The organism is Streptomyces sp. NPDC001492 (assembly GCF_053597275.1).
Map to the genome: position 1 here is coordinate 1 of NZ_JBSFHW010000037.1, position 55,780 is coordinate 55,780.

Below are 55,780 nucleotides of genomic sequence, written 5' to 3' on the forward strand. Positions count from 1 at the left end.
GTGCGGGCCTTCTTCGTGCGCCACCGATCAGCCCGTCCGGCGTTTGAGGACGAGGCCGTTCAGGCCGAAGCGGGGGTCTGGGGGCGGCAGCCCCCAGGGACGGCCACCGCAGCGCCGTGCGCTGTCACACCGGCGACGCCCCGTCACGCTGCACCGGCGCAGCCCCACGCCGTCTTGACGGCGTCACATTCCGTCGGTACCCAGAAGACAGGGCCCGTTCCCCGTTCGGCCCCGTGGAGGTGGCGTATGGCGGCGTCGGTCAGGCACGAGACACGGGCCCTGCTCCGTGCGCATCTGTCGGCCGCTTCCTCGTACGGCCACCTGACCCGCCACTGCCCCATATGCCACCACCTGCTGCGGCTGGCGATGGACTCACCGAGGGCCGGCGAGGTCCCGGACGAGGCCGTCGACGAGGAAAGTGCCGCCGGCGCATGACGTCCGACGCCCCAACGCCCGCCCCGCCATGGGAATCTGGACCGCCTGCCTCCTCTAGCGCACGGACGCAGAAGGCAACAAGGACCGCGGCGTGTGACGGGTGTCACCGCATGAGTTTCTGAAAGCGCGGTACTTACACCCCACCTACAAGTGGTCAATTTTATATGTGCAATTGCACCACTCGGGGACCTCTCCGCGAGACTGTCACAGGGCCCCGGCCGAGCGGGCCCCACGGGCGGTCCGACATCCTTCCCCAGACTCCGACAAGGCCGCTCACAGCGCCCCGGCCCGGGCAGGCCGCGCGCACAAAAAAGATCGCGCTGGACCCGGCGGAGTCCAGCGCGATCAACGACGCACCCTGTTACTTGCTTGGAAAGCTCTGAAGAGCGTGGGCGTGGAGCCTGTTGGGGCAGACCCCGCGTCGCTTGGAGCCAGGGTTCGGGCGCTGCGGCAAGTGGGGGACCTGCCGGTTTGCCCGGTTATGCAGTTGTTCAGGCCTCGCTGCGCTGCTGCGGGATGCCCGCGAGCAGTGCACGGACCTCCGCCTCGCGGTAGCGGCGGTGCCCGCCGAGCGTACGGATCGAAGTGAGCTTTCCGGCCTTCGCCCACCGCGTGACCGTCTTGGGGTCGACGCGGAACATCGTGGCGACCTCAGCCGGGGTCAGCAGCGGCTCGGCATCAGGGGTGCGAGCGGTCATGAGCGGCCTCCTCGGGAGAACCGAACCTTCTCGGTTCTTTCCTCTAAATTCTGCACCTTGACCCGCGTTGCCCGAAATGGTCGACGCGGGTCGAGTCGGTTATAGGACGAACGGCTTGTCCTCGGCACTACAACTACACCATCTGTCCAGCCGCGTCGGCCAAACCGATGGAATTGCCCCTCCAGGTGTTCATCAGCGACGGAAGCCGATGGACCATGCCATAGCGGACAGTCACGTCACTGTGACGATCAGTCACAGGACAATCAGGAGCCACGAGACCCCCCAAAGCGTGCAATGCTGAGATTCCGCCCACAGTGGTACGCACTGGGACGGAGGGAGCCCTCCCCGGACTCCTTGTCCTATTTTGGCACGAGGAGGGGCAAGGGACGCAAGGGCCGCGTAAGTGCGGTCCGTCACGCTTGACACAGCTTGAGATGAACGCCCGGATCGGGACCTACGTCCCATGTTGACGAAACCTCAGGAAACTCAGAGCACACTTCGGTGCGAGGACGAAACCCCAAAACGGGCGATTCGTCAAACGTCAGTTCGTTACCTGAGGTGGTTCTCAGTTGGCCGAGCGCCGGTCCCGGACCGCCCGCCAGCGCTCCACCAGCCGCGCGTACGCCGCCCCCGCGGCCGCCCCGTCGCCCTGCCGCAGCGCCTCGATGCCCTCGGCGACGTCCGCCGCGGAGTGGTCGTCCTCGAGCTCACCGGCCGGCAGCGTGTGCACCAGGCCGCCGTAGTCCAGCTCCACCGTCGAGCGCGGGTGGAACTCCTCCAGCCAGCGCCCCACGTCCACCAGGCCGTCGATCAGCGGCCCCTCGTCGATGCCGTCCTTGAGGGCCCGCAGCGCCCGCGCCACCCGCCGCCGCGCCTGCACCATGGGCGTCTGGTAGCGCAGCATCGGGGGGATCTCGCCGGAGCCCTTGTCGAAGCGCCGCTCCTCGTCCGCCACCAGCACGAACCAGTGCAGCGGGACCTGCCAGGTCGCCGTGCGGATCCACGGGCGGGCGTCCGGGTTGCGGACCAGCCAGCGCTCGTAGTCCTGGGTCGCCTGGCGGCGTACGACCTCCGGGAGCACCGCGTCCAGCACCGGCCTCGGCAGCTCCTCGGGCAGCTCCTGGAGGGCCTGCCAGCCGCGCAGCCGGGTCCGCCAGGGGCACACGCACAGCACCCCGTCGGCCTCCAGCACGAAGGCGTCACCGCTCTCGTGCACCGGCACCGGGATCGGCGGGGTGGGCACCAAGTCGGCCAGGGAGCGGCGCAGTTCGTCCTGGTACGAGGGACGGTCGGCGCGCCGGGCGTAGCGCGCCCAGTGGCTGCGCTCCGGCTCGGGGAAGGCGGCCAGTGGCTCGTACACGCGCAGGTACGTCGCGTACGGGACGATCACCGAGGACACCTTGGGCACGCCTGCTCCCTCCCCCGCCCACCACCGGGAAAACCTGCGGAACCCGCTCACAAACCGGCGGGAAATCTATGCAAATCGTCGCACGGACGTACTCCGCGAGTGGGTGATCCTGAGCACTGCGCGGTGACGGGGGCGTCCAGGCTCTAATCTCATGCCCACAGCACCCGCCACCCGCACGGGAGCTGGTCTCCGACCGCCGCTAGCTACTCAGGAGTCACCACAGTGACCGACGTAACCGGCGCACCTGCTGATGTACTGCACACCCTGTTCCACTCGGACCAGGGCGGACATGAGCAAGTCGTGCTCTGCCAGGACCGCGCCAGCGGCCTCAAGGCCGTCATCGCCATCCACAACACCGCCCTGGGCCCCGCCCTCGGCGGTACCCGCTTCTACCCGTACGCGACCGAGGCGGAGGCCGTCGCCGACGCGCTGAACCTCGCCCGCGGGATGTCGTACAAGAACGCCATGGCCGGTCTCGACCACGGCGGCGGCAAGGCCGTGATCATCGGCGCCCCGGAGAGGGACAAGACCGAGCAGCTGCTGCTCGCCTACGGGCGCATGGTCGCCTCCCTCGGCGGGCGCTACGTGACCGCGTGCGACGTCGGTACGTATGTCGCCGACATGGACGTCGTGGCCCGGGAGTGCCGCTGGACGACCGGACGCTCCCCGGAGAACGGCGGCGCCGGCGACTCCTCCGTCCTCACCGCCTTCGGCGTCTACCAGGGCATGCGGGCCAGCGCCCAGCACCTGTGGGGCGACCCCTCGCTGCGCGGCCGCAAGGTGGGCATCGCGGGCGTCGGCAAGGTCGGCCACCACCTGGTCCGGCACCTGCGCGACGAGGGCGCCGAGGTCGTCGTCACCGATGTGCGGGAGGAGGCCGTGGGGCGGATCCTCGCGGCGCACCCGGAGGGCGTGAGCGCCGTCGCCGACACCGCGACCCTGATCCGCGCCGAGGGCCTGGACATCTACGCCCCCTGCGCGCTCGGCGGTGCCCTGAACGACGACACCGTGCCCGCGCTGACCGCGAGGATCGTCTGCGGCGCCGCCAACAACCAGCTCGCCCACCCGGGCGTCGAGAAGGACCTCGCCGACCGCGGGATCCTCTACGCGCCGGACTACGTGGTGAACGCCGGCGGTGTCATCCAGGTCGCCGACGAGCTGCACGGCTTCGACTTCGACCGGTGCAGGGCAAAGGCGGCGAAGATCTTCGACACCACCCTGGCCATATTCGCACGTGCGAAGACGGACGGGATTCCGCCGGCCGCGGCGGCCGACCGGATCGCCGAGCAGCGGATGCACGAGGCCGCCGCAGGGCGCAGTCTCTGACCTCGGGGAGGTTTGGCCGGTACCCGTCGGCGCACACTTAGAGAGAACTCTCACGTTCGTCGGCGGGTCGCCTGCCGAGAAGTGGTTAAAATCGCGGTTGACCAGCGGGGACGGGGCGCCCCGAGGGTCCTGGACCCGGGCCCGTCCTGCGGGCGACGTACCGTATGGGCGCGGGCTCAGGTACCGTGGAAGCCCTACGGACCGGTCTCTCCGCGGAGAGCCCGTTCTAGATCATGAACGCGTGTCAAGACTCTGGGGCCGTCGAGCCCCGTCACCGAGGGGGTCGAGCCATGGGGCGCGGCCGGGCCAAGGCCAAGCAGACGAAGGTCGCCCGCCAGCTGAAGTACAACAGCGGCGGGACTGACCTGTCGCGTCTGGCCAGTGAGCTGGGCGCTTCGACTTCGAGCCAGCCGCCGAACGGCGAGCCGTTCGAGGACGACGAAGACGAAGACGACCCGTACGCCCAGTACGCGGATCTCTATAACGACGACGATGAGGACGAGGACGACGAGTCCGGTCCCGCGTCGTCGCAACATCGCCGCGGCGCTTGACGCACTAGCTGTGCTTGACCCGGTCCGGGGTGGTCCACACCACCGGACCGGGTTTTGCGCTGTCCCAGCGGGCCTCAGGCGCTGTAGTCGCCAACCAGTTCCGCGCCCGTCGCGTGGTCCCCGCGGTCGGTGATCTCGCCGGCGACCCATGCCTCGACGCCGCGGTCGGCCAGCGTCGCCAGGGCCACGTCAGTGGACTCCTCGGGGACGATGGCGATCATGCCCACGCCCATGTTGAGGGTCTTCTCCAGCTCCAGGCGCTCGACCTGACCCGTCCTGCCGACGAGGTCGAAGACCGGGGCCGGGGTCCAGGTGGAGCGGTCGACGATCGCGTGCAGCTCGTCGGGGATGACCCGGGCGAGGTTCGCGGCGAGGCCGCCACCCGTGACATGGCTGAACGCGTGCACGTCGGTGGTACGGGTCAGGGCCAGGCAGTCCAGCGAGTAGATCTTGGTCGGCTCCAGCAGCTCCTCGCCGAGGGTGCGGCCGAACTCCTCGATCCGCGCGTCGAGCGACAGGCCTGCCTGGTTCAGCAGGACATGCCGGACGAGCGAGTACCCGTTCGAGTGAAGCCCGGAGGCCGCCATGGCGATCACCGTGTCACCCGTACGGATGCGATCCGGGCCCAGCAGCCGGTCGGCCTCCACAGCGCCCGTACCGGCGCCGGCGACGTCGAAGTCGTCCGGGCCGAGCAGGCCGGGGTGTTCGGCCGTCTCGCCGCCCACGAGGGCGCAGCCGGCCAGCACACAGCCCTCCGCGATGCCCTTGACGATCGCGGCCACCCGCTCGGGGTGGACCTTGCCGACGCAGATGTAGTCGGTCATGAACAGCGGCTCGGCGCCGCACACCACGATGTCGTCCATGACCATCGCGACCAGGTCGTGGCCGATGGTGTCGTACACACCCAGCTGGCGGGCGATGTCGACCTTGGTGCCCACACCGTCGGTGGCGGAGGCGAGGAGAGGACGCTCGAAGCGCTTGAGGGCGGAGGCGTCGAAGAGGCCGGCGAAGCCGCCGAGGCCGCCGAGGACCTCGGGGCGCTGCGTCTTCTTCACCCACTCCTTCATCAGCTCGACGGCGCGGTCGCCCGCTTCGATGTCGACGCCCGCGGCTGCGTAGCTGGCACCAGTTGTCTCAGACATGACGGTGAGAACTTTCGTGTCGTACGGCAGACGTATCTAGAAAAAGCACAGCACGGGCTTTACGGGCGGCGGATCGCGTCGGCCGCGGCCGTGGCTGCGGGACCCGCGGCCAGCTCCGTCTCCAGCAGCTGCTTGCCGAGCAGCTCGGGGTCGGGGAGTTCCATCGGGTACTCGCCGTCGAAGCAGGCGCGGCACAGGTTCGGCTTGGCGATGGTGGTCGCCTCGATCATGCCGTCGATGGAGATGTACGCCAGCGAGTCGGCGCCCAGCGAGGTGCCGATCTCGTCGATGGTCATGCCGTTGGCGATGAGCTCGGCGCGGGTGGCGAAGTCGATGCCGAAGAAGCAGGGCCACTTCACGGGCGGGGAGGAGATCCGGATGTGGACCTCGGCGGCCCCGGCCTCGCGGAGCATCCGCACCAGCGCCCGCTGGGTGTTGCCGCGCACGATCGAGTCGTCGACGACGACCAGGCGCTTGCCCTTGATGACTTCCTTCAGCGGGTTCAGCTTCAGGCGGATGCCGAGCTGGCGGATCGTCTGCGAGGGCTGGATGAAGGTCCGGCCGACGTAGGCGTTCTTCACGAGACCCGCGCCGAAGGGGATGCCGGAGGCCTCCGCGTAGCCGATGGCGGCCGGGGTGCCGGACTCCGGGGTCGCTATGACCAGGTCGGCCTCGACCGGGGCCTCCTTCGCCAGCTTGCGGCCCATCTCCACGCGGGAGAGGTAGACGTTCCGGCCGGCGATGTCGGTGTCCGGGCGGGCCAGGTACACGTACTCGAAGACACAGCCCTTGGGCTTCGCTTCCGCGAATCGGGAGGTGCGCAGGCCGTTCTCGTCGATGGCGACGAACTCGCCCGGCTCGATCTCGCGGACGTAGCTCGCGCCGCAGATGTCGAGGGCGGCGGACTCGGAGGCGACCACCCAGCCGCGCTCCAGACGGCCGAGGACCAGCGGGCGGATGCCCTGCGGGTCACGGGCGGCGTACAGGGTGTGCTCGTCCATGAAGACGAGGGAGAAGGCGCCGCGCACCTTCGGGAGGACCGTGTGGGCGGCCTCCTCGATGGTCAGGGGCTTGCCGTCGGCATCCTCCTGGGCGGCGAGCAGCGCCGTCAGCAGGTCGGTGTCGTTGGTGGCCGCCACGCGCGGGGTGCGGCCGCCCTCCTTCTTCGGGAGGTCGGCGACCATCTCGGCGAGCTGCGCCGTGTTGACCAGGTTGCCGTTGTGGCCGAGCGCGATGGAGCCGTGCGCGGTGGCGCGGAACGTCGGCTGGGCGTTCTCCCACACGGAGGCGCCGGTGGTCGAGTAGCGGGCGTGACCGACCGCGATATGACCCTGGAGCGAACCGAGCGAGGTCTCGTCGAAGACCTGGGAGACGAGGCCCATGTCCTTGAAGACGAGGATCTGGGAGCCGTTGCTGACCGCGATTCCCGCGGATTCCTGGCCCCGATGCTGGAGGGCGTAGAGCCCGAAGTAAGTGAGCTTGGCGACCTCTTCACCGGGAGCCCAGACTCCGAAGACGCCGCAGGCGTCCTGGGGGCCCTTCTCACCGGGGAGCAGATCATGATTGAGTCGACCGTCACCACGTGGCACGGCTCCGAGTGTAGGCGAGATCGACCACTGGTCCGAATTGGGGATACCTGCCGCCAATGGATCACTGCTCGGCGACCGCCTTGGCGGTTTCTCCGTTTTCGCTGGTCAGCGTGAGGGTTTGATGATCCAACCCGTAGCTGACGGTGCCGTCGAAGAGGCGCAGGAGGCCCTTCTCCGTATGCATGAGTGAGGTGTCGCACATCATTCGTGTGGTGGACGGGGCGCCAAGGGTGATATGTCCGTCGCGAACCGTGGCGTCCGCGGTGACGTGGTTGCAGCCGAGGCGGCCGGTGACCTTGCCGGACTTCTTGTCGAAGGTGAGGTACGCGGAGGTCTTCTGCCGGCCCGGCAGGCCGGTCGCCGTGCCGTTGGAGTCACCGAGTGCCGTGATCGTCCACTTCGTCCCGTACAGCGGGGCGTCCTTCTCCTCGGTCAGCCGGATGCGGTCGCCGTCGCGGGTGGTGAGCGTCAGCCCGTCGTCCTTGGTCTCGACCGTGAGCGAGTGGTCGGTGAGGGTGGCGGCGAGGGCCCGCTCGAAGGCCATGCGCCGGGGCTCGCAGGCCATTAGGGTCTGGCGGGCGTTCGTCAGTTCGACGCGGTGGTCCGTGAAGGCGGCCTTGGCGCCGAACTCGTTGCAGCCGTAGTTGCCCACGGCGGTTCCGTCCGTGCGGATCCGGAGGTCGGCGGCGGACGGAGCACGCCGGGTGGTGCCGTCCACGGTGACGCTGTCGACCTTCCAGTGGACGCCGGCCACCTCCGACACGACGGAGGTGCCGCCCGTGTCGCTTCCGCACGCCATGACGAGCGGAAGCACGGTCAGGACGGCGAGGGTGAGTCGCTGTTTGTCCATGCCGATGGGACGGGAGGGACGGGAGACCGGTTCCCCCCGTTCACCTCATCAGCGGCAGCAGCCCGCTCAGGTCGGCCCGTTCCCCGCTGGCGCTGACCTGGGCCTCCTGGATGGCGTCCGCCCAGGTCACGCGCCCGGTCGCGAGCCGGATCCAGGTCAGCGGGTCGGTCTCTACGACGTTCGGCGGGGTGCCACGGGTGTGCCGGGGGCCCTCGATGCACTGCACGACGGCGTAGGGCGGGATCCGCACCTCGGTGGAGCCGCCGGGCGCCTTGGCGGCCAGGGCGTCGGCGAGCAGCCGGGTGCAGGCGGCGAGCGCCTGGCGGTCGTACGGCACCTCGAGTCCCGGTACGGCGGCGTTCAGGTCGTCGGTGTGGACGACGAGTTCGACGGTACGGGTGACGACGTAGTCGGCGAGGGGCACGGCGCCGAAGTTGGTCTCCAGAAGACGGCTGCCGGGGTGCTCGTCGAGCAGCCTGCCGAGGCTCTGCTCGATGTCCGCGAGATGGGCGCCGAGGTCGGTGTGCCGCTCGGCGAGGTGCCGGGTGAACTCGTCGATGGCCGAGGAGTTGGCGGCGGTGGCGAAGACCCAGTCGAGCAGCACGGCGTCCTGCTTGGCGGGCTCCGGCTTGTCGAGCGACCGCTGGACGGCCGTCACCGCCATCCCGATGTGCGCCACCAGCTCCCGCACGGTCCACTCACCGAGGCGGGTGGGGAGCGCGAACTGCTCGGGGGGCAGCTTCTGTACGGCCTCCCGTACGTTCCCGAGCTGGGCGAGGACCGCGGCGCGGACCTTGGCCGGGTCGTAGGTGCGGGGGCGCTTCTTGGCCGGAGGCATGGCGGCGAGCCTATGCCTTCACGGCGTAGCCGCTCAGCCCCTTTTCGACCAGGTCGAACGCCTGCCGGGCGCGCTCCGCGGCATCGGCGGCGACCTCGTCGGCGGTCTCGCCGCGCGCGATGCGGGCGTGATGCTCCTCGATGAGGGCGTTGCGGGCGGCGCTGAGCATGGCGGCGGCGACGGTGGCGAGCATGAGGTCGCCGGTCTCCTCGGCGAGCAGCGCGGCCAGGTCGCGGGTGCCCCTCTGGGCGGCGAGGAAGGCGCGCTCCATCAGGACCGGGGTGCCGAGGACGAGTTGGCGCAGCTGCCGGGCGAACGGTTCGGGGTGCAGCCCGACCGAGGGGTCACGGGCCTCGGCCATCTCCAGGAACTGCCGGCGCACGGCCTCCACGGCGGACTCGCCGGCCCGGCGCTCGCGGACCGCGCGGGCCGCGTCGCCGAAGTGCTCCTCCATGGGCAGGAAGACGAGGTCCTCCTTGGAGCCGAAGTAGTTGAAGACGGTCATCTTGGAGACCTCGGCCGCGTCGGCGATCTCCTGGACCGAGACGGCGTCGAACCCGCGCTCGATGAAGAGCTCGACGGCCACCTGCCAGATCCGCCGCGCGGTCTGCGCCTTCTTGCGCTCCCGCAGCCCCATCACTTCAGCCATGACCTCACTGTACCAAGCCGAATTTTAAGCTGAGATGAAACATTGACTCAGTACACAAAAGGGCCCATGGTGGTGTCATGACCGAGATCCGGCGCAAAGTCGCCTTCGTCGTCTGCCTGCTGACGATCGTCCTGGCCCTGCTGGACATGCAGATCGTGTCCGCCGCGACCGTCCCGATCGTCCGGGACCTCGACCCCGGCCACGGCATCGACAAGATCCCGTGGCTGGTCAGTGCCTACGCGCTCGCGTCGGCGGCGATGCTGCCGCTGTACGGCAAGCTGTGCGACGTCGTCGGCCCGAAACGCGTGTTCACCGGCGCGATCGCCACCTTCCTGCTCGGCTCCGCGCTGTGCGGCGCCGCCCAGTCGATGGCGCAGCTGATCGCGGCCCGGGCAGTGCAGGGACTGGGTGGCGGTGGCCTGATGAGCGTGACGATGGTGGTCATCGCCCACCTCAAAGGCCCGGAGGAGAAGAGTGCCGACAAGGGCACCAACCTGGGTGGCCTCATCGCCGGCGGGGCCATGGCGGTCGGCCCCTGGATCGGCGGCCTGCTGGCCGATCACGCCGACTGGCGCTGGATCTTCTACGTCAACCTGCCCGTCGGTGTCGCCGCCCTGGCCGGCGCCGCTCTCGCCCTGAAACTCCCCGAGCACCACGTGCGCCGCCCGGTCGACTACGCGGGCGCCGCGCTCGCGGCCGCTTTCTCCAGTGCGCTGCTGCTGGTGACGGACTGGGGCGGGAAGCGGTACGCGTGGACGTCTCCGGTGATCACCGGGATCGTCCTGACGGGAGTCGCGGCGCTCGCCCTCTTCCTCTGGCGGCAGCTCCGCGCCCCCGAACCGGTTCTCCCTCTGTCTCTGTTCAAGATCCGCGAGGTGCGGCTGGGCTTCGCCGTACAGGCCATCATGGGCGGGGCGATGATGTGCGCGATCTACTACGTCCTGATCTACCTGCAGGTCGCCCGCGGCATCACCAGTTCCTCCGCGGGCCTGTACCTGGTCCCGATGGCCGCCGGCCTGGCGACGGTCGGCCTGCTCACCGGCCCGCTCACCGCACGCGGCTGGACGGCCCGCACCTTCACCCTCACCGGCACGGCCACCAGCGCCGTCGCCTTCGCCCTCCTCGCCACGACGACCGCCCCGCACACCTCACTCTGGCTGATCCGCGGCGAACTCTTCCTGGCCGGGGCCGGCTTCGGCCAACTGGTCGGCCAGCTGATCCTCCTGGTCCAGAACGCCGCCCCACACCACCAGCTGGGCGTCGCCACCACCGGCATCCGCTTCTTCCAGACCCTCGGCAACGCCCTGGGCACCGCCCTCTTCGGCACCGTCCTGGCCCGCCTGTACACCGCCCACGGCCCCGGCGGCGACGTCAGCGCGCTGGCCCGGCTCACCGGGGCCGCTCACAAGGACGGAGTGCAGGCCTTCACCGACGCGACGCAGACGGTCTTCTGGGGCGGGGCGGCGCTGATGACGCTGGCCGCCGTACTGGCGCTACGGCTGCCGACGTCCCCGCCGGCCGAGGGCGACACCCCGGAGACCGCGCTGGAGCACCAGCCCGCTGGGGCCTGACCGTTCACGGGCCATCATCCGTGCGAGTGATCACCGGCGAAGGCCGCCCCCGCTCGCATACCGCGAAGTTCGGCGAGAAGGTGCTGCTTCCCGACCCGATCGGCATCGAACTCGACACGGAGATCCTCAAGAACTACGTCCGCTGAACGCCCGACCAGCCGAGAAGGCCCCGCCCGGATGATCCGGGCGGGGCCTTCACCGTCGTAGCACTGCCTACGCGAGCAGCGCCGGGATCGTCCCCTCGTGGGCCTCGCGCAGCTCCTCCAGGGGCAGTGCGAACTCGCCCTGGAGCTCGATCGAGTCACCGTCGATGACACCGATGCGCGTGACGGGCAGACCCCGCGCCCCGCACATGTCGTTGAAGCGGACCTCCTCGGAGCGCGGCACGGCGACGACCGCGCGCCCCGCCGACTCGGAGAAGAGGAAGGTGAAGGCGTCGAGCCCGTCCGGTACGACCAGGCGCGCGCCCTTGCCGCCGAGCAGCGCCGACTCGACCACGGCCTGGATGAGGCCGCCGTCGGACAGGTCGTGCGCGGAGTCGATCATGCCGTCCCGGGAGGCGGAGATCAGGATCTCGGCGAGGAGGCGCTCGCGCTCCAGGTCGACCTTCGGGGGCAGACCGCCGAGGTGGTCGTGGATCACCTGCGACCAGGCCGAACCGCCGAACTCCTCACGGGTGTCGCCGAGGAGGTACAGCAGCTGCCCCTCCTCCTGGAAGGCGACCGGCGTGCGGCGGGCCACGTCGTCGATGACGCCGAGGACCGCGACCACGGGCGTCGGGTGGATGGCCGCCTCGCCCGTCTGGTTGTAGAGCGAGACGTTGCCGCCGGTCACCGGGGTGCCGAGCTGCTGACAGGCGTCGGCGAGACCGCGGATGGCCTCCGCGAACTGCCACATGACGGCCGGGTCCTCGGGCGAGCCGAAGTTCAGGCAGTCGGAGACCGCGAGGGGCTTGGCACCGGTCGTGGCGACATTGCGGTACGCCTCCGAGAGGGCCAGCTGCGCGCCCGCGTACGGGTCCAGCTTGGCGTACCGGCCGTTGCCGTCCGTGGCGATCGCGACACCGAGGCCGGACTCCTCGTCGATGCGGATCATGCCCGAGTCCTCGGGCTGGGCCAGCACCGTGTTGCCCTGTACGAAGTGGTCGTACTGCGAGGTGATCCACTTCTTGGAGGCCTGGTTGGGGGAGCTCACCAGCTGGAGGACCTGCTGCTTGAGCTCCTCGCTCGAAGCGGGCCGCGGCAGCTTGTTCGCGTCGTCGGCCTGCAGCTCGTCCTGCCAGGACGGGCGGGCGTACGGCCGCTCGTAGACCGGACCGTCGTGCGCGACCGTCCGCGGGTCCACGTCGACGATCTTGCCGCCGTGCCAGTAGATCTCCAGGCGGTCGCCGTCGGTCACCTCACCGATGACCGTGGCGATGACGTCCCACTTGTCGCAGATCTCCAGGAACCGGTCGACCTTCTCCGGCTCGACGACCGCGCACATGCGTTCCTGCGACTCGCTCATGAGGATTTCCTCGGGCGAGAGCGTGGAGTCGCGCAGGGGTACGTCGTCCAGGGTCACGCGCATGCCGCCGGAGCCGTTGGAGGCCAGCTCGGACGTGGCGCAGGACAGGCCCGCCGCACCCAGGTCCTGGATGCCGACGACCAGCTTCTCCTTGAACGCCTCCAGGGTGCACTCGATGAGGAGCTTCTCCTGGAAGGGGTCGCCGACCTGCACGGCCGGGCGCTTGGACGGCTTGGCGTCGTCGAAGGTCTCGGAGGCCAGGATGGACGCGCCGCCGATGCCGTCGCCGCCGGTCCGGGCCCCGTACAGGATGACCTTGTTGCCCGCGCCGGACGCCTTCGCGAGGTGGATGTCCTCGTGCCGCATCACGCCGATGGCACCGGCGTTGACCAGCGGGTTGCCCTGGTAGCAGGCGTCGAAGACGACCTCGCCGCCGATGTTCGGCAGGCCCAGGCAGTTGCCGTAGCCGCCGATGCCGGCGACGACACCGGGGAGCACCCGCTTGGTGTCGGGGTGATCAGCGGCGCCGAAGCGCAGCGGGTCGACGACCGCGACCGGCCGCGCGCCCATGGCGATGATGTCGCGGACGATGCCGCCGACGCCGGTGGCCGCGCCCTGGTAGGGCTCGACGTAGGAGGGGTGGTTGTGCGACTCGACCTTGAAGGTGACCGCGTAGCCCTGGCCGACGTCGACCACGCCCGCGTTCTCACCGATGCCGACGAGAAGGGCGTCCGACTGGGGGGCCTTCTCGCCGAACTGGCGCAGGTGCACCTTGCTGCTCTTGTACGAGCAGTGCTCGGACCACATGACGGAGTACATGGCGAGCTCGGCACCGGTGGGCCGACGGCCGAGGATCTCGACCACGCGCTCGTACTCGTCCTTCTTCAGGCCGAGTTCGGCCCAGGGCAGCTCGACGTCGGGGGTCGCGGCCGCGTGCTCGACCGTGTCCAGAGGCGTCCGGCTCATGCGTTGACCAGCTTCTTGAGGATCGAGGTGAAGAAGGGGAGGCCGTCGGTGCGGCCAGAGCCGATGAGGGGCTCGACGGCGTGCTCCGGGTGCGGCATGAGGCCTACGACGTTGCCGGCCTCGTTGGTGATGCCGGCGATGTCACGGAGGGAACCGTTGGGGTTGCCGCGCTCATGAGCGACTCCGTCGCGGGCCAGGTAGCGGAAGACGACCCGTCCCTCGGCCTCCAGCTTGTCCAGCGTGTACTCGTCCGCGACGTACCGGCCGTCCATGTTCTTGAGCGGGATGTGGATCTCCTGGCCGGCGGTGTAGTCGCTGGTCCAGGACGTCTCCGCGTTCTCCACCCGCAGCTTCTGGTCGCGGCAGATGAAGTGCAGGTGGTCGTTGCCGAGCATGCCGCCCGGGAGGAGGTGGGCCTCGGTGAGGATCTGGAAGCCGTTGCAGATACCGAGGACCGGAAGGCCTGCCTTCGCCTGCTCGATGACCGTCTCCATCACCGGCGAGAAGCGGGAGATGGCGCCGGCCCGCAGATAGTCGCCGTAGGAGAAACCGCCCGGAAGGACGACCGCGTCCACCTGGTGGAGGTCCTTGTCCTTGTGCCAGAGGGCGACCGGTTCGGCGCCCGCGAGGCGGATCGCGCGCTGGGTGTCCCGGTCGTCGAGGCTGCCCGGGAAAGTGACGACGCCAATACGAGCGGTCACTTCGCGGCCTCCGCGACTTCCTCCACCTTGACGGTGAAGTCCTCGATCACGGTGTTGGCGAGGAAGGATTCCGCAAGATCGTGGATGCGGGCGAGGGCGGCCTCGTCGACCGGCCCGTCAACTTCCAGTTCGAATCGCTTTCCCTGACGTACGTCGGAGATGCCGTCGAAACCCAGACGCGGCAGTGCGCGCTGCACCGCCTGGCCCTGGGGGTCGAGGATCTCCGGCTTGAGCATGACGTCGACTACGACGCGTGCCACGTGCACTCCCGGTGGTGTGGTGCGGAGCAGGTTCCTGCAGTGGTTTCAGACTACCTGCACAAAATTTCTACGCGCGTCGACTTGTAGGAATCTACGTGACGGCTGTCACGATCAGGTGCGGCGGCCCGCCCCTCCAGGAAATTTCCGGGAAAGATCCCGGATCGACATCCGAAACCTATTGCGCTCGGACACGCGGGAGGATTTAGTCGGGCTTCACATTGCATTGTCGGGCACTGTACAAATGAATTGTCAGCGTGCCGCACGAAGGGACCGATATTCGTGGCGCAGAAGGTCGTGGTCACTCTCTCTGACGACATCGACGGCTCGGAAGCGGCGGAAACGATCGCCTTCGGACTCGACGGCAAGTCGTACGAGATCGACCTGAATCAAGCCAATGCCAAGAAACTGCGTAAGGCGCTCGCGCCGTACGTGGAGGCCGGCCGCAAGCGGTCGAAGTCGGGCCGGACCTACCGGCAGACGGAGGTCGCCCCCGACCCGGCCGCCGTCCGTGCCTGGGCCCAGGCCAACAAGATGGACGTGCCGGCCCGCGGCCGGATCCCCAAGAAGGTCTACGAGGCGTTCAGCGCGGCGCAGTAGCCGCCGCCCGACGACCGGTCACCGGCCCCTCGGGAGAACCGACTTGCGCTGCACCCCTCCTGGTCAGCTAGAGTCTGGAGCACGCCGAGGGGCAAGGCCGAAGGGCCCGGCTCACGGAGTACATGCGGGTGTAGTTCAGTAGCAGAACATCCCCCTTCCAGGGGGAAGGCGCAGTGTGCAATTCCTGTCACCCGCTCTGCACCGCCGGTCCGGACCACTCTTGTGGATCAGGTAGGCTGGTGCTCGCGCCGATCGGTGGGAGCCGGTCGGAGGCAATGCGGACGTAGCTCAGTTGGTAGAGCGCAACCTTGCCAAGGTTGAGGTCGCGAGTTCGAGCCTCGTCGTCCGCTCTGATGGAAGGCCCCAGTCTTATGACTGGGGCCTTCGTCGTGTTCAGAACCTCTCCCTCCGCCCCTTCCCTCCGTCCTCTGACATTTGTCATGCCGAGTGATGACAGCGCGCACTGCTGCCCGGCCCCGGTCGCCGGGACGCTGAAGTCATGGACACGAACGAACACGGACACGTGATTGAGGTCACTGACCTGCGGCGTGTGTACGGGGGCGGGTTTGAGGCGGTGCGCGGAATCTCCTTCTCCGTGGGCCGCGGCGAGATCTTCGCGCTGCTCGGCACCAACGGCGCGGGCAAGACGTCCACGGTCGAACTGCTGGAGGGGCTCACCCGGCCGGCCGGGGGCCGGGTGCGGGTGCTCGGCCACGATCCCTACGAGGAGCGGGCCGTCGTACGGCCGAGGGTCGGAGTGATGCTGCAGGAGGGCGGGTTCCCGTCCGAGCTGACCGTCGCGGAGACCACGCGGATGTGGGCGGGGTGTGTGAGCGGAGCGCGGCCGGAGGACGAGGTGCTGGCGCTCGTCGGGCTCGGGAAACGGGCCGGCGTACGGGTCAAGCAGCTGTCCGGGGGTGAACGGCGGCGTCTGGACCTGGCGCTCGCGCTGCTCGGCCGGCCCGAGGTGCTGTTCCTGGACGAGCCCACGACCGGGCTCGACCCCGAAGGGCGCCTCGACACCTGGGAGTTGGTGCGGGCACTGCGCGAAGGCGGCACCACCGTGCTGCTGACCACGCACTATCTGGAGGAGGCGGAGGGGCTCGCCGACCGGATAGCGATCCTGCACGAGGGGCGCGTCGCGGCGACCGGGACGCCGGCCGAGGTGACCGCCGCGCAGCCCTCACGGATCTCCTTCCGGCTGCCCGACGGCTACTTCCTCGGGGACCTGCCGCCGCTCGGCGAGCTGGGGATCTGCGGGCACGAGGTGGACGGGAACCTCGTACGGCTGCGGACGCGGGAGTTGCAGCGGGCGGCCACCGGGCTGCTGGTGTGGGCCGAGGCGGCGCGGGTGGAGCTGCGGGGGCTGGATGTCCGGTCGGCCTCGCTGGAGGAGGCGTTCCTGGGGATCGCGCGGGACAGGGCGGTGGCGGCGTGAGTGCTGTGGTCCTCGGCCCGGTCGGGCGACGGTTGCGGGCGCTGGCGCGGGCGGAGCTGACTCTGCTCGGGCGCAACCGGAGTGCCGTGGTCACGGCGCTGCTGATGCCGCTCGCGCTGCCGTTCAGTGTGCGGCCCGCGGTCGACCAGATGAATCTCAAGGCAGAGGGGCTGACCGTCGGCACGGTGATGCTGACCGCCGCGATCGGCTTCTCCTTCCTGTTCGCCGTGTACACCTCCCTGGTGAGTGCCTACGTCGCCCGCCGCGAGGAGCTCGTCCTCAAGCGGCTGCGCACCGGCGAACTCGGCGACGCGGAGATCCTGGGCGGCACCGCCCTCCCCGTCGTCTGCCTCGGCTTCGCCCAGGCCGTCCTGTTCTGCGTCGGCTGCGCGGTGCTGCTCGACGCGGGGGCACCCCGGGCGCCGTATCTCACGATCCTCGGGCTGCTGTCGGGCCTGGTGCTGTGCGCCGCACTCGCCGCGCTCACCGCCTCCTTCACCAGGACCACGGAGAGCGCCCAGATCACGGCGGCGCCGCTGGTGTTCGTGTCCATGTTCGGCTCGGGCATCATGATCCCCACGGAACTCCTGCCGCACCGGCTGGCCTCCGTCTGCGAACTGCTTCCGCTCTCCCCCGCGATCCGGCTGGTCCGGGGCGGCTGGACCGGGCACCTGAGTGCCTACGAGGTGCTGGGGGCGGTGGCGACCGCTCTGGCCTGGACCGTGGTGGCGGTGTTTGCTGTACGGCGGTGGTTCCGCTGGGAACCTCGACGCTGACGGACGGGGGAGCAGTGGTGTTCGGGCTGATACGGGGGTGGCAGCGGCGGCACTGGCGGGAGCGGAGCAAGGCCGAGCGGGTCGAGCTGCAGACTCTGGTGACCGCGTACATCACCACCTGGGTCTTCTCCCTGTCCTGGCTGGCACTGCCGCTGGTGGGCGGGCTTGAGCGGCGGTCCGCCCCGGCGGTCGTCGCGGGACTGCTCCTGCTGGTGAGCGCCCTGCAGTGCGTGGAGGCCAACCGGCTCACCCGGAGCGTGCTCGACCACTACCTGGGCCGCGCCGAACTACCGGCCCGCGCCCTGCGCCCCGCCGCCGTCCTGATGGGCCTCGCGCTGGCCCTGACCTGGGCCCTCGCCGCGCTGGGCGGAGCCGACGCGGTGACGATCAGGCTGGTCATCGGTGCCGCGCTGATGCCCTTCGGGCTGCTGTACGGGCTGGTCGTGTCCATGCGGGTGTTCCTGCGCCGGTCCGCCGTGCTCGCCGTAGTGCTCATGGCCGCCTTCGCCTGGGCCTATCCGGATCCCGCCGGAATCGTCACGATCGGCGTACTGACCGGTTTCGGGGTGGCCGTCTCCCTGCTCGCCAGCCGCTGCGGTGCCTGGACCCTGTCCGTGCTGTGGGAGGCGGAACGGGCCCGGGAGGTCGAGGCCCGCCTCGCCGTCGCCGAGGAACGGCTGCGGTTCGGGCGGGACCTGCACGACGTGATGGGGCGGAATCTCGCCGTGATCGCCCTGAAGAGCGAGCTGGCCGTGCAGCTGGCGCGGCGCGGGCGGCCCGAGGCGGTGGAGCAGATGATCGAGGTGCAGCGGATCGCGCAGGAGTCCCAGCGGGAGGTGCGGGATGTCGTACGGGGATACCGGGAGGCCGATCTCGGGGTCGAACTCGCCGGTGCGCAGGGCGTGTTGAGCGCGGCCGGGATCCACTGCGAGGTGAGCGGGGAGGCCGGCGGGCTGGAGGTCGGGGTCCAGTCGGTCCTCGGGTGGGTCGTGCGGGAGGCGACGACCAACGTGCTGCGTCACGGGGACGCGGCGCGCTGTGACATAGCGCTGAAGACCGTCGGAGGATGTGTGGTGCTGACCGTGGAGAACGACGGCGCCTCGGATCCTGCCGGTGGCGGCGGGTCCGGACTGGCCGGGCTGCGGGAGCGGCTGTCCGCCGTGGGCGGGACGCTGCACGCGGGCCGGGTCGGGGCGGCTGCGTTCCGGGTGACGGCCGAGGTGCCCCTGAGCGTGAAAGAGCTCACGGCATGACCGCCGTCGTACGGCTTCTGCTCGCCGACGACGAGCATCTGATCCGGGGCGCGCTCGCCGCGCTGCTCGCCCTGGAGGACGACCTCGTGGTCGTGGCCGAGGCCGCGTCCGGTCCTGAGGCGCTGGCGATGGCACGGGCGCACGAGCCCGATGTGGCCGTGGTCGATCTTCAGATGCCGGGCGCCGACGGTGTGAAGGTCGCCACATCCCTGCGGGCCGAACTGCCCGGCTGCCAGGTGCTCATCGTCACCAGCCACGGGCGGCCGGGGCATCTGAAGCGGGCGCTTGCGGCGGGTGTGCGCGGCTTCGTTCCGAAGACGGTGAGCGCCCGGCGACTCGCGGAGATCATCCGCACCGTGCACGCCGGGAACCGTTACGTCGACCCCGAGTTGGCCGCCGATGCGATCGCCTCCGGGGACTCGCCGCTGACCGTGCGGGAGGCCGAGGTGCTGGAACTCGCCGCCGACGGGGCGCCCGTCGCGGAGATCGCCGAGCGGGCCGCGCTGTCGCAGGGGACCGTACGGAACTACCTGTCGTCGGCCGTTTCCAAGCTGGGAGCCGACAACCGGCATGCGGCGGTGCGGCTCGCGCGGGAGCGGGGTTGGGTATAGTTGGCTCCGCGCCACGGCGCACTGCGGACGTAGCTCAGTTGGTAGAGCGCAACCTTGCCAAGGTTGAGGTCGCGAGTTCGAGCCTCGTCGTCCGCTCCGGTTCGAAAGGCCCCCGGTTCCCGCCGGGGGCCTTTCGCGTGGCTACGCCCAGCTGGTACCCGTCAGGCGCTCGTACGCCTCGATGTACTTCGCCCGGGTCGCGTCCACGACCTGCTGCGGCAGCGGCGGCGGGGGCTGCTCGCTCTTGCGGTCCCAGCCGGACTCCGGCGAGGTCAGCCAGTCCCGGACGAACTGCTTGTCGTACGACGGCTGCGCATGGCCCGGCTCCCACTGGTCGGCCGGCCAGAAGCGGGAGGAGTCCGGAGTGAGGATCTCGTCCGCGAGGACCAGCGTCTCGCCGTCGAAGCCGAACTCGAACTTGGTGTCCGCGAGGATGATGCCGCGGTCGCGGGCGATGTCCCGGCCCCGGCCGTAGACGGCGAGGGTGGCCTGGCGCAGTCGGGCGGCGGTGTCCGCGCCGACCTGGCGGGCGACCTCCTCGTAGGAGACGTTCTCGTCGTGCTCGCCGACCTCGGCCTTGGTGGCGGGGGTGAAGATCGGGGCGGGGAGTTCGCTGCCGTCGACCAGGCCCTCGGGGAGGGCGAGGCCGCAGACCGTGCGGGACTCGTTGTACTCGAGCAGGCCCGAGCCGGTGAGATAGCCGCGGGCGACGGCCTCCACCGGGACCATCTGCAGCGACTTGCAGACGAGGGTGCGGCCGGCCCAGTCGGCGGGGGCGTCGGCGGGCAGATCGGTGCCGATCACGTGGTTGGGGATCAGATCGGCGATCTGGTCGAACCACCACAGGGACAGCTGGGTGAGGACGCGGCCCTTGTCGGGGATCTCGGTCGGCAGCACCCAGTCGAAGGCGGAGATGCGGTCGCTGGCGACCATCACGAGGTCGCCGGCCTCGTTCTGGTACAGCTCGCGCACCTTGCCGGTGTGGAGGTGAACCAGGCCCGGAACCTGGATCGGCTCGGGCTTTTCTACGAATCCGGACACGGTTCCTCCCCGTGGTTCTGTCCAATGGGGTCGATTCTCCCGTATGCCGGGGGTCGCCCCTGGAGTGGGGTGGGTTCGAAAGGGGCGGTGACGTGGGCTTACGTGAGTTCAGTCACGTTTGCAGATGCGGTCCAGGAGGTTGGCCGTGGCGCGCTGGACGCGTGTGTCGACGTGGCCCGGACGGTCCAGGGCCGGGGACCAGGCGAAGGTCCCGGACGCGAACACCAGGGCGCCGGAGGGGGCTCGGTAGAGGGAGGTCTCCTGGTGGCGGAGAGCTCCCTCGGAGTCGGTGTACGGGGAGTGGGCGAGCAGGATGCGCTCCTCGTGCTCGGGGAGCGCGGTGCGCGGGAAGTAGCGGTCCGCCTCGCCCGCGACCAGGCCTTCGATCCGGTCGCCCTCGTGGGCGCCGGTCGCCTCCCACAGCCAGTGGTCGGCGTTGCGGACGATCAGGGGGTGGGGGTCGGGGACCCGGCCCGCGTACTGGATGCCGACCAGTTGCTGCTCGGGGCGGTCGATCTCGCGCCAGAGGACCGGCCGGCCGGGGCCTTTGCGCTTGCGGCAGGTCAGCAGGCGGTCGGGGACGCCGGACGGGGACGGGCCCAACTCGACCTGCCAGTACATGGTGTTGGCGGAGAGGAAGACGAGGGACGTGCCGTGCTCGCGGGCGAGTTCGACGGTGCGGCGCATGCTGGCCGACCAGTACTCGTCGTGTCCCGGGAAGACCAGGCCGCGGTAGCGGGTGGGGTCCACCTGGCCCGCGTGCAGGTCGCGGGCGTCGGCGTAGGCGAGGTCGTAGCCGTAGCGCTCGGCCCAGCGGATGAAGTCGTAGGCATGGCCGACGTGCAGGGGGAGGCCGGCTCCGGCGTACGGGCGGTCGAAGGAGACCGTGGTCGCCGCGTCGGACTCGCCCAGCAGACGGCCCTGTTCGTCCCAGGCGTGGTAGAGGCTCGCGCCCGTGCGGCCGTCCTCCGGGTAGAGGTTGTACGCCTGCCACGTGACGTCGGGCAGCAGCAGGAGCAGGTCCGCGGGGTGCTTGTCGCGGACCGTGAAGGGGATGTGGGAGCGGTAGCCGTCGACGGTGGTGAGTACGGCGACATAGGCGCCGATGCTCCAGTAGCTCGGGATCTGCAGGCGCCAGGAGAGCCACCAGTGGTGGCAGGAGACCGTGCGGTCCGCGGTGAGCGGCGGGGGCTGGACGATGCCGGAGAGGCGGGGGCTGGTGGTGATCTTGGCCGCGCCGTCGCCGCCGTAGTGGCCGATGCGGTAGATGTCGACGCTGAACTCCTGGGGCGGGTCGACCGTGATGTGGAAGTCGACGGCCTCACCGGGGGCGACGGCGCCGGTGGAGATGAAGCCCTTGATCTGGCGGTGGACGTCGTCCGCGGAGCGGGGGCCACCGGCGGCTCGGGGTGCCGGGACGCGCGGGGTGTCCGGGGAGCCGTCCGACGACTGCGGGGGGCCGTCCACGTACCAGGGGACCACCTGGCCGGTGTCGTCGAAGTACGTCTCGCTGCCGCGGAGCCACGGCACCGGGCCCTGGCCGAAGGGGTCGGTCACGGCATGCGCCAGCGCCCCGGATTCCCAGCGGCGGATCTGCTCCTGCCCCATGGTCGCTCCCCTCCCTCGATTCCCCGCGGTCGCGTGGTGTGCCTGTCGCATGGTGTGGCGTGCCTGGCTTGTGGCCCTGGCGTGCCCGGCTTGTGCCGCAAGCCCTTGCCATGTGCTCGATCGGTCCCAGCACATCACATTGCGCACCCATGTGGTCACTATTCGTTGCGAATTGGCCGAAAGTGGAATGCGGGGTTCCGGAACGGGTGACCGTCACACAAGCCGGACGGGCTTCTCGGGGCGTATGCCGGATTCGAGAAGCCAGGCCCGCAGGGGGGCCGGGTCGCCGTCCTCGACGAGGCTGAGGACGCGGGGGGTCAGATCCGTGGCCCGTTCGCCCTTGATGAGGAGGGACGGGCCGTCGAGCCAGTCGAGGCCGGGGGTGGCGCCCGCGGTGTCCATGGCGGCGCAGCAGACCATCGCGGTGACGTGGTCCGCGAGCAACTCGCGGGCTGTTCTCGCGGGTTGGAGCGGGAAGAGCGGGAGCGTGGCTTCGTCCCAGAAGGCGGCGTCGGGGGCGGTTCGCTCCGCGGGGGTGGCGGCTGCGGCTTCCTCGCGGGCGAGCTCGGCGGTGAGGCCTGCGGCGAGGGTGGCTGTGCGTTCGTTTTCCGGCGGCTCGGCCTCGGCTTCGCCTTCGGCCTGGATGTCCCCGCCCGCACCGCCTGTGCTGCTTTCGTCGTCGGGCGCGGTTGGCCCCTGCGGAGCTTCCTCGCCGTCGGCGACCGCGGCTTCGGGGTCCGGGGCCGGTGGGGTCGACAAGTGGTGGAGGATTCTGGAGAGGGTGGGGCCGTCGGGGGGCGGGGTGGTGGGGTCGGGGGTATGGCTCACGCCCAGGGTGTCGAGGACCCGGTGGAGGCGGGCCGCGTCGGTGCGCCATTTGCGGTCCACGACCTCCTCCGGATATTCGTCCCAGTCGACCGGCGCCCAGTCCGGGCCGGGCTCGGCGGGACCGCCGTGGAAGAGGCGGGCGGCGAGGAGTGAGGCCGCCCCGTCCACCGTGCCCGGCTCTTCCAGCAGGTCGCAGGCGGGGCGCTCGCCCAGACGGGAGGCGAAGCCCTCGGCCAGGCGGTCACGGCGGGAGAGTTCGGTGAGGGCCGCCACCACTCCCGCGTCCAGGCGGGACGGCCAGCGGCCCATCCGCCAGGCGGGCAGCGCGACCCGGGTCAGCAGGCGGTCCCAGCCCGCGTAGGCCAGGCCGACCTGTTCCTGGGCGACGATCCTGAGGCCGTAATCCACAGCCTGTGCACGCTCGGAGGCCGCGGCCGCCACGCCTCGCTCCATCTGCGCCGCATGCTCCCGGCAGCTGCGCAGCAGCACGCGGGCCACCCAGCCGATGCTCGCGCACACCCCGCGGGTCAGGGGACAGCGGCCGGGGGTCGAGCCGACGGCCACCGCCGCGTCCAGGCCCCGTACGAAGCGGCGGGCCGCCGCTATGTCCGGGTGGGCGGAAGGTCCCGTACCGGCGACGACCGGAGCGAGGACCGCGCGCAGTTCGCCGACGCGCATCCACCACAGGAAGGGGGAACCGATGACGAGGACCGGCGCGGCGGCCGTGCGCCGGTGGGCGCCGCGCATACCCGCTATCTCGTCCCGGTCCGCCGCGGGGGGCGGGCCGTGCGCCGGGTGGGTGCGGTCCTCCAGCCAGCTGTCGCAGTCCGGGGTGAGCGCTATCGCCGAGGGCGCGGGGACGTCGAGCCGGTCGGCGAGGTCGCGCACCATCCGGTACAGGTCCGGGGCGGACTCCTCGGCGATCGGGACCGTCGGGCTGACGGCCGGGCGGGCGCGGGCGACGACCAGGGCGATGGCACCCGCGGCGAGCAGGACGAGGACGGCGAGGGGGGTCATGGTCCAGCGGGCGGCGTGCCAGAAGGGGCCCACCAGGTGGTCGGTGGAACCGCCGGCCAGCAGGATCACGGCGACCGCCGCGGGCAGCACCGCCACGGCCAGCGCCCTGCTGCGGATGCGCAGCACGGCGAGGGCCCTGGCGCGCGCTGCCTGCGCGCCCGCTTCCACACCCATACCGGTCCCGGTCACGGCCGGTCCTCACCCCCTCCCAAGCTGTCCTGGCTGCGCGGCTGTCCTGGCGTTGCTCACTCCCCCACTGTGGCACCCGCCACTGACATCGCAATGCCGGTGGGCCAAGTGCCGGACCGCTTGCGCCGCACCCTAGTTGGGGCCTCGGCCCACGTCAGCCGGATGGGGCATCGGTCACTCGATGGAATGGCCTTGGGGAAAGGTGGATGACGGAAAGCGAAGATCAGGCCCCTGCTCCCGAACCGATCCCGAGCCCGGTCCCGACTCTGTCCCGAACCGGAGACGGAACCCTTCGGGCCCCGGATCCTTAGACGGATCCGGGGCCCGAAGGGTTGGCCGGCGGGTGTGGGCGACATGGTGGGTCAGGCGTTCTGCGCCGCCTTCGCCGCGATGTCCGTGCGGTGCTGGGAGCCGTCGAGGCGGATACGGGAGACGGCCCGGTACGCGCGCTCGCGCGCCTCGGTGAGGTCCTTGCCGGTCGCCGTGACGGACAGGACGCGGCCGCCGGCGCTGACCACCGCGTCGCCCTCGTGTCTGGTCCCGGCGTGCAGGACGTACGCGTGCGGGGCGTCCTGGGCGGCCACCTCGTCGAGGCCGGTGATCGGGTCGCCGGTGCGGGGGGTGCCGGGGTAGTTGTGCGAGGCGACGACCACGGTGACCGCGGCGGCCTCGCTCCAGCGCAGGGGCGGCAGGTCCTGGAGGGTGCCGTTCGCCGCGGCGAGCAGGACGCCGGCCAGCGGGGTCTTCAGGCGGGCCAGCACCACCTGGGTCTCGGGGTCGCCGAAGCGGGCGTTGAACTCGATGACCCGGACGCCGCGCGAGGTGATCGCGAGACCGGCGTACAGGAGGCCGGAGAAGGGGATGCCGCGACGGCGCATCTCGTCGACGGTCGGCTGCAGGACGGTCTGCAGGATCTCCTCGACCAGCTTCGGGTCGGCCCACGGCAGCGGCGAGTACGCACCCATGCCGCCGGTGTTGGGGCCCTCGTCGCCGTCGAGCGCGCGCTTGAAGTCCTGGGCGGGCTGGAGGGGGACGACCGTCTCGCCGTCGGTGATGGCGAAGAGGGAGACCTCGGGGCCGTCGAGGAACTCCTCGATGACGACGCGCTCGCAGGAGTTGGCGTGCGCCCTCGCCGCCTCGAGGTCGCCGGTGACGACCACGCCCTTGCCGGCGGCCAGGCCGTCGTCCTTGACGACGTAGGGGGCGCCGAAGGCGTCGAGTGCCTCGTCGACCTCTTCCGGGGTCGTGCAGACGTACGAGCGTGCGGTGGGCACCCCCGCACCCGCCATGACGTCCTTCGCGAAGGCCTTGGAGCCCTCCAGCTGCGCGGCCTCCCGGGAGGGGCCGAAGACCGGGATGCCCGCCTCGCGCACGGCGTCGGCGACCCCGGCGACGAGGGGTGCCTCCGGGCCCACGACCACGAGGTCGGCGCCGAGTTCCGTGGCCAGCGCGGAGACGGCCTTGCCGTCCAGGGCGTCGACCTGGTGCAGCTCGGCGACCTCGGCGATGCCGGCGTTGCCGGGGGCGCAGTGCAGCGCGGTGACGTCGGGGTCGAGGGACAGGGAACGGCACAGGGCGTGTTCGCGGGCGCCGCTGCCGATGACGAGGACCTTCACGGGGGTCAGCCTAACGGGGGTTTTGTGCGGGGTGCCGAGCGGGAGAGGAGCGGTGAGCTGTACGTTCCTCCAAACCGCGCCGGATGGTGGGGTTGCCGGCCCTGGGGGCTGCTGCCCCCGGACCCCCGCTTTTCGGCCTGAACGGCCCCGTCCTCAAACGCCGGACGGGCTGAAGTGTCCTGACCGGCGCCGAGCAAGGCCGCGGGCGAAAGCACGGCCCAAGAAGGGCCGTGCGCGGAAGCGCGGCTCACTCGTTCGTGAACTCCTCCACGACCGTCGCCCCCAGCTCGCGCACGATCAGTTCGTGGCCGGAGAGGGCCGATTCGTTGAGGTCGGGGTCGTCGTCCTCGGGGATGTCGTCCTCCGGGGAGACCGGGGGCGGGGGTTCCGGGGCCCTGGGCTGGGGGGAGGGTGTGGGGGTGGTCCGGGCCGTCGGGGGCGGTGATGTGGGCGCGGGTGAGGAGGGGGGCGGCGGGGACGCGGGGCGCTGTGTGGGGGTGCCGGCGCCGGGGTTGCCGTAGCCGCCTCCGCCGTAGGAGCCGTTGGAGGGGGCGGGCGGCGGGGCCGAGCCGCCGGAGGGGTCGACGATCGCCTCGATCTTCCACTGCACGTTGAACTGCTCGGCCAGCGCCTGGCGCAGTACGTCCTCGCTGCCGCTGCTCGCGAAGTTGTCGCGGGCGCCGGCGTTGACGAAGCCGAGCTGGAGGGTCGTGCCGTCGAATCCGGCCACCTGGGCGTTCTGGCTGAGCAGGATCCAGGTGAAGCGGCGGCGGTTCTTGACGGCCTCCAGGATGTTCGGCCAGAGCATCCGGGGGTCGGGGCCGCCGCTCGGGGGCGTGGAGGACGCGACGGGGGCGGGTGCCGCCGCCTGCGGGGCGGGTGTGGGCGCGGGTGCGGAAGCGGCCGGTGCGCTGGGTGCGGCCGGGGGCTGGCCGGCGCCCGCCGGGGTTGCCGTGGGCCAGCCGCCCGGGCGCCGGCCGCTGCCCGCGGAGGCCGCGGTGGGCCAGGCGCCGGGGGCCGGGGAGGCCGGGGTGGGGGTGGGGGAGGCCGGGGCAGCGGGCGGTGGTGAGGAGACCGGTGCGACAGGCTCGGCGGCGGTGGTCGGAGGGGGTGCGGGGGCTGCGGGTGCTCCCGGGCCGGCCGCAGCGGCTGCGCCGGCACCGGCGCCGGCGCCGGCGGCCGGCGTGCCTGCTGCCGGGGCTCCCGAATTCCGTACCGCAGCGCGCGCCGCAGCGGGGCCGCCGCCCGGCGCAACCGGGCCGCCGGCCGGGCCGCCGACGGCACCGGGCATCGGTCCGGCGTGCGCCTCGGGCCCCGGCACATACCCCAGGGCCGGTGCGCCGCCGCCCGCGGAGAAGTTCACGCCCCGCTCGATCCGGTCGAGCCGGGCCATCACCGAACGCTCGTCCCCGTACGCGGCCGGCAGCAGGACGCGCGCGCAGATCAGTTCCAGCTGGAGGCGGGGCGAGTTGGCGCCGCGCATCTCGGTGAGGCCCTCGTTGACCAGGTCGGCGGCGCGGCTGAGCTCGGCGGCGCCGAAGGTGCCCGCCTGGGCCTGCATGCGCTCGACGACGTCGGCCGGGGCGTCGATGAGCCCCTTCTCCGCGGCGTCCGGCACGGCGGCGAGGATCACCAGGTCGCGCAGGCGCTCCAGCAGGTCGGCGACGAAGCGGCGCGGGTCGTTGCCGCCCTCGATGATGCGGTCGACGACCTCGAACGCGGCGGCCCCGTCACCGGTCGCGAAGGCCTCGACGACGGAGTCCAGGAGCGAACCCTCGGTGTAGCCGAGGAGGGACGTCGCCATTGCATACGTCACACCGTCCGCCCCGGCGCCCGCGAGCAGCTGGTCCATGACGGACATGGAGTCACGCACGGAACCCTGACCGGCCCGGACGACCAGTGGCAGCACGCCGTCCTCGACCGGGATGTTCTCCTTGCCGCACACCTCGCCGAGGTACTCGCGCAGCGTCCCCGGCGGCACGAGACGGAACGGGTAGTGGTGCGTCCGCGAGCGGATCGTGCCGATGACCTTCTCGGGCTCGGTGGTCGCGAAGATGAACTTGAGGTGCTCCGGGGGCTCCTCGACGACCTTCAGCAGCGCGTTGAAGCCGGCCGACGTGACCATGTGGGCCTCGTCGATGATGTAGATCTTGTACCGGCTGGCGGCGGGCCCGAAGAAGGCCTTCTCGCGCAGCTCACGGGCGTCGTCCACACCGCCGTGCGAAGCGGCGTCGATCTCGATGACGTCGATGGAGCCCGGCCCGTTGCGCGCCAGGTCGCGGCAGGACTGGCACTCCCCGCAGGGCGTGGGCGTGGGTCCCTGCTCGCAGTTCAGGCAGCGGGCCAGGATGCGTGCGCTCGTCGTCTTGCCGCAGCCGCGCGGCCCGCTGAACAGGTACGCGTGATTGACCCGGTTGTTGCGCAGCGCCTGCTGCAGCGGGTCGGTTACATGCTCCTGCCCGATGACCTCGGCGAACGACTCCGGGCGATAGCGGCGGTACAGCGCGAGAGACGACACGCCTACGAGGTTATAGGCGCCCACTGACAACGCGGACCGCCCGGATGCCGAGAGCTCCGCCGGACGAAACCAAAGCGTCTTGTGACTGCCGTTTCACAGAAACGGAGCACCCCTCATGATTAAGTTGAATGCTCAAATACAACAGCAAACGCACAGTGCCCCTGCCGCCCCTCTCCCCACACCCCCCACACCCCCCACACCTCGCAAGGACACTCATGCCCCTCTACTTCATTCGCCATGGCGAGTCCCAGGCGAACGAGCAGAACCGGTTCGCCGGACGGCTGGACGCCCCGCTCACCACACTCGGCCTCCGCCAGGCCGAGCAGGCGGCCGACCGGGTCGCCGCCCTCGTGGCCGCCGGCATACGCATCGACGAAGTGCACACGTCCACCCTCCGCCGCGCCCAGGAGACCGCCCGGACGATCATCGACCGGCTGCCCGAACCACCTGACCGGGTCACGATCGACGAGGCCCTCATAGAACGCGACTTCGGTGTCTACAGCGGCCGCAACAAGAGCCTGGTGAAGAAGACCATCGGCTTCGCCGGCTACACCGAGGCGTTCCACTCCCCGACCGGACGACCGCCCGGTGGCGAGACCTGGAGCCAGATGTACGCGCGCGTGGCCGCGTACTACGACGAGGTGCTCCTGCCCGCCTCCCGCGCAGGCCGTACCGTCCTGGTCGTCGCCCACAAGTACATCGTGGAGATGTTCGCGCTGGTCGTTGCGGGCGCCCGCCCCGAGTCGTACCGCGACTTCAAGATCCCCAACGCGCGCCCGCTCTCCGAGGAGGACCTGCGCCGCGCGGTCGCGGCTCCGGCGGCGGCCGGCCTGCTGAACGACCTCGGCGAGATCGTCGAGATCCGCCTCCCGCTGCTGATCGCCGCGGCGGCCCTGGCGGGGACGGTCGCCCAGCTCGCCCTGGGCGTACAGGTGCCCGCCTTAGTGTTCACGGCGACCATGACGGCCCTGCTCTCGGTCGGCTCCTTCTTCGCCATGCTGCGCGTCAACCCGCGCACCCTCCGCCGCCCGCTCGCGAGCCTCCACACGGCCTGGCCCCTGCTCCTGCCGCGCCTGAGCCTGGGCCTGGTCCTGCTCTGGGCGGGCCACTCCCTCCCCCTGCAACTCGCCGGCCTCTTCCTCCTGCTCCCCCCGGCCCTGGTCGTACCCACTCTCTCCCTCCTCTGGGGAGGCGACTACTTCTTCGCCGTACGCCACACGGTGGCCGCTTCGCTGGCCCTCCCGGTGCTGCTGCTGGCGGGGCTGGCGCTCCCGGTCATGCTGCCGGGCGGCGTGGCGCAGGCCCATACGCTCACCACCCTCGAACCGGCGCTGCTCACATACGCGGCCGTACTGCTCGCCGCCCTCTTCCTGCCCGGCGCGGGCGCCCAGGCGCTGCGCCGCCGCGACCCGATCCGCGCGGGCGCCCTGAGCACCAACTGGAACTGGCTGGGCGGCCTTGCCCTGATCCCCCTGGCGGGCCTGGCCACGTTCGCGCTGACCCCGCCGACGGGCCTCACGGCAGCGCTCGCCACCCACCTGCTGCTGACGACCACCGTCACCGCCGCGGCCCTGACAGCCCTCCGGGTGCTCACGGCGCTCTTCCTCCGGCTGCGCCCGCACGGCACCGGCCTCGGCCGCGACATGTTCATCACGCAGAACACGCCCAACGTCTTCCTGTGGCTCGCCATGACCGCGGTCCTCGCCCCCACGACCGGCCGTCACCCTTCGGTCATCGGCCTGGGCGTCGCGCTCGTCTTCTTCCTGGCGGTCTACGTCGACGAACGGATCTTCCTCCGCGCCCACCAGCGCGATCTGTCCCCCGGGGAACACAAGACCCCCCACGCACCCGCCAGAGCCGACCTACCCTTGCTGCCTTCCGGCCCTGGGGGAGTTCAGTCAGATAGCGCCGCGTGAGGGGCTGAGCCCCACCTTACCCGATCGCCGGGCGCCCGAACGAGTTCGCTAGCACCCTCCGACGTCATGTAATGTTTCCGGCGGAGGATTCGCCTAGAGGCCTAGGGCGCACGCTTGGAAAGCGTGTTGGGGGCAACCCCTCACGAGTTCGAATCTCGTATCCTCCGCCAGTGCCTCACCGGGCACGATGTCGAAGGGCCCCACCGTTCGCGGTGGGGCCCTTCGACGTTGTCCGTCTCAGTTTCCGTCTCAGTCGGCTTCCGCGGAGTACCGGTACCGCTCGTGGCGGTCTCCCGCAGCGGGATCGGTTGTTCCGGCCTTCAGGCGGTGTACGGCCCCGGGGAACTGCTCAGCGCTTGGCGCAGCCGCGGCTGAACAGCCGAAACGAAGGACCCGGCCGCTGAGCGGTCGGGTCCTTCGCCGCTTTGTGGATGGGCTGCGGGCTGTCGGCAGTTCGTGCTGCCCGGTCGTGGGCCACGAGGGCGTCGTGCGTCAGCGGCGCCCGGGCGAAACGGAGTGGAGTTCCACGCCGACCCGGCACGGGAGCGGCGGCAGGGCGCCGGTGAACGGTGCCGGGCGGCCGGTGGACGTGCCGAAGAGGGCGGCCGCCTGTTCGGCGTCGAGTGCGAACTCGATGCGGTCGCACTCCGCGGGGCGGTCGGCGGGGCCGACGACCAGGTGGAACGCCACCCCGCCGTCGGCGTCCTGGTTGGCGGTGACCAGAGCGTCGACCACACCAGAGATCTCATGCCGGGTGAGGGTCTCGGACTGCATCTTCATGACGTTCCTCCTGATGTTCTTGGTCCAGGTGGGTTCGTGCGGGGCGCTTGCGCCTACAACTCGGGGGCCTTCTCCAGCAGGGGGCGGCCCCACTGCTCCGCGAGCGCCGCCTCCAGGGCGGCGCCGACCCGGTACAGGCGGTCGTCCGCCATGGCCGGAGCGATGATCTGGAGTCCCACGGGGAGGCCGTCGTCCGGAGACAGGCCGCAGGGCAGTGACATGGCGGCGTTGCCCGCGAGGTTGACCGGGATCGTGCACAGGTCGGCGAGGTACATCGCCATGGGGTCGTCAACGCGCTCCCCGAGCGGGAACGCCGTGGTCGGCATGGTCGGCGAGACCAGGACGTCGACGTCCTCGAAGGCCCGGGTGAAGTCCCGGATGATGAGAGTGCGGGCGCGTTGGGCGCTGCCGTAGTAGGCGTCGTAGTAGCCGGAGCTGAGCGCGTAGGTGCCGAGGATGACGCGGCGCTTGACCTCGGGGCCGAATCCGGCCTCGCGGGTGAGCGCGGTGACGTCCTCGGCCGAGCGGGTGCCGTCGTCGCCCACCCGCATCCCGTACCGGATCGCGTCGAAGCGTGCCAGGTTGCTGGAGCACTCGGAAGGCGCGATCAGGTAGTACGCGGGCAGGGCGTACGTGAAGGACGGGCAGGACACCTCGGCGACCTCGGCGCCGAGTTCCCGCAGCAGCTCCACGGCCTCCGTGAAGCGTCGTATCACCCCGTCCTGGTAGCCCTCACCGGAGAACTCGCGCACCACACCGACGCGCATCCCCCGCAGGCCGCCGTGGCGTGCGGCCTCGACGACGGGCGGGACGGGCGCGTCGATGGACGTCGAGTCCATCGGGTCGTGCCCCGCGACGACCTCGTGCAGCAGGGCCGTGTCCAGCACCGTGCGCCCGCACGGGCCGCCCTGGTCGAGGGAGGAGGAGTAGGAGACGAGCCCGTAGCGGGACACCGAGCCGTAGGTCGGCTTGACGCCGACGGTTCCGGTCAGGGCGGCCGGCTGGCGGATCGAGCCCCCGGTGTCGGTGCCGATGGCCAGGGGCGCCTCGTACGCGGCCAGCGCCGCGGCTGATCCGCCGCCGGAGCCACCGGGGACCCGCGTCATGTCCCAGGGGTTGCGGGTCGGCCCGTAGGCGCTGTTCTCGGTGGAGGAACCCATGGCGAACTCATCCATGTTGGTCTTGCCGAGAATGACGATCCCGGCGGCCTTGAGCCGGAGCGTCAACGTCGCGTCGTAGGGCGGGACCCAGCCTTCCAGCATGCGGGAGCCACAGGTGGTGGGCACGCCCCGGGTGGTGAAGGCGTCCTTCAGAGCGAGCGGGACACCGGCCAACGGGCCGGGTCGCTCGCCCCGCGCCAGCCGGGCGTCCACCGAGCGGGCCTGGGCGAGGGCCCCTTCGTGGTCGACGTGCAGGAACGCGTGCACCTTCTCGTCGACCGCGTCGATGCGGGCGAGGTGGGCCTCGGTCACCTCGACGGCTGTGACCTCCCCCGCGGCGATCTCCGCGGCGATCTGTGCCGCGGTGAGCCTGATGATGGCGCTGTCGGTCATGCCGGGCCTTTCCCGTGTGGTGCGATACGGCGTACCGCCTCCGCGAGGACCTCAGGAGGCTGGGCGAAGGGGAGGCGGAGGAATCCTTCGAGGTGTCCGTCGGTGCCGAAGCGAGGGCCCGCCGCCAGGCGCACACCGTCGCGTTCCGCGAGGGCGGCGATCTCGCGGGCGGACCGGCCTCCGGCGTGGGCCCACAGGGCGAGCCCGCCCTCCGGCACCCGGAAGGTCCAGTCGGGCAGTTCGCCGCGCAGGGCCGTGACGAGTGCGTCGCGCCGGGTGCGGGCGCGTTCGCGCTGGACGGCGACCGTGTCCGCGAACACGCGGGCGTCGCCGAGGAGGTGACGGACCACCAACTGTTCCAGGACGGGAGGGGCGAGGTCCACGCCCGCGCGCCGGACCGCCAGGGTGCGGACGAGCTGGGGCGTGGTGCGGATCCAGCCGACGCGCAGTCCGGACCACAGGGTCTTGGCCGCGGAGCCGACCGTGATCACGCTGCTCCCCGGGTCGAGGGCGGCGAGCGGGGTCGGTGCCGGGGCCGGGGGAGTGAGGGACAGCTCGGCCAGTGTCTCGTCGACGAGCAGGGTCACGCCGGTGGAGGCGGCCAGGGCGACGAGGGCACGGCGCCGGTCCTCGGACATCAGCAGGCCGGTCGGCTGCTGGAAGTCGGGGGTCAGACAGGCCAGTCGGGGACCGGCAGAGCGCAGTGCGCTGTTCCACGCCGGCACGTCCCATCCGTGGTCGCGCAGCGCCACGGGGAGAGGGCGAGCGCCCGCCGCCTCGACGGCGCGCACCAGGTTGGGGTGTCCCGGCGACTCCACGGCCACCCGGTCGAAGGGGCCGGTCAACTCCCGCAGCAGCAGCGCGAAGGCGCCGGTCGCTCCGTTCGTGACGAGGATCTGTTCGGGGCCGGTGGGCACACCGCGCCGTGTGTACCACCCCGCCACGGCCTCCCTCAGCTCCTCGAGCCCCGCGGGGAAACACCCATGGCCGTGCGCGTACCGGGCCAGTTCCCGTCCGGCCGCGTCCACCGCCGCCGACAACCACGGCTCGGGAGCGGGCAGCGAGGCCGTCACCAGATCGATGACGCCCGTGCCTCCCTCCTGCTCGGCCCTGCGTGGAGTCGGAACCCGAAGCGGCATCCCCGCCGCACCCCGCGCCGCCGGTGCCGGCTGCGGGGGCAGGATCGTGTACGTGCCCGAGCCGTGGCGGCTCTCGGCGTGACCGGAGGAGCACAGGAGTCGATAGGCGGCCGTGACCGTGGTTCGGCTCACGACGAGGTCGGCTGCCAGCCGGCGTTCGGCGGGCAGGCGCGTGCCGGGTGGGATACGGCCGTCGCGGACGAGGTCGAGCAGACAGGCCGCCAGTTGCCGGTATGCACTGCCGGCTGTGCCGCGCCAGTCGCCGAGCAGCGGTCCCAGCGGAGGAACAACGGCCTGTCGCGCCCCGTCCACGCCCATCCCCCCCTCTCGTCCTCTGTGTCGCTTCATGCCTCTCCCCCGCGGGTGCCGCCCGGCACCCGAGCATGCTCAGGCTCCCAGTGACGCGATCCGTTCGCTCTCGCCGCTTGTCAGGTCGTTGGCGAGTCTGTTCCAGACGCCGGCGTAGCCATGGGCGAGTTGGGCCAGGGACTCCCGGCAGTGGGGCGGGACCGTGGCGGCGATGCGGCCGCCGTCGCGGGCGATCACGGCGCAGGCGTCGAGGACCCTGAGGACGCTGCGGCCGGCGTCGCTGAAGCGCAGGGAGGGGTCGCGACGCAACGCGTCGAAGAGGCGCAGGATTTCGTCCTCTGCGATGGGCCGCCCCGTGCTCGCCGGCGGCACCCGGCGCTGCCCGGGCGGGACGGACGGCTGGGCCTGCGGAAGCCTCGGGTCGCGGCCGCTGCGTTCGGGTACCGGGCTCTCGCCGCGCCGGATGCGGGCCCGTACGTCGGCGACGGTGGCGGGAGCCAGGCCGGCCCGCGCGGCGATCTGGCGGAGGGAGGCGCCGGGATCGCTCCTGATGAGCTCACCCGCGAGTTCGCGGCGCTGTGAGGAGTCGACCGGGCGGGAGCGGCCGTCCCGGCCGATCCTGAACCCCCCGGCTTCCGTGTCGGCGCCGCGCAGTCGGGCCACCTTCTTCGCGGAGAGCCCGGCGAGGGCCGCCACCGCCCGGTCCGCCCAGCGCGGGTGCGCGGCAAGGATGCGTCGTGCGGCGGCGATGCGGTCGTCGGTGGAAAGGGGCCGGCCGTGCGTGACGTTGGTCGCCACGGCGAGCAGCCGGGCGGCGTCCAGGTCCCCCTCGAAGAAGCGCGCGGAGATGTGGTCGGCACCCCGCAGACAGGCGGCCCGCAGACGGTGCGCACCGTCGACGACGGTCATGGTGGCACGGTGCACGAGGATGGGCGGGAACTCCGCCTCCGTCTCGGCCAGCGTCCGTACGTAGTCCTCGTCCTCGCCCGCGCTGCGGGGCGAGAAGTCGTCGAAGTCGACGACGAGGTGTTCGATCGGTACCAGCTCGACGGGCTGGTCCAGGAATCCACGGTCGCGCAGCCTGATCAGATGGTCCGCGCCGTCCGGCGACGCCCCGACATCCGGAAGATCACGAGTGCCCTGGCCGTCTCGGTGGTCGCGAGTGTCTCGGTCCACAGCTGTCCCCCTCAGAAAATCGTCCCACGTGCACGCTGGTCCAGGCGATGCGGGGCGGCTCACTGCCAGCCGAGGTCGTCCTCTCCGGTCAGGAGCGGCGTGGCACCGGCGACCGTGTGAACTGCCGTGCTGTGGGCGGGAGTCAGTCCCTCGGCGGCGGCCGCACCGGCGCCCGCGGTCATGATGACCGCTCCGGTCACGATCACTCCGCGCAGGAGCCGACGGGAGACGTGGGAGGAGTACTTGCGCGACATAGCTTCTGCCTTTCTGCTGACTTTGTGCTGGCAGGAAGAAGTGTTGTCGCAGCTCCGGGGGATGGAACAGTGGTTCCGCGCGGGGCAAACCGGCCCTGGCCTACTGCGTCCACCCCCGTTCGCAGAGGGGAACGGGGGAATTCATGCGCATCCCCCGCTTCGATCAAGGATACGCAAAGCGCGGGGCGGATTAATTCATTCCGTGTGCCCCGGCAGGTATTCGGGCACAATCAGCGGCACTTGGGCGCTCCAGAACTCCCAGTCCTCGAGCAGGGGGTGGGCGGCACAGGTCCGCCGCCACAGCGACTCGGCCGCCACCTCGGCTTCCTCCAGAGTCGGAGCCCTCAGAAAGATCCCGACGGTCGGGGCCGACGCCTGATCACGATGGACACTGACGTGCTCGAACCCCTCGACCTCCGCACCGCATCCGGCGACGGCGGTCGCGGTCCAGTCGGGCATGGCGCAGCCGTAGGGGTGCGGCCGCAGATAGACGTGAACGAGATACATGTGCCACCTCAGGAAAGTCAGGAACACCCCCAGGGAATGCGCCTTACCGATGCAATACTCCCCCGACCCAAAACACCAAATTAAGGACAACGGCTTGCCTGTAACAACCAGGCCACGTACTGTCGGCTGACTCTTGACTGCTGAGCGCCACCGGTAATTGTCCAACGTTGAATTTCCGACTGGGGGCTGCCGAAATAAATGCTTCACGTTCTGGGTCTTGACGCTGTAACAGAGTCCGTCTACAAGGCGATGCTCACGAATCCCCGCAGCGGTGTCGCCGGTGTGTGCGCGCTGCTGGGGCTTTGCGAGCAGGAGGTTCGGGGGGCCCTCGACCGCCTCAGCGAGATGGCGCTGGTGCGCGCCTCGACCGAGGACCCGAGCCAGCTGTACGCGGTCAGCCCGCATGTCGGCATGGAACTCCTGCTGGCCCGGCAACAGGAGCAGCTCGCCGCCCAGCAGCAGCGGCTGGAGGCCAGCCGCGCGGCCGCGGCGAAACTCATCCTCGAATTCGACGGTCAGCGCCAAACAGGCCCGTCCACGGCCGGTATCGAGCATCTCCAAGGTCTCGACGCCATTCGCGATCACCTCGCGGCCCTGCACGACAAAGTCACCCACGAACTCCTGACGTTCGCACCGGGCGGCCCCCAGACACCCGCGAACATGCAGGCGTCCCGCCCTCTCAATCAGCAACTGCTGGAACGTGGCGTGCACATGCGCACGATCTACCTGGAGTCCGTTCGTTCCTGCCCGGACACCATGGAATACGCGCACTGGCTCGCGGAACAGGGCTGCCAGGTCCGGACGGTGCCCTCGCTCCCCAACCGGATGATCATTTACGACCGGGAGGCCGCGATCCTCGCCACCGACACCGACAACACCGCTGCCGGTGCCGTACAGGTGTCGTCGCAGGGAATGATCGCCTCGCTGCACGCCCTGTTCGAGAGCGTCTGGCAGTCGGCCGATCCACTGGATGCGATGAGGCAACCGGATCCCGGCGGCCTCACGCGACAGCAGTCTGAAGCCCTGAGACTACTGGCTCAAGGCTCCACAGACGAAGCCATCGCCAAACGCCTCGGGGTGTCCGCCCGCACCGCCCGCCGGATCGCGCACGGCCTGATGACCCATCTGGACGCTCGCAGCCGGTTCCAGGCCGGCGTGTACGCCGTCCAGAAGGGCTATCTGCCGGCGCTCCCGGAATAGAGCCACAGAAACGATTTTCTGTCCGGCCGCGGCAGGCCGGGGACGCCTCAAGCCACCAGGGCCGGCGTCGCGGCCGGCTCGAAGAGGCCGAACTCGTGCAGGGCCTCCTCGGAGGTGTGGGCGACCTTGACCAGACGCCGCTCCTGGTCACTGAGGAATCCCTCCGCGACCAGGTGGTCGAGCATGGCCAGCATCGGAGTGAAGAAGCCCCTGTGGTTGACCACGACGATCGGCTTCTCCATCAGCGACAGCTGGTTCCAGGTCATCACCTCCATCAGCTCGTCCAGCGTGCCGATGCCGCCCGGCAGCACCGCGAAGGCCGACGACAGCCGGTACATGAGGGCCTTGCGCTCGTGCATCGAGCGGACCACGAAGACCTCTCCGGGCGCCTTGTCGGCGCGCTCCCGCTCGTGCAGCGTGCGCGGGATCACCCCCGTGACACTGCCACCGCCGTCCAGCACCCCGGCGGCCACCGCGCCCATGACCCCGACACCGCCGGCGCCGTAGACCAGATCGAGCCCGCGCTGGGCGATCATCCGGCCGAACTCCCGGGCGAAGTCCGTGTACGCGGACTGCACACCCGGCCTGGCGCCGCAGAACACCGCGACGCGTTTGCTCTTGCTGAGCCTGAGTTGCATGGCTTGTCCCCTCTCTGAGGATTGTTCCTGCTGCTTCTGGGGCTGCTACTGCTCGTGGTCCCGTGCCCGGGCCAGTTCCTGACGCGCCGGACGCCCGGACGCGGATCGCTCGCTGAGACCGGTGACGCGCAGCGCGGTACGCAGCAACACCCGCGCACCCGCGACCAGGTCGCGCGGGGCGGTGTCCTCCTCCGGGACGTGGCTGATGCCGCCGATGCTCGGCACGAAGATCATTCCGATGGGCGCGATGTCGGCGACCATCTGCGCGTCGTGCCCGGCACCGCTGGGCAGGACCTCGTGCGTGAGGCCCAGTTCGTCGGCGCTGCACTCGATGGCCGCGCGCAGCACCGGGTCGGTGGAGACCGGGTCGGAACGGGTCTCGGCGACCACCTCGATCTCGGTGCCCGTGTCCGCGGCGATCGTCCGCAGGGCCCGGCGCAGGGTCTCCTCGGCCGTCGCCGCCCGCCACACGTCCGTGTCCCGCAGGTCCACCGTCAGCCGCACCATGCCCGGGATGGTGTTCGGCGTGTTGGGGTGCGGGTCGAGCCGGCCGACCGTGCCGACGCGGCACAGCTTGCGATCCCGCGCGATGTGTTCCACGGCCAGCACCACCCGGCCGGCCGCGGCGAGCGCGTCCCGGCGCCCCTCCATCGGGCTGGTGCCCGAGTGGCCGGCGGCGCCCCGCACCTCCACCGTGAGCACGGTGCGGCCCGTGATGGCGTCGACCACCCCGATCCGGTTGCCGCTGCGTTCGAGCACCGGCCCCTGTTCCACGTGGAGTTCGAGGTAGGCGGCCACCGAGCCGTGCGGCCAGCCCGCGCTGCCGAGCGCGTCCAGGTCGCCGCCGGCCAGCCGCAGCGCCTCGCGCAGCGGCCGCCCGTCGTGGTCGCGCGGCTCCCGGGGCAGCTCGGCCAGCCGGCCCGCGATCGCCATGGAGCCCCAGAACGGCTGCGGGAACAGCGCCCCCTCCTCGTTGGCGAAGGCCACCGCCACCGGCTCGTACGGCAGGTGGACGCCGCTGTCCTCGAGGGTCTGGAGCACCTCCAGGGCGGCCAGCACTCCGTAAGCGCCGTCCAGGCGGCCGCCGTTGACGACGGTGTCCAGGTGCGAGCCCATCATCAGGGCCTGCCGCTCGCCGGGCTGCTCGCCGAGCCGGGGCCGGGGACGCACGATGAGGTTGCCGGCCGCGTCGACCGCGGGGACGAGTCCCGCGGCGCGGGCCTCGTCCATCAGGTGGCCCCGCGCTTCCCGGTCGGCCGCGCTGAAGCCCTCCCGGGTGATGCCGCCCGTCCGCTCGTCCAGGCCGATCCGGCCCAGCGCGGCGATCCGACCGAGCAGCCGGTCCGCGTCGATGTCCAGGGACAGCAGCCCGTCCGCCCCCTGTACCAGGGTGTCGCCCATCCTTACGTCCTCCCGCTCGGGTCGTAGGTCCGCGAGGCCCGCCACGTCGGCGAGGCCGCTCACAGGTGCCGCTCCCACCACTCCAGGACGGCCTCGAATCGCGCCAGCCGGTGGCTGGGCAGCCCGGAGCGGGACATGTCGTGCCCCTCTCCCGGGAACAGCAGCATCTCGACGGGGACCCCGCGCACCTTCAGCTCCGTGAACAGGCGCTGCGCCTGCTCCTGCGGGCAGTGCTTGTCCTCCTCGGACTGGATGACCAGCATCGGCGTGGCCATGCGGTCCACGTACGTCAGCGGGCTCTGCTCCGCCCAGCGGGCGCGGTCGGCGCCGTAGAGGGAGACCGCGAGGTCCGCCCCGTCGTCACTGGTGGCGGCGTAGCTGTCGATGGCGTAGAGCCCGCGCTCGCCGATCATGGCCCGGAACCGTTCCCCGTGGTGGGCGTTGAACCAGGCCGCCATGTAGCCGCCGAACGAGCCGCCCATCACGCCGACCCGGGCGCTGTCCAGGTCGGGGAGCTCCAGCGCCTTGTCGAGGATGGCGAGCAGGTCGACGGCGGACCTGCGGGGCAGGTCGTCGCGGACGTAGGCGCCGTGCGCCTGGCCGTAGCCGGAGCAGCCGCGCGGGTTGCCCAGCACCACGGCGTACCCGGCGCTCGCGTACACCTGCGCCTCGTCGAAGGCGGCCGGGCCGTTGAGGGTGTAGCCCCACTGCGTGTACGGGCCGCCCTTGACCTGGAAGATCACGGGGTGCGGGCCGGGGCCCTCGGGGCGCACCACCCAGGCGTGCAGCGGGTAGCCGTCGGGGGCGTACGCGGTGAACTCCTCCATCGGCAGCAGCCCGCCGCGCTCGACGAGTTCGGCGCCGTACGGGGTCAGGACGCGCTCGGTGCCCTCGCGCCACACCACCAGGTCGCCGGCGCCGGCGGCACTGGCGACGACGGCGACGACGGTGGTGGTCCCGCCGGGCGTCTCGGCGACCGCGTAGCCGTTGACCTGGCGCCGTCCGGTGACCACGGGAGTGGGCTCGCCGCCGTCGTAGGGCACCAGGACGAGGTTGACCTCGCCGCGGTGGTCACTGGCGAAGTACACGCCGTCGGCGGCGGGCCAGATCATCTGGCTGGCGAAGCTGAGGTGGTGGGCGTCGCCGGTGAGGCGGCGCGGTACGACCGGACCGGCGGCCGGCTCCTCGGCGGGCCGCACCGGCACCGACCACAGGCCGTAACTCGCCGTGGCGCACGAGTTGTTGTTCTTGTCGAGCTCCGCGCCGCAGAAGACGACCGAGCCGCCGTCCGCGGCGAAGCGCGGTGTGAAGAGGTACAGCCCGCCCTCGGTCAGCGGCCGCAGGCCGGTGCCGTCGACGCCGACGGCCCACACGTCGGTCCGGGAGTCGTTGCCGCGCTCCTCGTGCCGGGCCGTCACGAACGCCAGCAGCCGGCCGTCGGGGCTCCAGGTCAGATCGCCGTGGTCGTAGTCGCCGTCGGTGAGCTGGAGCGGCGCGGCCTCGGCGTCGAAGGGGTCGGTGACGAAGACCTGCCGGGGGCGGTCGTAGGTGTAGCCGAAGCCGTCGAGCTGGTAGACGAGCGTGGTGACGCGACGCGGCCGCTCCTGCTCGGCCGGGCCCTGGTAGCGGCCCGGCGCGGGCACCCGGCTGGTGTAGGCGATCCGGGTCGAGTCCGGGCTCCACACCGGCTGCCCCGCTCCCATCGGGTGGTCGGTGACGGGGTACGCCTCGCCCCCGCCGTGCATCGGCAGCAGATGGATCTGCGCGCGGCCGTGGGCGCCGGGGCGCAGGAAGGCGAGGAAGCGGCCGTCGGGCGAGAAGGCGGGCGCGCCGTCGTAGGGGCCCTGGGTGATGCGGCGCGGCGGGGCCTCGCCCGTGGTGTCCACGATCAGCATCTCGGTGGTGTAGTCGTCGCCCGCCAGGTCGGCGCGGGTGACCTCCACCACGGCGTGGGCACCGTCCGGTGAGAGCGTGGGGCGCCCGAGGACGGGCAGCAGGTCGATGTCAGTGGGCAGCATGTCGGGTCCTCACAGACTCACAGAAGGGTGAAACGCTGTGCCGGGTCGATGAACAGGCCGTCTCCGGGACGCACGTCGAAGGCGTCGTAGAAGGCCCCCACGTGTCCGAGCACGCCGTTGCAGCGGAACTCGGCGGGCGGATGCCGGTCCGACGCGAGCCGCTCGGCCATCCGGGCCGGGGTGGTGCGGGCGCGCCACATCGTCGCCCAGTGCGCGAAGAAGCGGCGCGACTCCTGCGGCCCGGCCGCGCCGGTACGGGCGGTGAACGCGGCGTGCGCGACGGTCACGCCGGCGATGTCGGCCATGTTCTCGCCGACCGTGCGGGCCCCGCTGACCCGCATGCCGGGGAAGCCCTCGGGCTCGTACGCGTCGTACTGGGCGACGAGCAGCTGGGTGCGGCGGGCGAACTCGGCCCGGTCCTCGGGCGCCCACCAGTCACGCAGCCGGCCGCGGCCGTCGTACCGGGAGCCGCGGCTGTCGAAGGCGTGCGCCATCTCGTGGCCGACGATCGCGCCCAGCACCGCGAAGTTCCGCGCGGGGTCGCCCGCGGGGTCGAAGACGGGCGGCTGGAGCAGAGCGGCGGGGATGACGACCTGGTTGAGCCCGTGCCGGTAGTACGCGGTGACCTGGTGCGGGTGGATCTTCCACTCGGTGCGGTCGACCGGGGTGCCGAGGCGGGCGAGTTCCCGGGCGATGTGCCGGGAGCGGCCGCGCTTGACGTTGCCGAGCAGGTCCTGCGGGTCCACGTCGAGGGCGTCGTCGTCGGCGCGGGCGGCCTCGGGGCGGCCGACCTCGAAGACCATGTCGTCCAGCTTGCGCAGGGCGGCGTCCCGGGTGCCGGCCGCCATCCAGCCGGCCCCCTCCAGCCGGGCCCGGTAGGCGTCCACCAGCGCGCCGACCAGGTCGCGGGCGGCCTCCACGGTGCCGGGTGCGACATGCTCGGCGAGATAGCGGTCGGCGATGGCGTCCCCGAGGAACGTCTCGACGAAGGACACCACCCGCAGGCGGCGCGGCCGCGGCTCGGTGAAGCCGTTGAGGGTACGGCCGTAGAAGGCGAAGTTGTCGGCGAAGACCTGGCGCGGCCCGAACGGCACCATCTCGTGCACGTACCGCCACGACAGCCACAGCCGCAGCTCGTCCAGGCCGGTGTGCCGCCACCAGTCGTCGAGGCCGTCGGCGAAGTCCGGCTGGCGCAGCCGGACGGTGGCGTCGGCGGGCACCTCGCCCAGGCCGCGCAGCCAGGCCGCCCACGGGAACCCGCCCTCCCGGGCGGCGAGTTGGGCGGCCGTACCGGTCCAGGGGCGTACCGGAGTGCGGGTCCCCGGCTGCGGCACGGTGTGCCGGGCGGCCAGTTCGGTCTCCAGCCGTACAACGTCCTCGGCAGCCCTGGCGGTGTCGGGCAGCCCGGCGTGGGCGAGCATCACGGCGATGTGCCCGGTGTAGTCCGCGCACAGCTCCGCGCGCCCGTAGTGGCCGGCGGAGGGCAGCCCGAGGCCCGCCTGGGAGAGGGTGAGGACGTACTGGTCGGCGCGCACGGTGTCGACGGCGACCGAGAAGTCGAAGGCGCCGCCCACCCCCTGGGCCTGGAGCCGGCCCATGACCTCGGCCAGCGCCTCGCGGTCGGCCGCGGCCCGGACCGCGGCCAGGTCGGCCGCGAAACCCCGGGCTGCGCCCTGTTCCTCGATGCGCTCCTCGTCCATGAAGCTGGCGTGCAGGTCGGCGATGCGGCGGTCGGCGCCGCCCCGCCCGGGGTGGGCGACGGCGCGGTGGATGACCTCCTCGACATCGTCCTGCACCTTGTCCGCGAGCAACGTCAGGGTGGTGGCCTCGGCCCGGTGGGCGGGCAACACGTAGCCGTCCGTCCAGCGCCCGTTGACGAAGCGGTAGAAGTCGTCCTGCGGCCTGGCGGAGAGATCGGCTTCCGTGCCGCGGGGCAGATACGCCGGCGTGAGCGCCGGGTCCGAGGCCACCGTCATCGCGCGGCCTCGCTCAGCTGCGGGGTGGGCGCCGCGGCACCGGAGTTCTTCAGCACGCCGTTCGCGAAGACGGCCAGGGCGGCGAGGGCGAACAGGCCCGCGGCGAGGAAGCCGTAGCGCGGAGTGGTGAAGCTGAGGATCGCGCCGCCGACCAGGTAGCCGATCGCCGGTCCGGTGTTGGAGACGGCGCCGAGCGCGGCGAAGGCCCGGCCGCGGTGAGTGTCGGGCACCCTGACGTTGAGCAGGATGTGGGTGACCGTCGCCTGGGCGCCGTTGCCGATGCCGCCGAGGACGTAGAACGGCAGGATCCACCACACGCCCGGGACCAGTCCGGTGCCGACGATGGCCACGCCGATGCAGAGGAACGTGCCGATCAGGATGGCCTCGTGGCTGATCCGCTTCAGCCGGCGCACCAGCATCCCGCCGGGGATCAGGCCCAGCATCCAGGCGGACATGACGAGGCCGAAGGTCTCCTCGGAGGCGCCGAAGGTCTCACGGACGTAGAAGACGATGAGGACGTTGATGATGCTGGCGGCCGCCATGACCGCGCCACTCAGGATGAGCACGGCGGTCAGGAAGCGGTCGGAGGTGACCTTGTACGGGGTGGCGGGCTCCTCGGCGCCCGCGCTGTCCTTGCCCGCCGCCTTGGCGTCGCGGCCCTTGTGCAGGCGGGTGCGGATGAGCAGGCCGCCCGCCACGACCGCGGCGAAGCTGAGCGCGTCGATGAGCAGCGGCACGGTCACGCCGAAGCGGCCGATGAGGAAGCCGGCGACGCCGGGTGCGGCGACCATGCCGGCCATCGCCCAGGTCTGGGAGATGGAGGAGGCCCGCGGGACGTTCTCCTTGCCGACGATGGCGCTGGGCAGCGCGCCGAACACCGGGTGGGTGAAGGCGAGTCCGGCGGACAGCAGGACGGAGAGGGCGATCAGGACGGCCGGTGAGGTCCAGATCGTCATCGCCACGCAGACCAGGGCCTGCAGGCTGCCGACGGCGACCATCAGGGTGCGGCTGTCGAAACGGTCGGCGACCTTGCCGGTCAGCGGCGACAGCAGCACCGGCGGCACGGTCGCGGCCAGCAGCAGGGCCATGACGGCGTAGGAGCCGGCTCCCTGGGCCTGCAGCTGAAGGGCGATGGCCGTCTCGGCGGCGATGTCGCCGGCGAAGGACAGACCGCGCATGCCGGCCAGGAGGTAGACGTCGCGCCAGGCGGTCCGGGAGACCGGCGGTGACCCGGCCTCGGTGGTGGGTGATGTGGTGTCGGTGGCCATCTCGTGGCTCACTTCCTCTCGACGTGGGGACGGGTACGGCCTCGGGGAGGCACCGGTTCGGCGGCGCCCCGGAAGGGGCGCGGGCCATGTCGACATGCGGCTCCGCCGCGCGGGGCGACCAGCCGCGATGGAGCCGCGGGCGTCCGACGGCGCGTCGTCGCGCTTCCCCCGGACCGTTCAGCCACCGTCGGCGGCTACCGCGGCACCCCCGGCGAGGTTCCGGCTGCTTCGAGGACGCCCAGGCGGGCGAGCCCGCGAGCGACGCCGACGGATCTGGCCTCGGGGACTCCGGGGAAGAACTCGGCCGCGGTGACCGTCCGTTCGCCGTCGAGGGCGTGCAGCGCGTCGGCGACGGCGTCCGGCACGTTCAGGCGGTGGCCGGCCACCGCAAGGCCGGTCTTGCCGTCGGCGCTGGAGCCGATCTCGACGGGTGTGGCGGTACGGCGGATCAGGGTGCCGGGGCCCAGCGTGTCGACCGCGGCGAGCCGCGCGAACTCACGGCTGCGGCCCAGTCCGCGCCGGGTGCGGCCGGTTTCGACCAGCCGCTTGGCCTCGGCGGCCGCGTCCAGCCGGGCGAGCCGGTCGCGCAGCAGCTCCAGCTTGTCCGTGAGCGCGGCGACGGCCTCCTCCGCTCCGTCGGCCAGGTGCGGGAAGGCGTGGAAGTCGTCGTCCTCGACGAGCGCGGCAACGGTGTCCTGGAGCAGATGGCGCCAGCGGCGCGGCTCGACCCCGACCGACAGGTGCATCGACAGCTCGCTCTTGGCGGCCGCCGCGTGCGGGGTGCCGTGCGGCACGTACAGGACGTCGCCGGGCTCCAGCGTCACCTCGATGGCGGGCTCGCCGAGCTCCTCCGGCGTGTAGGAGCCCTCGTCGCCGCGGCGGTGCTCCGGGGTGTCCCACACCCGCCAGGTCTTGGTGCCGTCGACCTGGACGACGAAGACGTCGATCGAGTCGCGGTGCGGGGAGAAGCCGTCGGTGCGGGCCGGGGTGACGAAGACGACCACCTCCGTGTCGCTGGCGAAGGCGTCGGTGAACGGCTCCATCAGACGGCGGGCGGACGGCAGGACGTGGTTGAGGGAGTTCCAGGTGACGGTGCCGCCGGAGCGGAACAGCTCGTACACCTTTTCCGGGTTGAGGGCCTCGGCCAGCGCGGCGCCGCGCGAGACCGTGCGCGTGTAGGCGCCGGACGGCACGCCCTTGCCGCCCTTCGTCACCCGCAGGTAGGACGGCGGCACCGTCTCCAGCGCGAGGAGGTCGTCGAGCTGCCGGACCGAGGGCAGGCCGTCCAGCCGGCCCGCGAGCGCGCCTCTGCGCAGCAGCGGTTTCCGGTCGAAGTGCTGGGTGAAGAAGACGTCCGTGTCGCCGACGAAGTCCTCGAAGGAATAGGTGTCCACCTTGTCCTGCCTCCTCATGGTGGGTCGGGCTCCTGCCTCCGGCCGGTCGGCCGGCGCGAGTGCCGCCGGACACCGGCGATCCCGCCGCGGGCCCCGAAGGCGTGGGGGCCCGCGACGGTTCGCGAGGGGTACCAGCGGCTCGTCACCCGGCCTGGGCCAGCTCGAACACACCCAGTCGGGTGAGTCCCTGAGCCGCCTTGGCCGAGCGGAGCGCGTCCACACCGGGGAACACGTGGGACGCCTCGATCTCCGCGTCCGGGCCGAGCGCGGCCAGGGTTTCGGCGATCGGTGTGGGTACCGCGATCTTGTGGCCCTTGACGACCAGCTGGGTGCGGCCGCCCTCGTCGTCACCGAACGTCAGGGCCGCTCCGCCGCGGCGCAACCGCGTGTCCGGGCCGATGTCGTCGGTGTCGGCGATGTTCTGGAAGGTGGTGCCCTTCGAGCTGCCGTCCAGGTGCCGGCCGATCTCGGCGAGCCGGTCCAGCTCGGCCGATGTGTCGACGGACTCCAGACGCGCCACCAGCTCCTGGATCTTCTCCTTGAAGACGGCCTCGACGTGCGCCTCACGCAGCTCGCCGATGTGCGGGTACGCGGTGAACACCTCGGCCGTCAGCAGGTCCTCGAAGGTCTCCCGCAGCAGGTCCCGCCACATGCGCGGACGCATCATGATCGACAGGTGCAGCGAGGCCTTGTCCTCGGCGGTCGCCGCGTGCGGCGTGCCGTAGGGCAGGTAGAGCACGTCACCGGGCTGGAGGGAGACCTCGATCTCCGGCTCGCCGAGACCCTCCAGCGTGTACTGGGCGTTGTCGCCCAGGCGCGGGGTCGGCGGGTTCCACAGCTTCCAGTGCTTGGTGCCTTCGAGCTGGACGATGAACAGGTCGACCGGGTCGTGGTGCGGCGGGTAGCCCTTCTTGCCGGCGGGCGTCAGGAAGGCCACCGTGTCGGTGCGCACGGCCATCTTCTCGGTGATGAGGCGGGTGAAGTCACGCATGGCCGGGTCGATCTGGTTGAGCGAGCACCAGGTGACGGTGGCGCCGGCGCGGAAGAGCTCGTAGATCTTCTCGGGGTCCACCACGTCCGTGATGGTCTGCCCCTGCACGACGACATTGCGGCTGTAGCCCTGCTCGGGCACGCCGTTGCCCTTGAGGTTCACCTTGATGTAGGGCGGCCGGATCACCTCGAGGTTCACCAGCTGGTCCAGCTTGCGGAGCGAGAGTATGTCGCGCGGGTCCCCCGGCACGGCGTTCTTCCGCAGCATGGGCTTCTTGTTGAAGTACTCGGCGAAGAAGACCTGCTCGTCTCCCACCAGGTCCGCGAATGCGTAGTCCGCCATGCCTGCCTCTCAATGAATTCGATTGCGTATGTGACGGGGAAGCCGTGATGGTCCTGCGGCTGTGCCGGGCGAGGGGCGGCGTCCGAGGACGCCGCCCTTCCCCACTGCTACTTCAAGAACAATTACTGGATGTTCTTGTAGTAGGAGGTGGCGAGCAGCTCCTCGGCCGTCTCGATGAACTCGATGTCGTCGAACTCGACGTTCTCCATCGCGATTCACTTCCCTTCTTCGTTTTCCCCGGGCTGTTCCCGGCGACTGATGAAATCTTCGCCCAGAACCGGGATTCGGGTCAACGCGTTCAACTGCGCACGGTCCGCACTTGAATTGCCGGGAAAAACAAAAGCGCCCGGGCATCGTCGTCATGACGCCCGGGCGCGCGAGGCAGAATTACACGGCGATCCTATGCCGATTCCGAGATCAGGTCTCCGGCATAGTTTGCGAGCGAACGGTTGTATCTCGGCAGATGCTTGGCCAGCGCGACGAGCGCATACGAGAGCGCCTCCCGCTCGCGGCCGACGTCGGCGAGCGCGAGGGCGAGAAAGCCGGCGACGGCGTCGTCCAGCAGGTCGGATCCGGCCGCGCGCTCGGCTTCCAGCAGGGCGACGCTCTCCTTGACCTGGCCGACGTTCCGCAGGGAGCTGGCCAGTTGGATGACGGCGCGGCGGCGGCGCACACCGGTGAGACCGGCTTCCAGCGCCTGCCGGTAGAGGGGGACTGCGCGGTCGGAGTGACCGGTGGAGTCAAACGCGCAGGCGAGCTCGAAAGGAATCCTCGCATCGTCCGCCGGAAGTTCCGCGACGAGTCCCCTGACCCTTTCGAGGAACTCCTCCTCTTCGTGGTCGTCAAGGGCGGACCACAGGGCGGCGATCCGCTCTTCCCAGACCGTATCTGATGTCGTCACTGCGACAACCTTCCAGCTCTAAGCTCTGTTTTTGGCGGATGATGCGGCGAGGGGCGGCGTCCGAGGACGCCGCCCTTCCCCACTGCTACTTCAAGAACAATTACTGGATGTTCTTGTAGTAGGAGGTGGCGAGCAGCTCCTCGGCCGTCTCGATGAACTCGATGTCGTCGAACTCGACGTTCTCCATCGCGATTCACTTCCCTTCTTCGTTTTCCCCGGGCTGTTCCCGGCGACTGATGAAATATTCGCCGGAACCCGGGATATCCGTCAACCGATCAAGCCCGTCCGCGACTTACCGCGATGCGCACTGTTCAACAGATGCCGGGCAGCGGTTGAACAGTGCGCCGGGAAGGACCCTCGGCTCCGGTCGTTACGTCTGTCGCCAGGGGGTACCCGTGGGACGCCGCCGTCCCCCCGCGGTGGCGCTCGTCCCAGTGGGAAGGCTCCGGGCTGATGGAGACACCTCTGACCACCAGCCGCTCGATCGTCCCCGCCCCGCCCCGTTGCTGGGTCCCGCGGGGCGTCTACGCACCGCAGACCGACACCCGGCTGCTGCGGCGGGCGATGTGCCGCGAGGCGATCACGGAACGTACGGACGTGCTGGACCTCGGCACCGGGAGCGGAGTGCTCGCGGTGGAGGCGGCGCGGCTCGGCGGCCGGGTCACCGCGGTCGACATCTCCTGGCGGGCGGTCGCGGCCACCTGGTTCAACGCCCTGCTGAACGGGCAGACCCTGCGAGTGCGCCACGGCGACCTCGCCTCGGCCGTACCCGGCCGGCGCTTCGACCTCGTGGTCGCCAACCCGCCCTATGTGCCCGCCCGGGACGAGACGCCGCCCGCGGGTGCCGCCCGGGCCTGGGACGCCGGTCCGGACGGCCGGTTGCTGATCGACCGCATCTGCGACACCGTGTCGACGTTCCTGCGGCCGACGGGCGCGCTGCTGCTCGTGCACTCGCATCTGTGCGGCATCGACACCACGCTGGGCCGCCTCACGAACGCCGGTCTGCGTGCCGAGGTCGTCGACCGGACCCGGCTCCCGTTCGGCCGCGTGCTGTGTTCACGGCTCGGCTGGCTGCGCGAGCGGGGGCTGACGGCCGGCGGTACGACGGAGGAGCTGGTGGTGATCCGTGCCGAACACATCTGACCGCCCCCGCCGGGTTCGTGTCCAGCGCGACGGGCCCCTGCTCATCGAGGGACCGGTCGAAGTGGTGGACGAGAACGGCGAGGTGACGGTCTCCCGGCGCTTCACGGTGGCCGTCTGCACCTGCCGCCGCAGCCGTACGTTCCCCTGGTGCGACACCAGCCATCGCCGCCGCGGCCGGCGGCCCTGCGAAGGCGGACCCGAATGAGCCCGGCCCGCCCCCGGGACCAGTCGCGCCACCGGCCCCCGCCACTGCCCGCACCACGGGGCCCGCTCTCCGCCGCCGTGCTGGCCCTGCTGCGGGGTTCGGCCCCCGGGAGCCTTCCCGCTCCGGCGGACTGCGCGCCGTACGGCGAGGACCTGCAGCTCGCCCTCTACGTCCTCTACGAGCTGCACTACGAGGGCTTCCAAGGGGTGCCCGAGGGTCTTGAGTGGGACAGTGGTCTGCTGGCCCGCCGCGGTGCGATCGAGGACCGCTTCCTGGCCGCACTGCGCGCGGACGTGCCGGTGGACGGCACCGACACGGCCCGGCAGGCGCTGGACGAACTCCAGGTCGAGCCGGTGGACACCACGGGCAGCGTCTCGCACTTCCTGCGCGACGAAGGCGATCTCGGCCATCTGCGGGACTATGCGGCCCTGCGCTCGCTCTACCACCTCAAGGAGGCGGATCCGCACGCCTGGGTCATCCCCCGGCTGCACGGCCGGGCCAAGGCGGCGATGGTCGCGGTCGAGTTCGACGAGTTCGGCGCGGGCCGCGCGGACGAGATCCACGCACAGCTGTACGCCGACCTCATGGCGGACCTGGGGCTGGAGACGGCGTACGGGCACTACGTCGACGCCGCCCCCGCGGAGGCGCTCGCGACCGTCAATCTGATGTCCCTGTTCGGTCTGCACCGGGCGCTGCGCGGGGCGCTCGTCGGGCACTTCGCCGCGGTCGAGGTGACCTCGTCCCCGGCCTCCCGCCGGCTCGCCGAGGCGATGCGCAGGGCCGGGGCCGGCCCTGCGGCCGTGCGGTTCTACACCGAGCACGTCGAGGCCGACGCCGTGCACGAACAGGTCGTACGGCACGACGTCGTCGGCGGCCTGCTGGAGAGCGAACCGGGCCTGGAGGGCGATGTGGTCTTCGGGATCCGCACGACCGGTCGTCTGGAGGACGCCCTGGCGGCCAGGCTGCTGGCGGACTGGCGCCGCCCGGGCGGGGTACCCCGGGTCCATGAGACTGAGCGTGCTGGACGTCGGTTCGAACACGGTCCGGCTTGAGGTCAGCGACGCGGAGGCGGGAGTCCCGCTTCCGGTGCACACGGCGAAGTGGAAGCTGCGCCTGTCCGACCAGGTGAGGGACGACGGACGCCTCGGAGAGGCGGGCACCGAGAAGCTGGTCACGGCCCTGACCGCGGCGGCGGAGATGGCCGGCGAGTGGGACGCGCCAGAGCCCCTGGTGTTCGCCACCTCCGTGGTGCGTGACGCGCCCGACCGTGCGGACGTCCTGCGGGCGGTGCACGACCGGACCGGCCTGAGCCTGCGGGTGCTGCCGGGTGAGGTGGAGGCCCGGCTGTTCCTGGGTGCCCGGCGGTGGATGGGCTGGCGCTCGGGCCCGCTGGCCCTCTTCGACATCGGCGGCGGCTCCCTGGAGGTCGCCTTCGGCCGGGGCCGGGTGCCGGAGTTCGCGGTCTCGCTGCCGTTGGGCGCCAACCGTCTCACCAAGGATTTCCCGCACTCGGCGGATCCCCTGAGGACGTCCGGGACGGCAGCCCTGCGCCGCCGGGCGCGCCATCAGCTGCGCGACGCCTCCGCCCGTATCCGCTGGGAGCATCCGCAGACCGCCGTCGCCACCTCCCGTACGTTCCAGCAGCTGGCACGACTGTGCGGGGCCGCGCCGGGGCGCCGCGGCCCGTTCGTCGAGCGCGTCCTGCCCCGCTGCGACCTGCGCCGTGCGATCGACCGGCTGGCCGCGCTGCCCGCCGACCGGCGGGCCGAACTGCCCGGCATCTCCAAGGCCCGGGCCCGGCAGAGCCTGGCCGGGGCGATCGTCGCTCACACCGCGATGAAACTCAGCGGTGTGAAGACCGTCGCCATCTGTCCCTGGGCGCTGCGCGAGGGGATCCTGCTGCGCTGGCTGGAGGACGGCCCCGACTGGTGGGCAGACCTGGAGGGCGAGGACGAGGCGGCGCGGCCCCTGGACGGGGTCACCGTGGCCACGCGCCCCCTGCGGGTGGCCGCCTCGTCGATGCCCTGATGGCGGCCGGGCGAACCGGTCCGGCTCCGGGGGCGTGGCAGACGCTGTGCCGACCGGCGCGTGGGTAGCGTCGTCACGCAGAGGAGTCGCTGGTTTCCCGTCGGTCGGGGCGGGCACTCGCGAGGCGCTTCTCGCTCTCGGCACGGCTGAGGAGAACAATGACCGAAGCGTCGAGCCGCCTCGAGGAAGGCACGGGGCGTGCGTCTCGCGGCGCCGCCGTCCCACTGGGGCGCACGCTGCTCACCTGGGCCTCGACGACCGACCACAAGGTGATCGGCCGGCTGTACATGGTGACCTCGTTCTGCTTCTTCCTCCTCGCCGGCCTGCTCGCTCTCGGCATGCGTGCCGAACTGGCCCGCCCGGGGCTGCAGTTCATGAACGAGCACACCTACAACCAGCTGTTCACCATTCACGGCACGATCATGATGCTGCTGTTCGCCACCCCGATGTTCGCCGGGTTCGCGAACGCCGTGATGCCCCTGCAGATCGGCGCCCCGGACGTGGCGTTCCCCCGGCTCAACGCGCTGTCGTACTGGCTGTATCTGTTCGGCGGTCTGATGGTGGTGTCGGGGTTCGTGGTGCCGGGCGGCGCGGCTGCCTTCGGCTGGTTCGCGTACGCGCCGCTGAACAGCGCGTACTTCTCGCCCGGCGCGGGCGGTGACCTGTGGGTGATGGGGCTGGTGGTCACCGGGGTGTCGACCACACTGGGCGCGGTCAACTTCATCACCACGATCCTGTGTCTGCGCGCCCCCGGCATGACGATGTTCCGGATGCCGATGTTCACCTGGAACGTGCTGTTCACGTCGATCCTGGTGCTGCCCGCGTTCCCGGTGCTCACGGCCGCGCTGCTGGCCCTGGAGTGCGACCGGAAGTTCGGCTCGCACGTCTTCGACGCCACCAACGGCGGCGCCCTGCTGTGGCAGCACCTGTTCTGGTTCTTCGGGCATCCCGAGGTCTACATCGTCGCGCTGCCGTTCTTCGGGATCATCTCGGAGATCATCCCGGTGTTCTCGCGCAAGCCGCTTTTCGGCTATCTGCCGATGATCGGGGCGACGACCACGATCACCATGCTGTCGGCGGTGGTGTGGGCGCACCACATGTTCGCCACCGGCGCCGTGCTGCTGCCGTTCTTCTCCGTGATGTCGTTCCTGATCGCGGTGCCCACGGGCATCAAGTTCTTCGCGTGGATCGGGACGATGGTGCACGGCTCGGTGTCCTTCGAGACGCCGATGCTGTGGTCGATCGGTTTCCTGGTGTCGTTCCTGCTGGGCGGGCTCAGCGGAGTGCTGCTCGCCTCGCCGCCGCTCGACTTCCATGTCACCGACACGTACTTCGTGGTGGCCCATCTGCACTACGTGCTCTTCGGCACCGTGGTCTTCGCGATGTTCGCGGGCTTCTACTTCTGGTGGCCGAAGATCACCGGGAAGATGCTCGACGAGCGCCTGGGCAAGCTGCACTTCTGGCTGCTGTTCCCGGCGTTCCAGCTGACGTTCCTGGTGCAGCACTGGCTGGGCGAGTCGGGCATGCCGCGCCGGTACGCCGACTATCTGCCGTCCGACGGGTTCACCCTGCTCAACACGCTGTCGTCGGCGGGCGCGTTCCTGCTCGGTGTGTCCACCCTGCCGTTCCTCTACAACGTGTGGCACACCTCCCGGCACGGGCGGAAGGTGGCGGAGGACGATCCCTGGGGGTACGGGCGGGGCCTGGAATGGGCCACCTCCTGTCCGCCGCCCCGGCACAACTTCACGGCGCTGCCCCGGGTGCGCTCGGAGTCCCCGGCCTTCGACCTGCACCACCCCGATGTGGTCCAGCAGACCAGGCAGGAGGGCCTGCGGTGAAGGTGGAGGCCGTGCTCTTCGGTGTCGTGGCCGCCTTTTTCGGCGGCTCGGCGGCGCTCTACGGCGTGTGGTCCCACTGGGACCCGGCCGGCACCGCGGCGCTCGTCGTGGCGTTCGCGATGGCCGGGCTGGTGTCGTTCTTCTGCGCCGTGCAGTACGCCCGGCACGGCCGACGCCCCCAGGACCGCGGGGACGCCGAGGTGGCCGACGCCGCGGGGCCACTGGAGTTCTTCCCGCCGCACAGCCCCTGGCCGATCGTCACCGCGTTCGGTTTCGCGGTCACGGCGACCGGCGTGGTCTTCGGCCTGTGGCTGTTCCTCATCGGCTTCGGCGTGCTGGGCCGGGGTGTTCTTGGTCTGGTGTTCCAGTACGTGGACCGGGGTGCCGGTCCACAGGAGTGAGCGGGACGCGCGGGGCGCCCGGCCGGAACTCGGTGACGGGGCGGTGGCCGCTCTCGTAGCCCCCGGCCACGCTCTGGCGCACCTCGCCGGTCTCCTCGCCCTCGGCGAGACGTTCGCGTTCCGCCTCCAGGAGGGCGTGGCACAGCGCGCGGGTGACCACGAAGGCGAGCAGCGGGCCCACGATCAGGGCGATGCGCAGGATCCAGGTGAGGGCGTTGACCGAGATGCGGAAGGTCGCGGCCAGCACGTCGTTGCCGCCGGCCAGCAGCAGGACGCCGTAGAAGGTGATGCCCGCGACGCCGAGGCCGGTGCGGACGGGCCGTTCGCGGGGCCGGTCGCACAGGTGCTGTTCGGTGAGCCACTCGCCGGTCAGCCGCTGCTCGACGAAGGGGTAGGCGTACAGGACGGCGAAGAACAGTCCGGGCAGGACGACCGCCGGCAGCAGGACGTTCCACATGAGCGTGTGCCCCGCGATGTTCGTCTCCCAGGGCGGTACGAGCCGCAGCGCGCCCTCCAGGAAGCCGACGTACCAGTCGGGCTGGGACCCGGTGGACACCTGGTCCGGCCGGTAGGGGCCGTACACCCAGACCGGGTTGATCTGCGCGACGCCGGAGAGGACGGCCAGCACCCCGAACACGATGAGGGACAGGCCGGCGGAGGAGGCCGTGAAGCTCGGGTGGAGGGGCCTTCCGACGGCGTTCGCGTGGGTGCGGCCCGGTCCGCGCCACTGGGTGTGCTTGAGGTGGAAGACGAGGATCAGATGCAGGGTGACCAGGGCGATCAGCGCTCCCGGCAGCAGCAGGACATGCAGGCCGTACAGCCGCGGGATGACGTCGTGGCCCGGGTACTGGGCTCCGAAGACGAAGAAGGCGAGGTACGTCCCCACCACGGGGATGGACAGCATGATCCCCTCGGCGATGCGCAGGCCGGTGCCCGAGAGCAGGTCGTCCGGCAGCGAGTAGCCGGCGAAGCCCTCGGCCAGGGCGAGCACGAACAGGGTGACGCCGATGACCCAGTTCAGCTCCCGCGGCCTGCGGAAGGCACCGGTGAAGAAGATCCGCAGCAGGTGCAGGCCGATCGCGGAGACGAACACCAGGGCGGCCCAGTGGTGCAGCTGACGGATCAGCAGCCCGCCCCGCACGTCGAAGCTGATGTGCAGGGTGGAGTCGAAGGCCTGTGACATGCGCACGCCCCGCAGCGGGGTGTACGGCCCGTCGTAGACGACCTCCCGCATCTCCGGCTTGAAGAAGAGGGTCAGCCACACACCGGTCAGCACCAGGACGAGCAGGCTGTAGAGCGCCAACTCGCCGAGCAGGAACGACCAGTGGTCCGGGAACGCCTTGCGCAACAGCCGGCCGCCCCCGTCGTACACGGGCAGCCGGGCGTCCACCGCGTCCGCCAGCCGCTCCCCGGGGTGGGACGGGCGAGCCGCCCCGGACACCGTCACGACGGGCCCATGGCGCGGCCGAGGGCTTCCTCGTACGGCACCCACCTCACGGCCGCTCTCCCTTCGACGCCGCCTGCTCCGGCATCTGTTGCCCGGAGCGCAAGCGGCGAGTACCCCTCGGTCACGAAACACTCGTGCGCCGGAGGTGTCGCACCCGATCGGCTGACCTCACGCCCCCAGCGCGCGGGCGAGCAGCATTCCGCGGTTGTTGGTGGAGGTCTTGGCGAAGATCGACTTGAGGTGGTCCTGCACGGTGTGCTCCGACAGGGACATCCGGTCGGCCAGGGCGTGGCTGTCGCCGCCCTTGGCCAGGTGGCCGAGGAGGACGCTCTCCCGGGGGCTCAGGGCGTGGGCCCTGGCGAACACGGCGAGCCGCTCGGCCGGTGAGGTCTCCTCGATGGTGACGGCGATGGCCCGCCGCCGGGCGGGCGGCGCCGTGTCGCCGATCCGGGCGGCGCTCAGGGTCAGCCACAGGCCGTCCGCCAGGTGGACCCGGGAGCGCGGCGGGTTCGCGTCGACCCCGGCCTCGACGGCCAGCAGCTGGGCGGCGACGTCGTAGGCACTCGCGGGCACCTCCGGGCGACCGCACCCGGAGGGCACCAGCAGGCTCAGATAGGCGTAGGTGTCCGGGGTACGGGCGAGGACCCGCAGGTCGGGGGAGAGCAGCACCAGAAGGCCAGGGCCCGGGGCGTGGGACGGCCGCACGACGAAGGTGCCCGCCTGGCTGCGGCGCCGCGCCGTGGCAGGCCGGTCATGCCGAATTGACATCCTCCCCCTCTCAAAAGAGGGGGATTCCAACCCAGGCAGGTTGAGGTTCACGGGCGCTCGAACGGCTGGTGGCCGCTGTCACCCCTCCGGCACCGGCTGCATGCCGGGGGCGGGGAATCCCGCCCTGTCCTGCCGCGACGTTGACTGCCGCATTGGTGTCCGCATTGCAGGTGAAGCCACAGGACACACACTCGAACTCAGCTTG

The 55,780-nt window shown here is 71.2% G+C and carries 51 protein-coding genes, 4 tRNA genes, 1 other RNA gene and 1 pseudogene (1 of these 57 cut by a window edge); 22 read left to right on the top strand and 35 right to left on the bottom strand.

All coding sequences use genetic code 11. The features are described from left to right. Window positions 1–246: 246 nt before the first annotated feature. Window positions 247–435 (top strand): DUF6274 family protein, encoded by a 189-nt coding sequence (locus tag ACWC1K_RS36025; protein WP_450837132.1) that lies wholly within the window; start codon window positions 247–249, stop codon window positions 433–435. A 491-nt stretch (window positions 436–926) separates the two neighbouring features. Here the strand turns inward: ACWC1K_RS36025 and bldC are convergent, their stop codons facing one another. Together bldC and ACWC1K_RS36035 are read right to left on the bottom strand one after the other, a co-directional pair. After that, entirely contained in the window at window positions 927–1,133 is a 207-nt protein-coding gene (gene bldC / locus ACWC1K_RS36030) for a developmental transcriptional regulator BldC (protein WP_003949541.1), read from the bottom strand. A 565-nt stretch (window positions 1,134–1,698) separates the two neighbouring features. Further along, window positions 1,699–2,541, bottom strand: coding sequence for a hypothetical protein (locus ACWC1K_RS36035; RefSeq protein ID WP_450837133.1), 843 nt, complete (start codon window positions 2,539–2,541; stop codon window positions 1,699–1,701). Window positions 2,542–2,763: 222 nt separating this feature from the next. Between ACWC1K_RS36035 and ACWC1K_RS36040 the strand changes: the two genes are divergently transcribed. Both ACWC1K_RS36040 and ACWC1K_RS36045 read left to right on the top strand, forming a co-directional pair. Next, entirely contained in the window at window positions 2,764–3,867 is a 1,104-nt protein-coding gene (locus ACWC1K_RS36040; RefSeq protein WP_450837134.1) for a Leu/Phe/Val dehydrogenase, read from the top strand. A gap of 290 nt (window positions 3,868–4,157) precedes the next feature. Continuing rightward, the gene (locus ACWC1K_RS36045; protein WP_351477387.1) at window positions 4,158–4,418 is read left to right on the top strand and encodes a DUF3073 domain-containing protein; all 261 of its coding nucleotides are present in this window, start codon (window positions 4,158–4,160) and stop codon (window positions 4,416–4,418) included. Between the two features lie 74 nt (window positions 4,419–4,492). Here the strand turns inward: ACWC1K_RS36045 and purM are convergent, their stop codons facing one another. The 5 genes from purM to ACWC1K_RS36070 all read right to left on the bottom strand — a co-directional run bounded on the left by purM (window position 4,493) and on the right by ACWC1K_RS36070 (window position 9,486). Continuing rightward, entirely contained in the window at window positions 4,493–5,560 is a 1,068-nt protein-coding gene (gene purM / locus ACWC1K_RS36050) for a phosphoribosylformylglycinamidine cyclo-ligase (protein WP_450837135.1), read from the bottom strand. A 59-nt stretch (window positions 5,561–5,619) separates the two neighbouring features. Continuing rightward, window positions 5,620–7,149 carry an amidophosphoribosyltransferase gene (gene purF, locus ACWC1K_RS36055; protein ID WP_123966093.1) on the bottom strand — a complete coding sequence of 510 codons (1,530 nt, stop codon included), beginning with the start codon at window positions 7,147–7,149 and terminating at the stop codon, window positions 5,620–5,622. A 61-nt stretch (window positions 7,150–7,210) separates the two neighbouring features. Continuing rightward, entirely contained in the window at window positions 7,211–7,999 is a 789-nt protein-coding gene (locus tag ACWC1K_RS36060; RefSeq protein WP_450837136.1) for an META domain-containing protein, read from the bottom strand. Between the two features lie 40 nt (window positions 8,000–8,039). Further along, window positions 8,040–8,837, bottom strand: a complete 798-nt coding sequence (locus tag ACWC1K_RS36065) for a sterol carrier family protein (protein ID WP_450837137.1) — start codon at window positions 8,835–8,837, stop codon at window positions 8,040–8,042. A 10-nt stretch (window positions 8,838–8,847) separates the two neighbouring features. After that, entirely contained in the window at window positions 8,848–9,486 is a 639-nt protein-coding gene (locus tag ACWC1K_RS36070) for a TetR/AcrR family transcriptional regulator (protein ID WP_450837138.1), read from the bottom strand. A gap of 77 nt (window positions 9,487–9,563) precedes the next feature. Here ACWC1K_RS36070 and ACWC1K_RS36075 point away from each other — a divergent pair, with 77 nt between their 5' ends. Beyond that, a complete protein-coding gene (locus tag ACWC1K_RS36075; protein ID WP_450837139.1) occupies window positions 9,564–11,057 on the top strand; it encodes an MFS transporter in 1,494 nt (497 codons plus the stop codon). 213 nt (window positions 11,058–11,270) lie between these two features. On the opposite strand, the gene purL is transcribed toward ACWC1K_RS36075, so the two are convergent. The 3 genes from purL to purS are packed head-to-tail and all read right to left on the bottom strand — an operon-like array spanning window position 11,271 to window position 14,490. Then, window positions 11,271–13,529: a phosphoribosylformylglycinamidine synthase subunit PurL gene (gene purL / locus ACWC1K_RS36080; RefSeq protein ID WP_450837140.1), complete on the bottom strand. Its 2,259-nt coding sequence runs from the start codon at window positions 13,527–13,529 to the stop codon at window positions 11,271–11,273. Continuing rightward, window positions 13,526–14,230: a phosphoribosylformylglycinamidine synthase subunit PurQ gene (gene purQ / locus ACWC1K_RS36085; protein WP_450837141.1), complete on the bottom strand. Its 705-nt coding sequence runs from the start codon at window positions 14,228–14,230 to the stop codon at window positions 13,526–13,528. The genes purL and purQ overlap by 4 nt, the downstream gene beginning before the upstream one ends. Next, a complete protein-coding gene (gene purS, locus ACWC1K_RS36090; protein ID WP_007383088.1) occupies window positions 14,227–14,490 on the bottom strand; it encodes a phosphoribosylformylglycinamidine synthase subunit PurS in 264 nt (87 codons plus the stop codon). Before purS ends, purQ begins: the two co-directional genes overlap by 4 nt. Before the next feature lie 279 nt (window positions 14,491–14,769). Here purS and ACWC1K_RS36095 point away from each other — a divergent pair, with 279 nt between their 5' ends. From ACWC1K_RS36095 to ACWC1K_RS36130, 8 genes are all read left to right on the top strand, one after another. Beyond that, on the top strand, window positions 14,770–15,087 hold the full coding sequence (locus ACWC1K_RS36095) for a histone-like nucleoid-structuring protein Lsr2 (protein WP_232653356.1): 318 nt from the start codon (window positions 14,770–14,772) through the stop codon (window positions 15,085–15,087). A 124-nt stretch (window positions 15,088–15,211) separates the two neighbouring features. Beyond that, window positions 15,212–15,283, top strand: a tRNA-Gly gene (locus tag ACWC1K_RS36100). An 81-nt stretch (window positions 15,284–15,364) separates the two neighbouring features. Next, window positions 15,365–15,437 (top strand) — tRNA-Gly (locus ACWC1K_RS36105). 149 nt (window positions 15,438–15,586) lie between these two features. Next, window positions 15,587–16,525, top strand: a complete 939-nt coding sequence (locus ACWC1K_RS36110; RefSeq protein ID WP_450837142.1) for an ABC transporter ATP-binding protein — start codon at window positions 15,587–15,589, stop codon at window positions 16,523–16,525. After that, window positions 16,522–17,301 carry an ABC transporter permease gene (locus ACWC1K_RS36115; RefSeq protein WP_450837143.1) on the top strand — a complete coding sequence of 260 codons (780 nt, stop codon included), beginning with the start codon at window positions 16,522–16,524 and terminating at the stop codon, window positions 17,299–17,301. The genes ACWC1K_RS36110 and ACWC1K_RS36115 overlap by 4 nt, the downstream gene beginning before the upstream one ends. Then, window positions 17,283–18,554 carry a sensor histidine kinase gene (locus ACWC1K_RS36120; RefSeq protein WP_450837217.1) on the top strand — a complete coding sequence of 424 codons (1,272 nt, stop codon included), beginning with the start codon at window positions 17,283–17,285 and terminating at the stop codon, window positions 18,552–18,554. The genes ACWC1K_RS36115 and ACWC1K_RS36120 overlap by 19 nt, the downstream gene beginning before the upstream one ends. Continuing rightward, window positions 18,551–19,165 (top strand): response regulator, encoded by a 615-nt coding sequence (locus ACWC1K_RS36125; RefSeq protein ID WP_450837144.1) that lies wholly within the window; start codon window positions 18,551–18,553, stop codon window positions 19,163–19,165. The genes ACWC1K_RS36120 and ACWC1K_RS36125 overlap by 4 nt, the downstream gene beginning before the upstream one ends. 23 nt (window positions 19,166–19,188) lie before the next feature. Beyond that, window positions 19,189–19,261 (top strand) — tRNA-Gly (locus ACWC1K_RS36130). A 45-nt stretch (window positions 19,262–19,306) separates the two neighbouring features. Here the strand turns inward: ACWC1K_RS36130 and ACWC1K_RS36135 are convergent. The 5 genes from ACWC1K_RS36135 to ACWC1K_RS36155 all read right to left on the bottom strand — a co-directional run bounded on the left by ACWC1K_RS36135 (window position 19,307) and on the right by ACWC1K_RS36155 (window position 27,982). After that, complete coding sequence (locus tag ACWC1K_RS36135) at window positions 19,307–20,206, bottom strand: phosphoribosylaminoimidazolesuccinocarboxamide synthase (RefSeq protein WP_450837145.1); 900 nt, start codon at window positions 20,204–20,206, stop codon at window positions 19,307–19,309. A 108-nt stretch (window positions 20,207–20,314) separates the two neighbouring features. Next, window positions 20,315–21,814 (bottom strand): N,N-dimethylformamidase beta subunit family domain-containing protein, encoded by a 1,500-nt coding sequence (locus ACWC1K_RS36140; RefSeq protein WP_450837146.1) that lies wholly within the window; start codon window positions 21,812–21,814, stop codon window positions 20,315–20,317. 213 nt (window positions 21,815–22,027) lie between these two features. Further along, entirely contained in the window at window positions 22,028–23,833 is a 1,806-nt protein-coding gene (locus tag ACWC1K_RS36145; RefSeq protein ID WP_450837218.1) for a hypothetical protein, read from the bottom strand. A gap of 377 nt (window positions 23,834–24,210) precedes the next feature. Then, the gene (gene purD, locus ACWC1K_RS36150) at window positions 24,211–25,464 is read right to left on the bottom strand and encodes a phosphoribosylamine--glycine ligase (protein ID WP_450837147.1); all 1,254 of its coding nucleotides are present in this window, start codon (window positions 25,462–25,464) and stop codon (window positions 24,211–24,213) included. Between the two features lie 247 nt (window positions 25,465–25,711). Beyond that, complete coding sequence (locus tag ACWC1K_RS36155; protein ID WP_450837148.1) at window positions 25,712–27,982, bottom strand: DNA polymerase III subunit gamma and tau; 2,271 nt, start codon at window positions 27,980–27,982, stop codon at window positions 25,712–25,714. Between the two features lie 215 nt (window positions 27,983–28,197). Here ACWC1K_RS36155 and ACWC1K_RS36160 point away from each other — a divergent pair. Continuing rightward, window positions 28,198–28,695: pseudogene (locus tag ACWC1K_RS36160) on the top strand (histidine phosphatase family protein); the annotation flags it as partial. Here the strand turns inward: ACWC1K_RS36160 and ACWC1K_RS36165 are convergent. From ACWC1K_RS36165 to ffs, 3 genes are all read right to left on the bottom strand, one after another. Then, window positions 28,614–28,934 (bottom strand): hypothetical protein, encoded by a 321-nt coding sequence (locus tag ACWC1K_RS36165; protein ID WP_450837149.1) that lies wholly within the window; start codon window positions 28,932–28,934, stop codon window positions 28,614–28,616. The pseudogene ACWC1K_RS36160 and the gene ACWC1K_RS36165 overlap by 82 nt on opposite strands. Beyond that, window positions 28,924–29,787 (bottom strand): hypothetical protein, encoded by an 864-nt coding sequence (locus tag ACWC1K_RS36170; RefSeq protein WP_450837150.1) that lies wholly within the window; start codon window positions 29,785–29,787, stop codon window positions 28,924–28,926. The genes ACWC1K_RS36165 and ACWC1K_RS36170 overlap by 11 nt, the downstream gene beginning before the upstream one ends. Window positions 29,788–29,810: 23 nt before the next feature. Continuing rightward, window positions 29,811–29,907, bottom strand: an RNA gene (gene ffs, locus ACWC1K_RS36175) — signal recognition particle sRNA small type. Between the two features lie 73 nt (window positions 29,908–29,980). Here ffs and ACWC1K_RS36180 point away from each other — a divergent pair. Beyond that, a tRNA-Ser gene (locus ACWC1K_RS36180) sits at window positions 29,981–30,068 on the top strand. 322 nt (window positions 30,069–30,390) lie between these two features. On the opposite strand, the gene ACWC1K_RS36185 is transcribed toward ACWC1K_RS36180, so the two are convergent. The 6 genes from ACWC1K_RS36185 to ACWC1K_RS36210 all read right to left on the bottom strand — a co-directional run bounded on the left by ACWC1K_RS36185 (window position 30,391) and on the right by ACWC1K_RS36210 (window position 35,616). Further along, window positions 30,391–30,678, bottom strand: a complete 288-nt coding sequence (locus tag ACWC1K_RS36185) for a hypothetical protein (protein ID WP_450837151.1) — start codon at window positions 30,676–30,678, stop codon at window positions 30,391–30,393. Between the two features lie 53 nt (window positions 30,679–30,731). Next, window positions 30,732–32,231, bottom strand: coding sequence for an Asp-tRNA(Asn)/Glu-tRNA(Gln) amidotransferase subunit GatA (gene gatA / locus ACWC1K_RS36190; RefSeq protein ID WP_450837152.1), 1,500 nt, complete (start codon window positions 32,229–32,231; stop codon window positions 30,732–30,734). Then, entirely contained in the window at window positions 32,228–33,682 is a 1,455-nt protein-coding gene (yczR, locus tag ACWC1K_RS36195; RefSeq protein WP_450837153.1) for a MocR-like transcription factor YczR, read from the bottom strand. The genes gatA and yczR overlap by 4 nt, the downstream gene beginning before the upstream one ends. 75 nt (window positions 33,683–33,757) lie before the next feature. Then, a complete protein-coding gene (locus ACWC1K_RS36200; protein ID WP_450837154.1) occupies window positions 33,758–34,855 on the bottom strand; it encodes a ParB/RepB/Spo0J family partition protein in 1,098 nt (365 codons plus the stop codon). Window positions 34,856–34,914: 59 nt separating this feature from the next. Further along, window positions 34,915–35,109, bottom strand: coding sequence for a hypothetical protein (locus tag ACWC1K_RS36205; protein ID WP_450837155.1), 195 nt, complete (start codon window positions 35,107–35,109; stop codon window positions 34,915–34,917). A gap of 195 nt (window positions 35,110–35,304) precedes the next feature. Next, complete coding sequence (locus ACWC1K_RS36210; RefSeq protein ID WP_450837156.1) at window positions 35,305–35,616, bottom strand: hypothetical protein; 312 nt, start codon at window positions 35,614–35,616, stop codon at window positions 35,305–35,307. A 198-nt stretch (window positions 35,617–35,814) separates the two neighbouring features. Between ACWC1K_RS36210 and ACWC1K_RS36215 the strand changes: the two genes are divergently transcribed. After that, a complete protein-coding gene (locus ACWC1K_RS36215; protein ID WP_450837157.1) occupies window positions 35,815–36,816 on the top strand; it encodes a LuxR C-terminal-related transcriptional regulator in 1,002 nt (333 codons plus the stop codon). Window positions 36,817–36,863: 47 nt separating this feature from the next. Here the strand turns inward: ACWC1K_RS36215 and ACWC1K_RS36220 are convergent, their stop codons facing one another. The 7 genes from ACWC1K_RS36220 to ACWC1K_RS36250 form a co-directional block, all read right to left on the bottom strand. After that, window positions 36,864–37,454 (bottom strand): LOG family protein, encoded by a 591-nt coding sequence (locus ACWC1K_RS36220; RefSeq protein ID WP_450837158.1) that lies wholly within the window; start codon window positions 37,452–37,454, stop codon window positions 36,864–36,866. Between the two features lie 45 nt (window positions 37,455–37,499). After that, entirely contained in the window at window positions 37,500–38,918 is a 1,419-nt protein-coding gene (locus ACWC1K_RS36225) for a hydantoinase/carbamoylase family amidase (protein ID WP_450837159.1), read from the bottom strand. After that, the gene (locus ACWC1K_RS36230) at window positions 38,915–40,873 is read right to left on the bottom strand and encodes a S9 family peptidase (protein ID WP_450837160.1); all 1,959 of its coding nucleotides are present in this window, start codon (window positions 40,871–40,873) and stop codon (window positions 38,915–38,917) included. Before ACWC1K_RS36230 ends, ACWC1K_RS36225 begins: the two co-directional genes overlap by 4 nt. Window positions 40,874–40,890: 17 nt before the next feature. Continuing rightward, the gene (locus tag ACWC1K_RS36235) at window positions 40,891–42,849 is read right to left on the bottom strand and encodes a M13-type metalloendopeptidase (RefSeq protein WP_450837161.1); all 1,959 of its coding nucleotides are present in this window, start codon (window positions 42,847–42,849) and stop codon (window positions 40,891–40,893) included. Further along, window positions 42,846–44,117, bottom strand: coding sequence for an MFS transporter (locus ACWC1K_RS36240; protein ID WP_450837162.1), 1,272 nt, complete (start codon window positions 44,115–44,117; stop codon window positions 42,846–42,848). Before ACWC1K_RS36240 ends, ACWC1K_RS36235 begins: the two co-directional genes overlap by 4 nt. 194 nt (window positions 44,118–44,311) lie before the next feature. Continuing rightward, entirely contained in the window at window positions 44,312–45,529 is a 1,218-nt protein-coding gene (locus ACWC1K_RS36245; protein WP_450837163.1) for a cupin domain-containing protein, read from the bottom strand. 124 nt (window positions 45,530–45,653) lie between these two features. Then, window positions 45,654–46,844, bottom strand: coding sequence for a cupin domain-containing protein (locus ACWC1K_RS36250; protein ID WP_450837164.1), 1,191 nt, complete (start codon window positions 46,842–46,844; stop codon window positions 45,654–45,656). A gap of 47 nt (window positions 46,845–46,891) precedes the next feature. Here ACWC1K_RS36250 and ACWC1K_RS36255 point away from each other — a divergent pair, with 47 nt between their 5' ends. Beyond that, window positions 46,892–47,167, top strand: a complete 276-nt coding sequence (locus tag ACWC1K_RS36255) for a hypothetical protein (RefSeq protein WP_450837165.1) — start codon at window positions 46,892–46,894, stop codon at window positions 47,165–47,167. A 77-nt stretch (window positions 47,168–47,244) separates the two neighbouring features. Here ACWC1K_RS36255 and ACWC1K_RS36260 read toward each other — a convergent pair whose 3' ends face one another. Next, window positions 47,245–47,745: a tetratricopeptide repeat protein gene (locus ACWC1K_RS36260; protein WP_450837166.1), complete on the bottom strand. Its 501-nt coding sequence runs from the start codon at window positions 47,743–47,745 to the stop codon at window positions 47,245–47,247. Between the two features lie 453 nt (window positions 47,746–48,198). Here ACWC1K_RS36260 and ACWC1K_RS36265 point away from each other — a divergent pair, with 453 nt between their 5' ends. The 6 genes from ACWC1K_RS36265 (at window position 48,199) to ctaF (ending at window position 53,360) form a co-directional block, all read left to right on the top strand. Beyond that, entirely contained in the window at window positions 48,199–48,888 is a 690-nt protein-coding gene (locus tag ACWC1K_RS36265; RefSeq protein ID WP_450837167.1) for a HemK2/MTQ2 family protein methyltransferase, read from the top strand. After that, window positions 48,872–49,093: a CDGSH iron-sulfur domain-containing protein gene (locus ACWC1K_RS36270; protein WP_344403346.1), complete on the top strand. Its 222-nt coding sequence runs from the start codon at window positions 48,872–48,874 to the stop codon at window positions 49,091–49,093. The genes ACWC1K_RS36265 and ACWC1K_RS36270 overlap by 17 nt, the downstream gene beginning before the upstream one ends. After that, on the top strand, window positions 49,090–50,145 hold the full coding sequence (locus tag ACWC1K_RS36275) for an iron-containing redox enzyme family protein (RefSeq protein ID WP_450837168.1): 1,056 nt from the start codon (window positions 49,090–49,092) through the stop codon (window positions 50,143–50,145). Before ACWC1K_RS36270 ends, ACWC1K_RS36275 begins: the two co-directional genes overlap by 4 nt. Further along, the gene (locus tag ACWC1K_RS36280; protein ID WP_450837169.1) at window positions 50,099–51,121 is read left to right on the top strand and encodes a Ppx/GppA phosphatase family protein; all 1,023 of its coding nucleotides are present in this window, start codon (window positions 50,099–50,101) and stop codon (window positions 51,119–51,121) included. Before ACWC1K_RS36275 ends, ACWC1K_RS36280 begins: the two co-directional genes overlap by 47 nt. Before the next feature lie 158 nt (window positions 51,122–51,279). Beyond that, window positions 51,280–52,959, top strand: a complete 1,680-nt coding sequence (gene ctaD, locus ACWC1K_RS36285) for an aa3-type cytochrome oxidase subunit I (protein ID WP_450837170.1) — start codon at window positions 51,280–51,282, stop codon at window positions 52,957–52,959. Beyond that, window positions 52,956–53,360, top strand: coding sequence for an aa3-type cytochrome oxidase subunit IV (gene ctaF, locus ACWC1K_RS36290; protein WP_450837171.1), 405 nt, complete (start codon window positions 52,956–52,958; stop codon window positions 53,358–53,360). Before ctaD ends, ctaF begins: the two co-directional genes overlap by 4 nt. Here the strand turns inward: ctaF and qcrB are convergent. The 3 genes from qcrB to ACWC1K_RS36305 all read right to left on the bottom strand — a co-directional run. Continuing rightward, window positions 53,278–54,807: a cytochrome bc1 complex cytochrome b subunit gene (gene qcrB / locus ACWC1K_RS36295; RefSeq protein WP_450837172.1), complete on the bottom strand. Its 1,530-nt coding sequence runs from the start codon at window positions 54,805–54,807 to the stop codon at window positions 53,278–53,280. The two genes, ctaF and qcrB, sit on opposite strands and share 83 nt — an antisense overlap. 168 nt (window positions 54,808–54,975) lie before the next feature. Further along, the gene (locus ACWC1K_RS36300) at window positions 54,976–55,575 is read right to left on the bottom strand and encodes a helix-turn-helix transcriptional regulator (protein ID WP_450837173.1); all 600 of its coding nucleotides are present in this window, start codon (window positions 55,573–55,575) and stop codon (window positions 54,976–54,978) included. A gap of 10 nt (window positions 55,576–55,585) precedes the next feature. After that, on the bottom strand, window positions 55,586–55,780 hold the end of the coding sequence (locus tag ACWC1K_RS36305; RefSeq protein ID WP_450837174.1) for an RNA-guided endonuclease InsQ/TnpB family protein. 1,107 nt of this gene lie beyond the right edge of the window; only the last 195 of its 1,302 coding nucleotides appear in the window; its start codon lies beyond the right edge, outside the window; it ends in the stop codon at window positions 55,586–55,588.

Excerpts from the sequence above, each read along its gene's own strand:
- ACWC1K_RS36075 (WP_450837139.1), top strand. The coding sequence starts at position 9,564 with ATGACCGAGATCCGGCGCAAAGTCGCCTTCGTCGTCTGCCTGCTGACG.
- ACWC1K_RS36070 (WP_450837138.1), bottom strand. The coding sequence starts at position 9,486 with ATGGCTGAAGTGATGGGGCTGCGGGAGCGCAAGAAGGCGCAGACCGCG.
- ACWC1K_RS36060 (WP_450837136.1), bottom strand. The coding sequence starts at position 7,999 with ATGGACAAACAGCGACTCACCCTCGCCGTCCTGACCGTGCTTCCGCTC.
- ACWC1K_RS36125 (WP_450837144.1), top strand. The coding sequence starts at position 18,551 with ATGACCGCCGTCGTACGGCTTCTGCTCGCCGACGACGAGCATCTGATC.
- bldC (WP_003949541.1), bottom strand. The coding sequence starts at position 1,133 with ATGACCGCTCGCACCCCTGATGCCGAGCCGCTGCTGACCCCGGCTGAG.
- ACWC1K_RS36265 (WP_450837167.1), top strand. The coding sequence starts at position 48,199 with ATGGAGACACCTCTGACCACCAGCCGCTCGATCGTCCCCGCCCCGCCC.
- ACWC1K_RS36215 (WP_450837157.1), top strand. The coding sequence starts at position 35,815 with ATGCTTCACGTTCTGGGTCTTGACGCTGTAACAGAGTCCGTCTACAAG.
- ACWC1K_RS36185 (WP_450837151.1), bottom strand. The coding sequence starts at position 30,678 with ATGAAGATGCAGTCCGAGACCCTCACCCGGCATGAGATCTCTGGTGTG.
- ACWC1K_RS36210 (WP_450837156.1), bottom strand. The coding sequence starts at position 35,616 with ATGTATCTCGTTCACGTCTATCTGCGGCCGCACCCCTACGGCTGCGCC.
- ctaD (WP_450837170.1), top strand. The coding sequence starts at position 51,280 with ATGACCGAAGCGTCGAGCCGCCTCGAGGAAGGCACGGGGCGTGCGTCT.
- ACWC1K_RS36205 (WP_450837155.1), bottom strand. The coding sequence starts at position 35,109 with ATGTCGCGCAAGTACTCCTCCCACGTCTCCCGTCGGCTCCTGCGCGGA.
- ACWC1K_RS36300 (WP_450837173.1), bottom strand. The coding sequence starts at position 55,575 with ATGTCAATTCGGCATGACCGGCCTGCCACGGCGCGGCGCCGCAGCCAG.
- ACWC1K_RS36140 (WP_450837146.1), bottom strand. The coding sequence starts at position 21,814 with ATGGGGCAGGAGCAGATCCGCCGCTGGGAATCCGGGGCGCTGGCGCAT.
- ACWC1K_RS36065 (WP_450837137.1), bottom strand. The coding sequence starts at position 8,837 with ATGCCTCCGGCCAAGAAGCGCCCCCGCACCTACGACCCGGCCAAGGTC.
- ACWC1K_RS36145 (WP_450837218.1), bottom strand. The coding sequence starts at position 23,833 with ATGGGTGTGGAAGCGGGCGCGCAGGCAGCGCGCGCCAGGGCCCTCGCC.
- ACWC1K_RS36275 (WP_450837168.1), top strand. The coding sequence starts at position 49,090 with ATGAGCCCGGCCCGCCCCCGGGACCAGTCGCGCCACCGGCCCCCGCCA.
- ACWC1K_RS36045 (WP_351477387.1), top strand. The coding sequence starts at position 4,158 with ATGGGGCGCGGCCGGGCCAAGGCCAAGCAGACGAAGGTCGCCCGCCAG.
- ACWC1K_RS36240 (WP_450837162.1), bottom strand. The coding sequence starts at position 44,117 with ATGGCCACCGACACCACATCACCCACCACCGAGGCCGGGTCACCGCCG.
- ACWC1K_RS36250 (WP_450837164.1), bottom strand. The coding sequence starts at position 46,844 with ATGGCGGACTACGCATTCGCGGACCTGGTGGGAGACGAGCAGGTCTTC.
- ACWC1K_RS36220 (WP_450837158.1), bottom strand. The coding sequence starts at position 37,454 with ATGCAACTCAGGCTCAGCAAGAGCAAACGCGTCGCGGTGTTCTGCGGC.
- ACWC1K_RS36235 (WP_450837161.1), bottom strand. The coding sequence starts at position 42,849 with ATGACGGTGGCCTCGGACCCGGCGCTCACGCCGGCGTATCTGCCCCGC.
- ACWC1K_RS36255 (WP_450837165.1), top strand. The coding sequence starts at position 46,892 with ATGGTCCTGCGGCTGTGCCGGGCGAGGGGCGGCGTCCGAGGACGCCGC.
- purM (WP_450837135.1), bottom strand. The coding sequence starts at position 5,560 with ATGTCTGAGACAACTGGTGCCAGCTACGCAGCCGCGGGCGTCGACATC.
- ACWC1K_RS36245 (WP_450837163.1), bottom strand. The coding sequence starts at position 45,529 with ATGAGGAGGCAGGACAAGGTGGACACCTATTCCTTCGAGGACTTCGTC.
- ACWC1K_RS36110 (WP_450837142.1), top strand. The coding sequence starts at position 15,587 with ATGGACACGAACGAACACGGACACGTGATTGAGGTCACTGACCTGCGG.
- ACWC1K_RS36230 (WP_450837160.1), bottom strand. The coding sequence starts at position 40,873 with ATGCTGCCCACTGACATCGACCTGCTGCCCGTCCTCGGGCGCCCCACG.
- gatA (WP_450837152.1), bottom strand. The coding sequence starts at position 32,231 with ATGACCGACAGCGCCATCATCAGGCTCACCGCGGCACAGATCGCCGCG.
- ACWC1K_RS36280 (WP_450837169.1), top strand. The coding sequence starts at position 50,099 with ATGAGACTGAGCGTGCTGGACGTCGGTTCGAACACGGTCCGGCTTGAG.
- purL (WP_450837140.1), bottom strand. The coding sequence starts at position 13,529 with ATGAGCCGGACGCCTCTGGACACGGTCGAGCACGCGGCCGCGACCCCC.
- ACWC1K_RS36025 (WP_450837132.1), top strand. The coding sequence starts at position 247 with ATGGCGGCGTCGGTCAGGCACGAGACACGGGCCCTGCTCCGTGCGCAT.